Consider the following 57,024-nt stretch of genomic DNA (forward strand, 5'->3'; position numbering starts at 1 on the left):
TCGAAACGAGTATCGAATTTTTCTGATGGCGAGGATTTTCATATGACATTTACCCCGGTGATGGAGCCGCCCGCGCCTGTCGAGGCGCTGAGCGACATCCTGATGCGCATCGTCTCCGAACTGCACGACGTCGCCTACCTGATCGAGCGCATCGAGCCGCAGCTTCTCGACCTCGGCGGCGCGGAAATCCTGAATTCGCCGGATGCCATGAAGGTCATGCAGGGTATTGACCTGGCGGTGCAGAAATCGCGCGGCATTGCCGAATTCATCGACACCATCACCGGCGAAATCCCGCTCGGCTGGACCGTCGACGTCGCAACTGCGCTCAGCCTCGTCAAGCTGGCGGAGATGCAGAAGGCGCTGGGCGGCGCCACCCGCCATGGCCATTCCCAGCCGCTGAGCAAGGCGGCCGGCGACCTCGATTTCTTCTAACGCCGCTATCTTTCAGCTTCGCTTCTCCCGCCTTGGGGCCTTGGTTTAACCGGGGTCGTTCTCGCAAAATCGCAGCATGACAGGCGTGAGCCTACCGCTCCCGCGCGCGCTCCACGAAACGCTCGCACAAGTTTCGCCGATTATTCGTCAGATGAGGCAATAAGCCTGCTTTGTCGTTGACGGATCGTGCGAGAACAGAATGAATCTGTTAAATCAATTAGTTCAGATATTTAAGAACTTTGGCGCCCTGGGGCGGACGCGCCTGATGATTCTGGGAGGCGTCGGCGCCGTTTCCATCGCAATCATCCTTGCGGCCGCTCTTTTCGTCAACAAGCCGGCGCAGGAAACGCTTTACGTCGGTCTCGACGCTCCCGATCTCAACCAGATCAGCATGGCGCTTGCCGAAGCCAACATCAATTTCCAGGTCGGCACGGACGGCGCCAGCATCACCGTTCCGGCGGGCATGACGGGCAAGGCCCGGCTGATGCTTGCCGAGCGCGGCCTGCCGAACAGCGCCAATGCTGGTTACGAACTGTTCGACAATGTCGGCTCGCTCGGCCTGACCTCCTTCATGCAGGAGGTGACGCGGGTTCGTGCGCTGGAAGGCGAAATCGCCCGCACCATCCAGTCGATCTCAGGCATAACAGCCGCGCGCGTCCATATCGTCATGCCGGAGGTCGGGAACTTCCGGAAGGCGGAGCAGAAACCGACAGCCTCCGTCATGATTCGCGCGAGCGCGGCCACCGGGCGCGGCGCTGCGAGCTCGATACGCCACCTCGTCGCCTCGGCCGTGCCGGGGCTCGACGTCGATGACGTGACGATTCTCGATTCCGCCGGCCAGCTGCTCGCTTCCGGCGACGAGGCGAGCAACAGCTCGCTGAACCGCTCGCTCAACATCGTCCAGAACGTTCAGCAGGAAGTCGAATCCAACATCGACAAGGCGCTGGCGCCGTTCCTCGGCATGGATAACTTCCGCTCCAGCGTCACCGCCGACCTCAACACCGACGCCCAGCAGATTCAGGAAACGACTTACGATCCGGAATCCAAGGTCGAACGCTCGGTGCGCTCGACCAAGGAAGCCCAGCAGTCGCAGCAGAAGCAGTCCGACAACGCGACGACCGTCGAACAGAACATTCCGCAGGCTGCACCGGACGCCGGCGGCGCGGGCGGCCCGGAATCGCAGGACAAGTCCGACAAGCGCGAAGAGCAGACCAACTACGAAATCAACAGCAAGACGACGGCGACGACGCGCAACAGCTACCAGGTCGAAAAGCTGTCGATCGCCGTGGTGGTCAATAAGGGTCGTATCGCCAAGATGGTCGGCGAGCCTGCCGATCAGGCCAAGATCGACGCCTATATTGCCGAAATGCAGAAGATCGTCGCCTCGGCGGCTGGCATCGATGCCAAGCGTGGCGACGTCGTCACCGTCACGGCCATGGACTTCCTTGAAAATCAGCTGCTCGAAGACGCCACCGGCGGTGTCCGCGTCATGGACATGCTGAGCCGCAATCTTGCCGGCATCATCAATTCGCTCGCCTTCGTCGCTGTGGCCTTCGTGGTGGTCTGGATGGGCCTGCGCCCGCTGGTCCGCAGCGTCAGCGGCAATGGTGCAGGCGCGGCGCTCGGCGACTCCTCACCGGAATCGGCCGGCCTCGAACTCCCAGACTTCGCGCCGGCGGCAGGCGCGTCCGGAGGCGCTCTCATGGACGGCTTCGGATCCGACTTCGGCTTCGACAGCACCGAGGATCTGCTCAGCCTCGGCGACGACGACGGCAACTTCAACCGCCGCGTCAAGGAGGGCCCGGAACGCAAGCTCGCCCGCATGGTCGAGATCAACGAGGAGCGCGCTGCGAAAATCCTCAGGAAATGGGCGATCGACGAAGCAGCATAAGAAAAGGCCGGGCAACCGGCCTTTTTCACGTCCATGCCGATCTTTCCCGTTGGGGGGGCTTGCCGGTCCCCGTAAGGGCCGGTAAGGCCCTTCGGCTAGTGGATAAAGCTGCTGAGCTATCACTCGCGTAAAACGCGAATCAAGTTGCGATGCAGCCAGAATCACCGTAGCCTCGACCATGTCTTGAGAGGCATGATCGGCATTCGAATCAGGGCATGGACGGCGGTGAAAGTAAATCCCTAGAAGTCGGAGATGGTACTTTACATCGGCTGGCTTACCCTTGGGTGATTCGAAATGGATTCCCGCGGGACATGAATTGAATCCTTTACAGAAAAATTGCCGTTGCACCGAGTGTGATCGTTTCTCAGCCGCAGGACGTTGCCAATGGATATGAACATATTTCAGGCGAGCAAAGGCGAGAGGCAGATGATCAATTTCGCAAGCGCAGTGGCGCCGGCTCTGTTGCCGCGCGATGAGCTGATCCAGCGGCTGCACAGTGTCGCCAGCACTGGCAGGTTGCAGTCCGGTCTGCGCGCCCTGACGGAATATGTCGGCGCTTCGCACTATCTGCTGGCGCGTTGTGATCTCATCCAGGAAAGCGGCCTCGATTTCGTCGTCTCCTCCGATTGGCCCTTCGACCTGGTCAAGGACATCGCCAACGATCTCGTCAGCGGCTATGCGCGCTCCACCGAGCTGGAAAAATGCATGCAGGTCTTCCAGCCGAATTTTGCGCTGCTGCCCGAGAGCGCCGCCGTGCCGGAGGGCGCCAGCCGCCAATATTGTTCATTGACCTTCAATGTCGGCCGCTCGCGGCTGGCCTTGATGTTCCTGTTCGGCGAAGGGTTCATCCTGTCGCCGGAGCGGCTGCGGGATGTCGGCCTGCTTGCCGGTTATGTCGCGAGCTTCCTTCGCTGCGGCGGCGCCAGGGTCGACCGCGATTTCGAGCTGACCGACCGCGAGCTGGAATGCCTGTTCTGGATCGCCGAAGGCAAGACCAGCGACGAGATCGCGATGATCCTTGGAATCTCCCGCAACACGATCAACAACTACATCACCAGCGTGATGCGCAAGACGGCGACCAAGACCCGGTCGGAGGCCATTGCCTTCGCGGTCCGCAACAATCTCGTATAGGGGGATCCATGGGGCATCCATCAAGCAGGGTGATGAACGGCGCCGATCCGCTCCGCATGGTGCGGGTGAACAGGATTTCCAGCCGGTCCGATCTTTTTCCGCGGCTGGTCGCGATGCAGAAGCTCGCCGATGCTCAGGGCTTCGCGATCTTCCGCGTCAGCGGCTCAGGCCTGCCGGCAAAGCAGCGCCTCGTCTGCGAGCTCGAGAATTGGGGATCCGCCAATGCCGGTTTCGGCAAGGCCTTCACCGATGCCTATGGCGATATCCTTCTCGATCATCTCGAAAAGTCGCTGCTGCCGCTTTCATGGGCCGGTGCACATGACCGGGCGGCCCCCGGCCCGGCCGACTTCGCGCCGTTCATGACGCGCCTGAGGGATGGCATTCTGCCTTTTTCCGGTCTCGCCTTTCCGGTGCGGCTCGGCGCCGTCGGCAATGGCTTCATCCTGTTTACCGGCGATGATATCGATCCTTCGAGCGACATGATCGTCGAGCTGCACGGCCGCTGCTGCCATATCATGATGGATCTGCTCTCGCTCGACGAACGCCGAACGGCGGCCGCCGAGGCACTGAGCGAACGTGAGATCGCCTGTCTCCAGCTCGCCGGCGACGGTCGCATCAGCGAAGAGATCGCCGAAAAGCTCGGCCTGTCCGTGCATACGGTCAACGCCTATCTTGGCTCGGCGACGATCAAACTCGATTCCGTCAACCGCATCCAGGCGATCGCCAAGGCGATTCGGCTCGGCTACATCAGCTGAAGTCGCGCTTGCCGGCTTGCAGCGGTTCCGGGACAACGACATGCATCAAAGCAAAAGGCTAAAGCGCGCCGCATGAAGCAAATTTGATGCGAGGCGCTGTAATTGATCAAGGGCGATCAGCTGGCGAGCGCGCGCGGCGGTTTCAGGCTGTAACGGGCTTGCCGAAGGCTCCTTTCCAGGAAGACGGTATTCTCGTCGGGGTCGGGAGAGGGATCCTGGAAGGCGATATGATTGATTTCGATGCCGGCATGATCCTCGGCAAGGGTGAGCTGGGCATAGACGGTGACGCCGCGCGGCTTGATTTCCAGGTCGAGAACGACCTCCGGCTTGCCGCCCCATTCCAGCGTATAGTTCCCGCCCAGGCCGAAATTGACCGTGCCCGGATGAAAGAAAAGCTCCGCGGCCGAAGCGACAAGATCGGCCAGATTGCCGTAATACTCGAAGCGCAGCAGTGAAATAAGGTCAGAGGCATCCAGAAGGCGCAGTTCAGTGGCGACCGGGCTGATCGCGTCTGCGAGGATCTTTTCACGCTGGGCAGAGTGAGGGCATTTTTTCATTCGGCTTATCTTACCCGTTTGTTCTTGGCGTCTGCGGCGTAGACTCTGTGTATGAGCTCCGCAACGGCCTTATAGAAGACTGACGGTATGACACTATCGACCGAGACTTGCGCAAACATGGAGCGCGCAAGCGGCGGATCTTCGAACACCGGGATGCCGTTCTGCTCGGCGATCTCCCTGATCTTCAGCGCAATCAGGTCCTGGCCCTTTGCCAGCACCACCGGGGCGTCGTTCTCCTCACGCGCGTAACGCAGCGCCACGGCGTAGTGCGTCGGGTTGGCGATGACGAGCGTTGCGCGGTGCACGTTGGCGATCATGCGCCGGCGCGCGCGGTCGCGCATCAGCGAACGCTGCCGGCCTTTGACGAAGGGATCGCCCTGCGCCTGCTTGTTTTCTTCCTTCACTTCGTGGCGCGTCATCTTGAGTTCGGTGAACCAGTGATGCCGCGTCCAGAAAAGATCGGCGATCGCCACGATCGCGGTGGCGATCAGCATGACGATGATGATCTTGCGCATCGCCGTCATCATCCTGACGAGGATCGTCTGCGGATCGGAGAACATCGCGTCGATCGAGCCGAAATATTCGCTCCTCAGCACGAAGAACAGAATCACTCCGACGACGACGACCTTGAACAGCGACTTTCCGAACTCGACGAGGCCGGGCAGGCTGAAGAGCCGTGACCAGCCCTTGATCGGCGAGATGCGCGAAGCCTGCGGTCGGATGCGTTCCAGCACAGGCGTCGGCAGGTTCTGGAAGATCGACGATGCGATGCCGAAGACCATGAGCAGGATGAAGGCAGGGGCCAGCAGCGCAGCGATTGCCCAGCCGAGCCGCACGAAGAGCGCCAGGACATCCGGCCCCGTTTCGATCTTCCACTGATCGGGCTGCTCGAAGATATCGCGCAGCGTTTCGCTCATGCGCCCGACGCTTTCGGGAAGGAAGAACACCAGGTAGATGAAGGTGGCAAGGATGGTCGCGAAGATCGACAGCTCGCGCGAAAACGGCACATTGCCCTTTTCCGCGGCATCGCTTTGCTTTTTCGCGGTCGGGGCTTCTGTTTTGCTGTCCTTGTCATCGTCTGCCAAGTCGCGGCCCTCCGTCAAAAAAACAGGCCGCCGCGAATGCATGCCACCCAAGGGCAGCGGTTTTGGGATGACGACATGCACCAAAACAAAGAGCTGTAGCGCGTCGCGAAAACCGGGTTTTCTGCGACACGCTAGAGAGCGCGGCCTATCGATGAAGGGTAGTCGTCTGTTGCAGGGCGATCAACAGCCGCCTTTCGGGCGGCCGGATTTGTCAACAGTCTCGGAAGATTAGGCCGCCGCCGAAGCGTCGCCTTCCTTCTCCTTGAGCTCGATCTGGCCTGAATTGGCCAGGCGAATCGCTTCCTGCGCCACGGCGCGCCGGGCAATGGCGACCTCGCGCGGATTGACGCCGGCCATGCCGCTCTGCAGATCCGATTCGATCATGCGGCGCTGGCGCGGGCTGATGGCGGAGAGAACCGATTCGCGGATCTCCGGCGGCGAACCGCGCAGCGAGACGGTGAGCACATCCGTCGAGATGTCGTTGAGCAGCAGGACGCGGCTGCGCTGCGGCATATACATGAGGTCTTCGAACAGGAAGATCTTCGGGCGGACCTTGTTGACAGATTCGCGGCTGATCGATTCGAGCGAGGTGAGCAGCGTGTCGACCTGCGGCTTGTCGAGCTCGTTCATGAGGTCGGCGACCTTCGTCGAGCCGGCTGCGTTGCGTTCTGCCTCGACCTCGGCAAGCAGCGTCACCACCTGGTTCTCGATGATCTGCGCAGCCTTCGGGCTGACGGTTTTCATGTTGACAGTGCGGTTCATGATGTCGGCGCGACGGTTGTCGGGAAGCTGCAGCAGCACCTTGGCGCCGAAGGCGGAGGGCATCATCGAAAGAATATAGGCGACGGTCTGCGGATGTTCGCGCAGCAGGAACTGCGCGACGAATGCCGGCTCCGCCTCGCTGAGGCGATCCCAGATCGAGGTCTCGTAGGCCTGGAAGGCCGTGCGGCGGCCGAGCAGGCTGTCGACCTCGTCCGGCGTCAGGCCTTCTTCCAGAATAGCCTCGATCGCCTTGGCATTGTCCATCAGTCCGGCGCCCTCAGTGAAGAGGTCCTCGAACTCGGAAACAAGCGACAGCAGTTCGTCCGGCGGAATGGCGCGCAGCGACTGGGCAGATGCGATAATGGTCTGCAGCTCGGCCTGGGTAAAATATTTCAACAGCCGGCCGGCGACACCCTTTCCCATGGCGAGAAGGACCGCCGCCGCCTTTTCAGCCTGGGTCAACGGTTTCCCGGCTAGCGCGCCGCCGAAATCGTCAAAGTCCATCATGGTCTAACCTCTCCGTCCCCACAGGGATCAGGCTTTTTTCGTACTCAAAACTTCTATCAGTTTCACGCCGAATCGGGTGTCGTCATTATCAAGCACCGTGATCTCGCCGCGTGCAATCCTGCGGCCGTTCACCATGATCTCGACAGGTTCGCCGATTTTCTTGTCGAGAGCGATCGTCGCTCCTTCGTTGAGATTCATCAGGCCGGAGACCTGCATCCGGCTGGTGCCGAGCATGATCTGGACATCAATCGGAATGTCCATGATCAGTTCGAAGTTCGAAGTCAGCGCGCTGCCGAGCGGCGCCGGCGCCGCCTCGAACGAAGAGCCGCCGCCGAAATCCATGCCGGCAGCCGGGCTGGCATTGCCAGCGCCGAAATCGCCACCGAAATCGTCGCCGCCGAAAGGGGAATCCGAAATCTCGCCGCCAAAGGCGGCCAGTTCCGTTCCTGCTCCGAAGGCATCATTCTCCAGGTCGCCGCCAAACTGCGACAGGTCGCCATCGGCATCCTGCTTCAGCATGCCGCGCAGATCGTCGATCGCCTGGTCGAGATCCGCTTCGCTGCCCGGCACATCCAGGGAGAGGTCACTGTTCTGCTGTGTTTTCTTCGTAGCCATGAAATCACTATTCCAGTTGAAACTTGCCTCAAACTGCCTTTGCAGCCCAAAGGCCAGAGAACCGACTAATTCATTAAATGACGGATGAGTTCGTCATCCGAGTTCATCGTATCCTTGACGCGGACCATGTAGTTTTCGCCTGAGCGGCCGAACTCGCAGATATACAATTCCTTGCTGTTGGCGCTGACTTCGACGCGCACTTCGCCGCTGTCGCGGAAGGGAATGACGTCGCCGACCATCAGCTTCGATATCGTCCGCAGCGTCAGATCCTGCAGCCTGATCCTGGCCTCGAGCGTGACATGCGAGCGGCGGACCTGGTCGCCGAGCTGTTCGGTCCATTCGGGAGAGGCGCCGGCGGCCTGGCGCTTCGGCTTCGGCGGCGTCACCTTGGTTTTCAGCAGCGCCGTCTGCGGAACGATCAGCGAGAATTCCGAAACGATGCCGGCAAGCGTGAGCGACATGTTGATGGCGGCGGCGAATTCGTCCGGCTTGTCTTCCGCCGGCCTCGGGCGCGTGTCATGGGCGTGCGGGGCCGAAAGGCTCGGTTCGAAACCGCCCGGCGCGTTGACAGCCGAGCGCAGCACCTTGGCGATCTTGTCGAAGACCATGACCGCCAGATCGAGTTCGATGATCGAGAGCAGCCGGTCGGCCGGTTCCTCGATCGTATCGGCGGTGGCGCCGAGCAGGTGCTCCATCAGCGTGATGACGAAACCATTGCCGCAGGCAAGCGTGACGTTCTGTGACCAGTTGCGCAACGTCGCATCGACGAGGGTGACGTTGGCGCTGAGGTCATCGATCAGGTGGTTCTTGTAGCCGATCTCGCAGCCGAGATAATTGACCGTCACATCGAGGCCGGTCTCGCTTTTGATGACATCGGGAAAGAACTCGCTGTAGACCTCTCCGAAGGCGCTGCAGATCTTGGACACGCGGCCTCTGTCGCCGAGCCCGCCTGTCAGCTTGGCGAGAAGGGCAGGATCCATTGCCGGTTTGTCATGCGAAGCATCGCTCATGGTCATTTAAGCCGCCTTGTTTTCGCCGCCTGGGTTCATCATTTCCTGTTCGACGGCATCGATCGACGGACGCTCGTAAGCCGAGATCGTCTTGCGGCCGTATTCGAGAGCCACCTGCGGCACCGAACCGTTCATGTAGGCCAGCAGCGTCTGCTTGACGATCACGTAGAGGCGATGCTGCTTGTTGCGGACGACCTTGATCTGGGAGACCAGCGGCGAGCAAAGGCAGTAGGACAACAGAATGCCGAGGAAGGTGCCGACCAGCGCCGAGCCGATCAGGTGGCCGAGCACTTCGGGCGAATCGTTGATGTGGGCCATCGCCTTGATGACGCCGAGAACGGCCGCGACGATACCGATTGCAGGGAAAGAGTCGCCCATGATCTGGATCGCGTGATAGGGCTTCATCTTGTCGTGCATGATGGTGTTGAGCTCTTCATCCATCAGCGCCTCGATTTCGTGGCTGCGCGCGTTGCCGATGATGATCAGGCGGACATAATCGCAGATGAAGGCCGTCAGTTCCTTGTTCTTCAGAACCGTGGGTGCCTGCTGGAAGATCGTCGATTCGGCCGGATTGTCGATATGGGCTTCGATTTCGTTTCGCGACTTGGTGCGCAGGTCGCGCATCAGCGAATAGAGCACGCCGAGCGTGTCGAGATAATTGCGCTCCTTCGGCACGGCGTGCTTGAAGGCTTCGCCGAGCGCCTTGCCGGAATCCTTCACCACCTTCATCGGATTGGCCATGATGAAGCTGCCGAGACCCGCGCCGCCGATGATGACGAATTCGAAGGGCTGGAACAGCGCCTCCACATGGCCGCCCATCGCCATGAAGCTGCCGATGACACAGCCGCAAGTCACTATAAATCCGATAATGATGTTCATCGTCAGCCCAATCTGAACGTTGCTTTTCTTTGAGACCGATAGGGTTTCTGCCTTGCGTGAGGCTGATGAAAAGGCCGCATGCAGGCATTTCAGCGTGCCAGCTTCGCGCAAGCATCTGCCGTCAATCTGAAGGAGACGAATGGGCGTTCGCGCCCGTTTCTGAGATGCCGCCTCAGCGAAATTCCGGCCGAACCAGATCAGACGACGCCCGGCTTTTCGTTCCGTTCATCGCCAATGCTTGGAGCTTTCCGACAATGCAATCCGGTCTTTATGTTTCTCTGTCGTCGCAGATGGCGCTCGAAAAGCGCCTGAACACCATCGCAGACAACATGGCGAACGTGAACACGACCGGTTTTCGCGCCACCGAGGTGAAGTTCGACGAGATGGTGGCGGCCACCAAGAACAAGCTCAACACCAAGGTTGCCTTCGTCTCCCAGGGCAATGATTATCTGAACGAGCAGAACGGCGAGCTGCAGCATACCGGCAACATGCTCGATTTCGCCATCAAGGGCGATGCCTGGTTTGCGCTCGATACGCCGGCCGGCCGCGTGCTGACGAGAGACGGCCGCTTCACGATCAAGGATACCGGCGAGCTCGTCTCGATCCGGGGATATCCGGTTCTCGACGCCGGCGGCGCGCCGATCCAGCTCGATACGAAAGCCGGCGAGCCGGCGGTCGGAACCGACGGCGTCATCTATCAGACCGGCCGGCAGGTCGGATCGCTCGGGCTGTTCGAGGCCGATATCAGCAAAGGTTACCTGCGCTACGAAAACAGCGGCATCATGACCACCGATCAGCCGCGCGCCGTCGTCGACCGCTTCAATGTCGGCGTCGAGCAGGGATATCTGGAAAACTCCAACGTCAACGCCATGCGCGAGATCACCCAGCTGATCGAGGTCAACCGCGCCTTTGAGAGCATCTCGTCGCTGATGCGCGACAGCGAGGATTCGTTCAAGGAAGCCGTCCAGACGCTTGGGGGCAGCCGCTAATGCATGTCGCCCAAAAGTGTGCAGTGGTTTTGGGAGGACGGCATGCATAAGAACAACGACCGAAAATGCATCGCATTTTCGGGTGGGATTGAAGCATGAGCACGCTACTGTCCGAGGACGGCCTTTCCCCGAAGCTGGCGCATCTGGCGGGTCTCGTCGACCAATATGCATCGCCGGAGTTCGCGGTCGCTCATGGCGGTCGTGTGCAGACCATTGCCGCCGGCCACTATACCGTTCGCGGTCTTTCCCGCCATGTTCGTCTCGGCGAGTTCGTGGCGCATAAATCCGCTTCCGGCGTCCATCTCGGCGAGGTCGTTCGTGTCGAGCCGGAGCTGATCTACGTCTGCCCGATCGAACCCGGCGAGCCGATCGGCATCCATGATACCGTCATCCGCAAGGGCGCCTTCCGCATTTCGCCGTCCGACAGCTGGTGCGGGCGCACCGTCAATTCGCTTTGCGAGCCGATTGACGGGCTGGGTCCGATCGTCGAAGGCCTCGATCGCCGCTCGATCTCAAACACCGCGCCGCCGTCGATGACCCGCCAGCGCGTCGGGACCGGCTTCAAGACCGGCGTGCGCGCCATCGATATCTTCTCGCCGCTCTGCCTCGGGCAGCGCCTCGGCATCTTCGCCGGATCGGGGGTCGGCAAGTCGACGCTTCTGTCGATGCTCGCCCGCGCCGACGCCTTCGACAAGGTCGTCATCGCGCTCGTTGGCGAACGCGGCCGCGAGGTGCGCGAATTCATCGAGGATACGCTCGGCAGCAACATGAAGAAGGCGATCGCCGTCGTTGCGACCAGCGACGAAAGCCCGATGCTGCGCAAGATGGCGCCGCTGACGGCGATCACCATTGCCGAGCATTTCCGCGACAAGGGCGAGAACGTCCTCTTCATCGTCGACAGCGTCACCCGCTTCGCCCACGCGATCCGCGAGGTGGCGACCGCCTCCGGCGAGCCGCCGATCGCCCGCGGTTATCCCGCTTCGGTCTTCACCGAACTGCCGCGCCTGCTGGAGCGCGCCGGTCCAGGCCCCGAGGGCGCCGGCACGATTACCGCGATCATCTCGATCCTCGTCGACGGCGACAATCACAACGACCCGATCGCCGATTCGACGCGCGGCATACTCGACGGCCATATCGTCCTGCAGCGCAGCCTCGCCGAAGAGGGGCGTTATCCGCCGATCGATCCGCTCGCATCGATCTCGCGTCTTGCCCGCAAGGCCTGGACGCCGGACCAGGAAAAGCTGGTGTCGCGGCTGAAAGTGTTGATCCACCGCTTCGAGGAGACGCGAGACCTGCGCCTGATCGGCGGTTACCGCCAGGGCGCCGATCCCGATCTCGACATGGCGGTCAAGCAGGTCCCCATCATTTACGACGTCCTGAAACAGACGCCGGGCGATCGTGAGTCGGTCGACGCCTTTGCCGATCTCGCCGGCGCGCTGAAGGCTGCAGCCGGCATGGGCAATCAGGGCGCGCCCATCCAGAGGAGATAGACGTGGCTGAATTCGACGACGAACGCATCGCTTCCCTGAAGCAGCGCAGGAAGGCCGCCTTCCTGGATCGGTTTCTCACCGTCGCCGGCCTGGCGCTTGCCGGCGCTTCGGCCTTCTTCCCCTGGTACGTCTTCTTCAACGCAGAGAAGTTCGGCATCAACGTCGCCGCCAGCAGCAACTCGCGCGAACTGCCGGATTGGCCCGCCCGCAACGTCCTCAGCGTCTCGCCGCTTGCCATGGTCAACAAGAACGAGGCAGCCAAGAAGGTTCCGCCGATCGATCCGCTGACGACGGCAACGGTCTCCAATCTCGGCAAAGCGCGTGACGGCGGCGACTTGCTGGAAGAGCAGCCGTTCCCCGGCAAGTCTTCCTTCCGCCTGCTGCATGTCTCCAACGGCCGGGCGCTGATCGAGGATCCCTCGGGCATGTATGTGGTGCGCATCGGCTCGATCCTGCCCGACGAAAGCCGCCTTGCGACGCTGGAGCAGCGGGACGGCAAGTGGGTGATCATCACCTCCAAGGGTGAGATCTACAAGAACGACTGAACCGCTTCGCAATACCGAAGGCAACAGGGGCTCCGCCGCAGACCGGCAGGAGCCCTTTCCTTATACGGCCCTCGCCGAAGCGCCGCCAAGCCCGATTTCCGGTAAGTCCCACGCAAGATTACCGCACTAGGTTCGGGCTAGTAAAAACGGAGAGTTCTCATGCAACCGATCCAACTTTTCGACTTGGCTTCGCGACAGGCGGAATGGCTGACGATTCGTCAGCAGGTTGTTGCCGGCAATATCGCGAATGCCAATACCCCGAAATTCCGCGCCAAGGACGTCACGCCGTTTGACGCCGTGCTTGATAGGTCCGACATCGCCATGGCGCGCACCAATCCGGCGCATCTGAGCGGCAACGATTTCAGCGACAGCGGCGATATCGACGTCAAGGACGCCGCGCTCGACCAGGAGATCGGCATCCAGGAATCCGGCAACACCGTCGGACTGGCCGAGGAGCTTTCGAAGTCGGGCGACATCAAACGCCAGTACGATCTGAACACCTCGCTGGTCAGCTCCTTCAACCGCATGATGCTGATGACCGTCAGGAAGTAATTGTCATGGATCCGCTTTCCGCCGCTATGAAAATCGCCGGTTCGGGGCTCGAGGCGCAATCGACGCGTCTGCGCATCGTCTCGGAAAACATCGCCAACGCCCGTTCGACCGGCGATACGCCCGGTGCCGACCCCTATCGCCGCAAGACGATCACCTTCGGCCAGCAGATGGATCGCGCAAGCGGCGTAGAGACGGTCGACGTCAAGAAGGTCGGTGTCGACGAAGGCGATTTCAGCACCGAATTCGACCCCAGCAATCCGGCGGCGGATGCCAAGGGTGTCGTCAAGCTGCCGAACGTCAACATCCTGGTCGAGATGGCCGACATGCGCGAAGCCAACCGCTCCTATGACGCAAACTTGCAGACCATCAAGCAGACCCGCGATCTCATCTCCTCCACGATCGATCTCCTGAAGAGCCAATAATAATGATCAGCAGTGTCCAGAATGTCAGCAATCTTTCGATGACCCGTGCGCTCGGCGCCGTCGATACCGAAAATTCCGCCTCGTCATCTGCAACGACCATGCCGGGCACATCAGGTGCGGCCAACGGCATGAGCTTCGCCTCCGTCATGGGCAATATGGCAAGCGACGCCGTCAACAGCCTGAAGGGCGCCGAAAGCATGTCCTTTGCCGGCATCAAGGGCACGGCGACGACGCGTGAAGTCGTCGACTCCATGCTCCAGGCCGAGCAGACGCTGCAGACGGCGATTGCCATCCGCGACAAGGTCGTTTCGGCCTTTCTCGAAGTCACCAAGATGCAGATGTAACTGATTTGAGGACGAACACATGAGAGCGCTCGCCATTGCAGCAACGGGCATGGATGCCCAGCAGACCAATCTGGAAGTCATCGCCAACAACATCGCCAACATCAACACCACAGGTTTCAAGCGCGCCCGCGCCGAGTTCACCGATCTGCTCTATCAGACCGAACGCGCCAAGGGTGTCGCCAACCGCGCCAACCAGGCCGTCGTTCCCGAAGGCGCCAATATAGGTCTCGGCGTTCAGACGTCGGCGGTGCGCAATCTGCATCTCCAGGGTGAACTCACCCAGACCGGCAACGATCTCGACGTTGCGCTGATCGGCAAGGGCTTCTTCCAGATCCAGTCGACCGACGGCACCACGCTCTATACCCGCGCCGGCGCCTTCAACAAGAATGACCAGGGCCAGCTCGTCACGATCGATGGCTATGAAGTTCTCCCCGGCATCACCATTCCACAGGGTTCGACCGAGCTGACCATCAGCCGCTCCGGCGAGGTCTCGGTCAAGCTGCCGGGCGCCACCGATGCGACCGTGCTCGGCCAGCTGACGCTTGCCGACTTCGTCAACGAGGCGGGCCTGCAGCCGATCGGTGACAACCTCTTCCAGGAAACGGCAGCCTCCGGCGAGGCCGTCGTCGGCAATCCCGACGAGGAAGGCTTCGGCTACATGAAGCAGGGTTATCTGGAATCCTCGAACGTCGACCCGGTGAAGGAAATCACCGAGCTGATATCGGCCCAGCGCGCTTACGAAATGAATTCCAAGGTGATCACCACCGCTGATGAAATGGCCTCCATCGTCAGCAAGAACCTGAAGTAAAGGGAAGGGCCGAAACATGATGTTTTGCCGGGCAGGACACATCTCGGGATGGGTGGCGGCAGCCATGATCGCAGTCGCGGGCATCGTCATGCCCGCAGGCGCCGACGCCGGCATGGGTTATGCCGTTGTGCCGACGACAATCATCTACCCCGGCGATACATTGTCGGCCAGCCAGCTTCAGGAGGTCGAGGTCACCAACCCCAACCTTGCCGGCGATTTTGCCAAATCTATTTCCCAGGTCGAAGGCCTGGTCTCCAAGCGCACGCTGCTGCCGGGCCGCACGATCGCGGTTTCGGGTCTGCGCGAACCCTATACGGTCACGCGCGGCTCTTCGATCCGCCTGGTCTTCTCGCTCGGCCCGATGACGATCTCGGCCGCCGGCACGCCGCTCGAAGACGGCGCCACCGGGCAGCTGATCCGCGCCCGCAATATGGATTCCGGCGTCATCGTCAGCGGCACGGTGCTTGCGGACGGCACGGTCCATGTGAGGGCAAAATGAGATTGTTGTTCCGTTTCCTGACCCTTGCCGCGGTTCTCGCCATGAGCCTGGCCGACGTCGCGCCCGCCTGGGCGCTGACCTCGCGCATCAAGGATATCGCCTCGCTTCAGGCCGGCCGTGACAATCAGCTGATCGGTTATGGCCTCATCGTCGGCCTGCAGGGCACCGGCGACGGTTTCCGCTCCTCGCCCTTCACCGAGCAGTCGATGCGGGCGATGCTGCAGAATCTCGGCATCTCGACGCAGGGCGGCCAGTCCAGCGCCAAGAATACCGCCGCCGTGATGGTCACCGCCAACCTGCCGCCTTTCGCAAGCCCCGGCAGCCGTATCGACGTCACTGTGAGCTCGCTCGGCGACGCGACGTCGCTGCGCGGCGGCACGCTCGTCATGACCTCGCTTTCCGGTGCCGACGGCCAGATCTACGCCGTCGCGCAGGGCTCCGTTATCGTCTCCGGCTTTCAGGCGCAGGGCCAGGCGGCGACCGTGACCGAAGGTGTGACCACCGCCGGCCGCGTGCCGGGCGGCGCCATCATCGAACGTGAATTGCCGTCCCGCTTCAAGGATTCCGTCAATCTCGTCCTGCAGCTGCGCAATCCTGACTTCTCGACGGCGATCCGTATTGCCGACATCGTCAACGGTTATGCCTCGGCCCGTTTCGGCGGCCCGGTCGCCGAAGCCAAGGATTCGCAGGAAGTGGTGATCCAGAAGCCGCGCCAGGCCGATCTCACCCGGCTGATGGCCGATGTCGAAAACCTTATCGTCGAAACCGATACGCCGGCCAAGGTTGTAATCAACGAGCGCACCGGAACGATCGTCATCGGCTCGGATGTCCGCGTTTCGCCGGTCGCCGTCAGCTACGGCACGCTGACCGTTCAGGTCACCGAGACGCCGCAGATCATCCAGCCCGAACCCTTCTCGCGCGGCCGGACCGCGGTCCAGCCGCAGACCGATATCGCGGCTGAGCAGACCGGCGGACGCGTCGCCATCATCGACGGTCCCGACCTCAGGACCCTTGTCGCCGGCCTCAACAATATCGGCGTGAAACCGGATGGCATCATCGCCATTCTCCAGGGCATCAAATCGGCAGGCGCCCTGCAGGCGGAGCTTGTGCTGCAATGAAGACGATCCTGAACCCTGACCTGACGGTCCTGCAACTGTTGCGCCGGCTGGCGCTGCCGGCAGCAGGCCTCATCCTTCTGTCGATCCCCGGCGCCTTCGCGCAGCAGCATCCGGAGGGAGACATCACCTCGCAGGATGAGATCAAGCAGTTCTGCACCAATATCGCCGACCCCGCCCGCGACCAACGTTACCTCCTGCAGAAGCAGGAGCTGGAAAGGCTCCGCGCCGACATCGACGCCCGCATGGAGGAGATGGACAAGCGCAAGGCCGAATATCAGGACTGGCTGAAGCGGCGCGACGACTTCCTGAAGCAGGCGGAAGCCGGTCTCACCGAGATCTACAAGAAGATGAAGCCGGATGCGGCCGCACTCCAGCTGCAGGATATGAAGGTCGAGGTGGCCTCCGCCGTGATCATGCGGCTCGGTCCGCGCCAGTCGAGCCTCATCCTCAACGAGATGGACCCGCAGAAAGCCGCCGTCATCGCCAGCGTCATCGCCAGTGCGTCCGATCCCAATACGTCGAAGGATCCTTCATGAACATGCGTTTCCCGGCCGCGATCGCCGCCCTCGCACTCCTTGCAGGCTGCCAGTCCCCGACGGCGGTCAGCGAGATCGGCCGCGCGCCCGCCATGAGCCCGATCGGCAGCGGCCTTGCCTATGGTCAGACGCCGCAGATGGCGCTCTATCCGAAGCAGCCGCGTGCCGTCGCGCAGGGTTATTCGCTGTGGAGCGATTCGCAGGCCGCCCTCTTCAAGGACGCGCGCGCCTTGAACGTCGGCGACATCCTGACCGTCGACATCCAGATCAACGACAAGGCCTCCTTCGACAACGAGACCAACCGCAGCCGCACCAATTCGAGCGGCATGAACTGGGACATCAACGCCCAGATCTTCGGCTGGACGCCTGAATCCAAGACCGACCTGACCTACGGCTCCGACACCAGCACCGACGGCAAGGGCAAGATCGAGCGCACCGACAAGCTCACCCTTCTGGTCGCCGCCGTCGTCACCGGCATTCTCGAAAACGGCAACCTCGTCATTTCGGGATCGCAGGAGGTGCGCCTGAACCAGGAACTGCGCATTCTGAACGTCGCCGGTATCGTGCGTCCGCAGGACGTCAACGCCGAGAACCAGATCTCCTACGACAAGATCGCCGAAGCCCGCATCTCCTATGGCGGCCGCGGCCGCCTGATGGAAGTGCAGCAGCCTCCGCGCGGCCAGCAGGCCGTCGACCTTTTCTCGCCGCTTTGAGGCCGAATGACGATGGCAGACGCAGACATAAGCGCAGGTCAACCGAAGAAGAAATCCGGACCGCTGATGACGATCATCGGCGTCGCCATCCTAACCTTGCTCGGCGCCGGCGGCGGCTGGGCGGTCGGCACGATCGTCGCGCCCGAGATCAAGGTCGCCAAGGAGGCCGAGGAGGCCAAGGACGCCGAAGCCAAGAAGAAGGCCGAGGAAGGCCTGGCGCGGATCTCGACCGAGGCCAATAATGTCGTCCAGCTCGAGCCGATCACCTCGAACCTCGCCTACCCCTCGGAAAACTGGGTGCGGCTGGAAGTCGCGCTGCTGTTCAATGGGCCGCCTGACGTCAAGGTTTCCGAGGATATTCACCAGGATATCCTGGCCTATATCAGGACCGTTTCCCTCCAGCAGATCGAGGGGCCGCGGGGCTTTCAATATCTCAGGGATGACATCCAGGAACGTGTTGACCTTCGTTCGCAAGGGCGGGTATCGAAGGTCATGTTCAGGACATTTGTCATCGAATGATTCGATTTATAATTTTCCTTACCGCCATGATGGCGGTACCGGAACTGGCGGTGGCACAGCAGCTGCCGACGGATTTGTTGAACGTGCCGGTCGATGGCTCCGTCGCCGCCTGGATCATCCGCACCTTCGGCCTGCTGACCATTCTTTCGGTCGCGCCGGGCATCCTGATCATGGTGACGAGCTTCCCGCGCTTCGTCATCGCCTTCTCGATCCTGCGCTCGGGCATGGGCCTCTCCTCGACCCCCTCCAACATGATCCTCCTGTCGCTGTCGCTGTTCATGACCTTCTACGTCATGTCGCCGACCTTCGATCAGGCCTGGCAGAGCGGCGTGCAGCCGCTGCTTGCCAACCAGATCAACGAGACCGAGGCGGTCCAGCGTATCGCCGAACCCTTCCGCACCTTCATGGCGGCCAATACCCGCGACAAGGACCTGGCGCTGTTCGTCGATCTGGCGCGTGAACGCGGCCAGACTATCCAGACATCGGATCCGATCGACTACCGGGTGCTGATCCCCGCCTTCATGATTTCCGAGATCCGCCGCGGCTTCGAAATCGGCTTTCTCGTCGTGCTGCCGTTCCTCGTCATCGACCTCATCGTCGCAACCATCACCATGGCGATGGGCATGATGATGCTGCCGCCGACCTCGATCTCGCTGCCGTTCAAGATTCTCTTTTTCGTGCTGATCGACGGCTGGAATCTGCTCGTCGGCAGTCTGGTGCGTTCGTTTAGTTGATACGCCACCGCTCACTATTGGCCACAAGAAAACCCCGCCGGAGAGATCCGGCGGGGTTTTTCATGCAGGTCGAACCTTACTCGGAAGCGAACGGCTCGGTGCGCGGCGGCAGCGCCGGAATGTCCATGTGCTCGGGGGCGAGATGCTGTTTGGCGCGGTCGGCCATAATTTCGTAGGCCTGCTCCAGATGATTGCAGAAACGTTCGGCGTCGAAGAGCGGCGCGATATAGCGCCTCTCCTTCAGGCGCGCCTTGTATTCGGTGATCCGCCCGGGATTCTGCGCCAGCTCGACGGCAAGATCCTCGTAGGACTGCAGGTCGCCGGCAACGAGCTCGGGCAGATCGATTGCTCTCAGCAGGCTCTCACTCACGCGTGAGGCGAAATTGGTGCCCTTGACGGTCAGAACCGGCAGGCCGCCCCAGAGCTGCTCCGAGGTGGTCGTGTGGCCGTTGACGGGGAAAGTGTCGATGCCGAGGTCGGCCGCCTGCTGGCGGTCTATATGTTGTTCGTAGGGTGCGCGTGGGCAGAAGATGATCCGCTTGGGCGAGATGCCTGCCGTCTGGAAGTGCTTCAACAGGTTCGCCTGGTTGCGCGGCGTATTCGCCATCAGCCAAAGCACGCTGTTCGGCGCCCGTTTGAGAATCCGGCACCAGCTGTTGACGACCTCAGGCGTGATCTTGCGGTTGCCGTTGAAGGAGGCGAAGATGAAGGCGTCTTCCGGCAGGCCGAGCTGCTCGCGGGTGACCGGACGCGGCTTCGGACGATGCATTGGATCGTTCGGCTGATAGCTCTCCGGCAATCGGCAGAATTTTTCATGGTAGAACGGCTTGGCGACTTCGGGCAGGACGGAATGGTCGCCGATGACGTAGTCGAGGTCGATGTTAACTGTGCTGCCGGGAAAACCGAGCCAGCCGACATGCACGGGTGCCAGCGGCAGGTTGAAGGCTGCCGCGCGGCTGCCTGACGTATGGCCCTTCAGATCGACCATAATGTCGATATTATGCTCGCGCACGACTGCCAGCACCGCCTGGTCGGAGAAGCCGTGAATGTCGACGATCCTGCCCCAGCGGCTGCGATCGGTGTCATTGTGCTTCAGATATTCCGGGCCGGTATGGCAGAAGAGCGTCACCTCGAACCGATCCTTGTCGTGCAGCTCGAGGATGCGCTGCAACAGCTTCATCGTCGCGTGGCGATCCCAGAAGTCCGAGGACATGTAGCCGATACGGATCTTGTTGGACCATGTGTGCGGCTGGTTGCGGCGGAAAGCTATCCGTTCCTGGTTGAGCGGCGTGGTGCCGATCGTTGCATACCGGTTGAAATCCTCGTTGCCGCACCAGTGCAGATGATAGAATGGGTTGTCCTTGCGCAGGATCTCGAAATCGCCCTTTGCCAGGGCTCCGTCGATCACCGCCTGATGCTTGCCTGACTCTTCGAAATCATTGAATTCGCGGGCGAAAACAAGGTGGAGAAAGCGGAAGGCGTGATTGCCCGGAAAACGCTTGAAGAGGTTGCGCGCAAGCGTCTGGTTGGTTGCGTCGTTGAGATCGTCGCTGAGCAGCAGGGCCGCCAGGCGCATGTGATCGGGATTCATGCTTTCCGACAGCACCGTCTTGAACGGGCGGATGATATCCCGCTGCTGGCGTTTCAGATAGATCGCGGTGATGATGAAGGCGAGTTCGGCATCTTCCTGCGCCCTGGTGAGATTGCGCATGGCGATCAGCAGCGCTTCGTCCTCGTTGCCGGTCTCGTAATAGAGCTTGGCAGCCTGCTTCTGATATTCGTAGGCGTTCGGTCCTTCGCAATTGCCGGCCAAGCCATAGGCTTTCGCGGCATCGGCTTTGAAGCCGAGCTGCACGAGGTTCTTGGCCAGCAGCGCGTAGGTCTTGGCGTCCTGATGGATATCCATGAGCTGGTTGAGCGTCGCCAGAGACTGTGTGTAGCGGCCCGCCTGATAATCTCTGGATGCCGCAGAGAACGAAACTTTGCTGTTCAAAACCTAACTCCGTGAAGGAAATGTTCTGGCATGGCTGTCGATCGCCCGGCGTAGGCACGAGCCGTCCTCCCCGAAAACGGGTGGATGATCCGATGGTGCTATCCCGGCACCTGCCACGTTGGCATTCGAAGCTTGCTTGAAACCGGTGCGCCTGATGAAGGCGCGTCCTTTCGGGAGGGGAAAACGGTTTCTTTCCCGGTATGTTAGCATGCGAAGAAACAGATTCAGCCGGCATTAACTATGGGATATAAGGAGCGGGCACGGCACCTCGATTTTTAAGAAGTTGGCAAGCATTGGCTGCGAGATTGCCCTGGACATGACGGGTTTGGGCCAAACAAGCAGGCGCCGAGTAGCATGAAGCTGGTCCGTCATCGCCGGTACTACAGTCCGGTATGTCCTCCTTTTTGTATCTAGTTTCCAGGGGACAGATTTATGACAAGCATCAACACCAATTCTTCCGCGCAGGCCGCTCTCCAGACGCTGCGCAGCGTCAACCAGAACCTCAACAGCACGCAGAACCACGTTTCTTCGGGCTACCGCGTTGAAAAGGCTTCTGACAACGCTGCTTACTGGTCGATCGCAACGACCATGCGTTCGGACAACAAGGCTCTCTCGGCCGTTTCCGACGCTCTCGGCATGGGTGCCGCCAAGGTCGACACCGCCTATACCGCAATGGACAGCGCCATCGACGTCGTCGGCGACATCAAGGCCAAGCTGGTTGCCGCCACTGAAAACGGCGTCGACAAGGCCAAGGTCCAGGAAGAAATCAGCCAGCTGCAAGAGCAGCTGAAGAGCATCGCGCAGTCGGCTTCCTTCAACGGCGAAAACTGGGTTGCCGGCGCTGACGGTACCAAGAGCGTCGTTTCCTCCTTCGTCCGCGACGGCTCCAACGCCGTTTCGGTCACGACGACCGACTATGTTCTCGACGACGGCTCCGCCGGCAACGTCCTGTTCGGCATGAGCAACGGCACGGTTGAAACCTCCACGGGCATCCTCGGGACCTCGTCGGGCGCGACCGGCTCGATCTACGCGATGGACATCACCAACTTCACCGCCGGCCAGATCCAGACCGCTCTGACCAATGTTGAAGCGGCTCTGAAGGCCATGACCAGCGCTGGCGCTGCTCTCGGCTCGCTCTCCAAGCGCATCGACAGCCAGGACGACTTCGTCTCCGCCCTCAGCGACTCGATCGACTCCGGTGTCGGCCGTCTCGTCGACGCCAATATGGAAGAAGAATCCTCCAGGCTCAGCGCCCTGCAGACCCAGCAGCAGCTGGCGATCCAGTCGCTATCGATCGCGAATTCCTCTTCGCAGAACATCCTGTCGCTCTTCCGCTAAAAGCGGTCGGCACCAGGTTTCCAAGTTTCGCGGCCGGGTCGTCCCCGGCCGCGAAATGTTTTAATATAAGGTTAATAAAAATCCTTCTAAGTCTCAGATATTTTTACGCTATTTCCATTTCCGATTTAGTTTTCCTTAACCATCTTGCTGTTTTCTAGGCCCATCGAAACGGCGAGTTAACCTTAACGACAATGGTTAACAGGCATGATGCTGATCGCTGTGGGCCGGCCGAAATCCGGAATGTCCCTTCTTAAAATCTGCCAACAAGGGGCAAGCAAACAATGACGAGCATCAACACCAATAACGCTGCAATGGCAGCCCTCCAGACTCTCCGCGGCATCAACCAGGGTCTCCAGACAACCCAGGCTCACGTTTCGTCCGGCTATCGCGTCGGCCAGGCTTCCGACAACGCTGCTTACTGGTCGATCGCAACGACCATGCGTTCGGACAACAAGGCTCTCTCGGCCGTTTCCGACGCTCTCGGCATGGGTGCCGCCAAGGTCGACACCGCCTATACCGCAATGGACAGCGCCATCGACGTCGTCGGCGACATCAAGGCCAAGCTGGTTGCCGCCACTGAAAACGGCGTCGACAAGGCCAAGGTCCAGGAGGAAATCAGCCAGCTGCAGCAGCAGCTCCTGAGCGTCGCTCAGTCGGCTTCCTTCTCCGGTGAAAACTGGGTTGCCGGCGCTGACGGTACCAAGAACGTCGTCGCCTCCTTCGTCCGCGACGGCTCCAACGCCGTTTCGGTCGTGATGACCGACTATGTTCTCGACGACGGCTCCATGGGCAACGTTCTGTTCGGCATGAGCGGCGGTGCGGTCGAAACCTCCACGGGTATCCTCGGCACGTCGAATGGTGCGACCGGTTCCGTCTACGCAATGGACATCACCAACTTCACCCTCGGCCAGATCCAGTCGGCACTGACCAACGTCGAATCGGCTCTGAAGGCCATGACCAGCGCTGGCGCTGCTCTCGGCTCGATCTCCAAGCGCATCGAACTGCAGGAAAACTTCGTCTCCGCTCTCAGCGACTCGATCGACTCCGGTGTCGGCCGTCTCGTTGACGCCAACATGGAAGAAGAATCCTCCAAGCTCAGCGCTCTGCAGACCCAGCAGCAGCTAGCTGTCCAGTCGCTGTCGATCGCGAACTCCTCGTCGCAGACCATCCTGTCGCTGTTCCGCGGCTAATAACCCTCGGAAATATCGGCCCGCCGGTATCCGGCGGGCGCCTCGAAATCAGCCGCGCTTCGATGGAGCGCGGCTTTTTTATTCTCGTTAACGGTTGATTAACCATAATGCTGTTTTCTCAGGCCAACGAGACGGCGAGTTAACCGAACTTAAGAACCGGTTAACAGGCATGAGGCTGATCCCCGTTCCCGGTGGCTTTCCGGAATGTCCCTTTTTCCCACCTGCCGACAAGGGGCAATCATTTCATGACCAGCATTTTGACCAACGTCGCGGCGATGGCCGCTCTTCAGACGCTCCGCGGCATCAACGACAGCCTCGAAAGCACGCAGAACCGCGTATCCTCGGGTTACCGCGTCGAAAAGGCCGCCGACAACGCCGCCTACTGGTCGATTGCAACGACCATGCGTTCGGACAACAAGGCACTTTCCGCCGTTTCTGACGCTCTCGGCCTCGGCGCCGCCAAGGTCGACACCGCTTATTCCGCCATGGACAGCGCCATCGACGTAATCAGCGAAATCAAGGCGAAGATCGTCGCGGCAACCGAAAAGGGCGTCGACAAGACCAAGGTCCAGGAAGAAATCGGGCAGTTGCAGCAGCAGCTCCTGAGCATCGCGCAGTCGGCTTCCTTCTCCGGCGAAAACTGGGTCGCCGGCGCTGACGGCACCAAGAGCGTGGTTTCCACCTTCGTGCGCGACGGCAACGGCAATGTCTCGGTCAAGACGACGGACTACGTCCTGGACACGAGCTCCGCGGGCAACGTTCTCTTCGGCATGACCTCGACCGGCACGATCGACACGGCCGCCGGCATTATCGGCACATCATACGGCACGATCGGCTCGATCTACTCGATGGACATCAGCACCTTCGGCTCGGTTGAGATCTCCATGGCCTTGACGTCGATCGAGGCCGGCCTCGAAGCCATGACCAAGGCTGCCTCGCAGCTCGGTTCGATCTCCACGCGCATCGAACTGCAGGAAAACTTCGTTGGAGCACTGAGCGACTCGATCGACTCGGGCGTCGGCCGCCTCGTCGATGCCGACATGGAGGAGGAATCGAGCAAGCTGACGGCGTTGCAGACACAGCAGCAATTGGCGATCCAGTCGCTGTCGATCGCCAACTCCAGCGCGCAGAACATCCTTACCTTGTTCCGCAGCTAAATCGGCCGCTGAAGCTGGACCGAATCTTGCGCCGCCGTCCGGCGCTACGCCGAAAACCATCTGGACCGCGCCCGAAACGGCGCGGTTCTTTCTTGTATATCAATATGTTATTCGGACTCATGCTTCGCTGATTTGCGCTTTGCGCTGCGCTCTTGCCGAACAGGTTGATATCGAGTTAACCTCACCTTGAGTTGATTTGCTTTTGCGACACCGGTGGAAATTTCGCCGGAGGCATGACGCCACTTCAGTCGCCGCCGGCAACCCGGCCTGCCCTTTCATCTTATTCCGAGACCCTGTCGATGACCGTAAAGATTACCAGCGCGGCCGCGGTGAATGCACTTGCAGTGCTGCGCAGCATCAACAAAGAAGCCAGTCAGACCCAGCAGCAAGTGTCTTCCGGATATCGGATCGAGACGGCCGCCGATGATGCCTCTTACTGGTCGGTCGCGACCGTCATGCGCTCGGACAGCACCAATCTCGGCACGATCGGCGACGCGCTCGGTCTCGGCGCCGCCAAGGTGGATGCGACCTACACGGCGATGACTTCGGCGATTGATCTCGTCACCCAGATCCGCGCCAAGCTCGTTGCGGCAAGAGAGCCTGGGACCGACAAGGACAAAATCAACGCCGAGATCAGCGAATACAAGGAACAGCTGAGGACCGTCGTCGAATCGACGTCCTTTGCAGGGGAAAACTGGTTGCTGAACAGTGACAAGGCAGCGCCGCCGACATGGTCGGTCATCTCAGGCTTCGTGCGCGCCCCGACCGGCGAATACCAGGCTCAGAGCATCGACTTCCCCTCATCGCAGACCATCCTCATCGACAAGAACAACGCGAGCGGCGGCCTGTTCACCAAGGCAATCGATGCCCAGGCGATCAACAACAGCGGCACGGGACCGCGGAACTATTACCTGCTGGACGCCGATTCGACGACGCCGGCGACGGGCACGGAAGTCGCGATCGGCAAGAACACCACCGACGCCCAGCTCGCCGACATGCTTGATGTGACCGACTCTCTGCTTTCCTCGCTGACGACGACATCCGCCTCGATCGGCGTGATGAAGGCGCGTATCGACGATCAGATCGATTACACCGCCGATCTGTCCGATTCGATCGACAAGAGTGTCGGCGCGCTCGTCGATACCGATATGGATGAGGCTTCGATCCGGCAGAAGGCGATCGAAACCCAGAAGCAGATGGCCGTCGAAGCGATCTCGATCCTGAACACGGCTGCCAGCAAGATCCTCATTCTGCTGGAATAGAGTTGCGCGCGATCGCGGGTGGCGGCGGCGCCATTCATCCTCGCGCAAGTTTGACTTCCTAGTTTCCGGCATGAAGGCATCGTCCGAAATCATGCCGGCGCAAGGTCAAGCCTTGTTCGCCGCGAAGGACATGTCGCGCGCAAGGTCATTTTGAACGGGGGCAGCATGCCGCATGTCTCCCGGATGCTGGATGGTTTCTATGAGCATTTCGCTTTCTCGGTATTTGAAGGATTTCGGCGAACCGAAACCGTCAGCGCCGATCATCGACATCGACGATTTCCCCGGCGATGTTTTTGCCGAGACGCCGAGCGAGCCGCCGGTCGACGTCGAGGCGGAGCGTCGCGATGCCTATGCGCAAGGCCATGCCGCGGCGACCGCTGATTTGACCGAGAAATATGAAAGCGAAGCGCGCGCTCTGGCCGAGGCTCATGCGCGCGAGCTCGAAGAACTGAAGCTCCGCTATGAAGTCGAGGCGGCCGCGGTCATCGCCTCGCGCGTCCGTGATATCGCCGAAGAGGTTGCGCAACTGGTCAGTGCCGGCGCGGCTGCGGCCATTGCGCCCGTCATGACGGAAGCGCTTGCGGCCAAGGCCGCCGAAAACCTCGCCGCATTGCTGCGCGACGCCATTCTCGAGGGCGCGGCCGGGCCGATCGTCGTCAGGGGGCCGACCCGGCTCTTCGACATATTGAAGGCCGAGCTCGGCGAACAGGCCACGGCGGTTCGCCACTTGGAGAGCGACGATATCGATCTTGCCGTCGAAATCGATGACTCCGTCATCGTCACCCGTATGTCCGCCTGGGCGGCCAGCTTGAAGAAAGTTCTCGAATGAGCGAAGGCGAAAACCATCACCACGGCAGGAACGAGATCATCATCGTTAAGCGGCATGGCGGCGGTGATCACGATGGTGCCCATGGCGGTGCGTGGAAAATTGCCTATGCCGATTTCATGACGGCAATGATGGCGTTCTTCCTGGTCATGTGGCTGGTCAACGCCGCCAACGAGGAAACCAAGGCCGCCGTTGCGACCTACTTCAATCCGATCAAGCTCGCCGACGAAAAGCCGACGGAGAAGGGCCTGAAGAAGCCTGTCGACCATGCCGAGGGCGAGGAGAAGAACGAAAAGTCCAAACAGAAGGAAGACAATCCGACCGAGGGCAAGTCCGCCGCGGACGGTGACGACCAGACGTCGACTTCAGGCGACCAGACCAATTATTCCGAAGCAGACTTCTTCGAAAATCCTTATTCGGTTCTTGCTGAGATCGCACAGGAAGTTGGTCAGCAGGCCAATGTCAGCGCCAAGGGCGATGGCGGCGCGGCCGATTCCGGCCCGGCGACCGGCGCCGATGGCGGCGAAGCCTATCGCGATCCCTTCGATCCGGATTTCTGGACGAAGCAGGTCGAAGTGACAACGGCCGGAAAAACGCTGCCGCCCGGCAAGAGCGAGCAGCAGGCGGCCGAGAGCGAGACAACCGAGGTCGCCAAGGCTGAGGATATGAAGCCGGTGCCTCTGGCGACCGACCAGCAGCCCGCCAAAGACGCCAAGGAGAGCAAGGACACCAAGGGCGCCGCCGAGACCAAGGAGGCCAAGGCGGACGGCAAGGTGCCTGACGAGAAGAAGGCGGAAGCTCAGAAGGACGCCGATCATCAGAAGGATGCCGACAAGAGCGCGGCCGAGACCGAACAGCAGAAGAAGGAAGCGGATGCGCTTCAGCAGCAGATCGCCCAACAGATCGGCGGCGTTGCCGGCAAACTTGCCGAAGGCCTGACGGTGACGGCGGCCGAAGGCGGCCTGCTGGTCAGCATCTCCGACCAGAACGACGACTCGATGTTCAATATCGGTTCCGCGGTTCCGCGCCAGGAGATGGTGCTCGCCATGGAAAGGATCGGTACCATTCTGAAGGGGAGGGGCGGCGCCGTCGCCATCCGTGGCCACACCGACGGGCGTCAGTACAAGGGCGCGCAGAACGAGAACTGGCGGCTGTCGATGGACCGCGCCCAGAGTGCCTACTACATGCTCGTGCGCGGCGGGCTGGACGAGAAGCGCATCTCGCAGGTCTCCGGCTTCGCCGATCGTCGGTTGAAGTTGCCTGCCGACCCGTTCAACGCGGCCAATCGCCGGATCGAGATCCTGGTGCAGGCGGATTAAGGATATTCGGATGGCGCGTCGGCAGCATCGCTACTTCGGATTTATGGCCCTTGGGCTGGCGATGCTTTCGCCGGCCGCAGGCCATGCGCAGGATCCGGACGATCTCTCGCCGTACAAGATGCTGCGGTCGCTGCAGTTCGTGCAGGATTCCGTCGTCGCCGGCGATCATTCGGCCGGCGAGATGCAGCGCTTCATGCTGGGTACGATCGACGAGCGGCTGCGCACGGCCGATACGTCGATCTATGACGACGACCGCAATGTCGATGCTGCGCTGATCTATACGATGAGCGGCGGCAATCCCCAGACACTCGATTATCTGATTGCCCATGACGTCAACGGCTATTTCGACAACCGCGTCACCGAGGTGCTGCGCAAATATCTGAGCGGCAAAGGGCTCCTTGTCGCCAAGACGCTGGAGGAAACCGCCAGGGAATATCGCGACAAGAAGATCGGTCCTTACCTGGCGCTGATCGGCGGCAATGTGCTGGTCGCCACGAAGCCGGCAGATGCGCTGGAACTCTACGACCAGGCGCGTCTTGCCGCGCCGGGCACGATCGTCGAGGAGGCGGCCCTGCGCCGTTCCGTCGCCATCTGCGTCGACAAGGGAATGCTCGACCAGGGGCTAGCCTACTCGCAGCGCTATGCCCGCCGCTTCCTGCACTCGCCCTATGCCAGCCAGTTTGCCGATCTTTTCGTCAAGCTCGTCGTCGCCCATGATCGCGACGTGAAACCGCAGGATGTCGTCGACATCCTGTCCTTCATGGATGCGCCGCGCCAGCGTGAGGTCTATCTGCGCATCGCCCGTGCTGCAGCGATATCGGGCAAGCCGGAGCTGGCGCGCATGGCGGTCGAACGCGTGCAGTCGCTTGGCGCAGGCACCGACAATGCCTTCGGCCCGCTCGCCGATTTTTATGGAGGCATGGCCGGCCTTCCCACGCAGGATATCGATCAGGCGGCGAAGAATGTCAGCGGCATCGACGGCAAAGCGCTGTCGCCGCGGGATCAGGCGCTGCAGGCGGCGGCGCGATCCGTCGCCGAGCAGATCCTGCGCGCGCCGGACCCGGCAAGCCTGACGCAAGCATCCGACCCTAATACTTCTCGTCAAGAAATCACTTCTGACAAGGCTGCGGCAATCGCCATGCAACCGGGAGCGCCAGGCGCGCATCCCGAGCCTGTTCCGGGAGGTGTGGCATCGGCTGGCCAGAGCCAGGATACCGACCCCTCATTCAACGCATTTGTGACGACCAGCCGATCCAAGCTCGACGAGATCGATGGTCTTCTGGCGCAGGAAGGCAACGAACAATGATGGATTTGAGCGTCTCGGGCGGAGCCTCTGGTGCGGAGGCGGCTGCGGCAGCGAAATCCGCCAAAACGGCTGGAAAGGGTGACGCCGCCGGTCAGAAGGGCGACTTCTCCGATGTGCTCGCCAAGGCGAGCGGCAGCGCCGCCAACGAGGCACCCGACGATGCGCAGCCGGACCAGGGCGCGGTTGCCGATGGCGACGCGGCAAAGGTGGCGCGGACGATCCGCAGCCGCGCCAAACCGTTGATCGATCTGAGTGACGCCGCCCTGAAGGCGCAGGCCGAGGTGCAGCCAGAAGCGATCGCCAATGGCGAAAAGACAGTCGTAAAGCCTGCAAAGGATCAGCGCAAATTGCCGGCCGATCTCGGCAAGCTCGATGCCAAGGATCCGTCCGCCGACGAGGCTGGGCAGGTGGCCAAGGGCGTCAAGCACGTCAAGAGCGACCTCTCGAAAGCGGATGCGGATGCCGACAGCGAGGATGATGACGGCGGCATTTCCGATGTACTCGGCCTGCTGAAGCAGGAGCCCGCCGCCGAGACGGTCGTCTTGCCGGCCGCAGCCGCGGCGCATCTGGCCGCCGCCAAGGCCGGCGAGGCCGGGCCTGTCGACAAGAAGACCGCGGCTGACGCCAAAACGAGCGGCCACGCATCCGACGCCCTGGCCGCCGTCAGCGGCAATGTCGAAGACGTCAAGGCGGATGAGATCGGGGTTCCGGGTGCGGAGAACGCCGAAGCCGCTGACGGCAGAACCTTCCGGCTCAGCCGCGCCGACGGGCGTGGCCTATCGATGGATGTTCACATCGGTGCGGATCAGGCTGGACCGAAGGACGGCGCGAAGAAGGCCGATGTCGAAAACGTCTCGGTCCTCGAATCGCGCCGCTATATCGGCCTGGCGCAGAATACCAATTCCGCCGCCGTCACCGCAGCCCTTTCCGGCGATTCCGAATGGGCGCGAGCCATGGAGCCGAGTTCGGCCCTCTCCAACGCGGCTGAATGGACGAGCACCGGCAAGGTGGTCAACACGCTGAAGATCCAGATGAACCCGATTGATCTTGGCCTGGTGACGGCGACCATGCGGCTGTCCGGCGACGCCCTGAACGTCGACCTCAAGGTCGATACCGGCGCAGCCTATCGGCAGCTGAAGGAAGATCACGGCAAGATCCTGGAAGCGCTGCGCAGCCAGGGCTATGCGGTCGACAACATCACCATCAGCATGTCCCCCGTCGAGCGTACCGACGCCGGCAACCAGGCCAGCGGCCAGGGGCAGGCCTCCCAGCAGCAGTCGCTCGCCCAGCAAGGGCAGGGCGGGGCGGCGCGCGAGCGCTACAATCAGACGGGCCAGCAGACGGATGGAGGCTTCAATGGCGCAGGCGAGACCGGTATTGAAGACGTTTCTGCTGGCGGGGCTCGCAGCAGCGGCGCTGGCGGCGTTTACCTCTGAGGCGTCCGCCTCTACCGGCGCCTGCGAACGCGAAATCCAGTCGGCTGCCGCCAAATACGGCATCCCGGAAGGCATCCTCTATTCGGTCGGTCTGACAGAGACCGGCCGCAAGGGCTCGCTCTATCCCTATGCCATGAACGTCGAAGGCAAGGCGATCTTCCCGCCATCCGAGCAGGACGCGATGAGGCAGTTCGATGTCGCCCGCAGGAGCGGCGCCAAGCTCATCGACATCGGATGCATGCAGATCAACCACTATTATCACAGCGAGAATTTCGCTTCCGCGGAGGATATGTTCGATCCGCACCGCAACGTCGAATATGCGGCGAGGTTTCTTCGCAACCTGCATGACCGTCACGAGACCTGGACGATGGCGGTAGCAAGATACCATGCGGGACCGAACAACGACCCCGCGCAGAAGCAATATGTCTGCCGCGTCATCGCCAATCTGGTGGCCACTGGCTATGGCAAATGGACTCCTAATGCGAGTAACTTTTGCCGGAATTAAATCAACCATAGATAGAAGACACGCATTGTGACGGAAATGTGTCATAATATGGCAGGATTCCGGCACGAATTGCATGCGCAAGCCATAATTAACGGGTCGTTAACTTTTCCACGAAATTTTTGTGTGCATAATTCCGATCTGCCACTAGATATAGACCAAATCGCCATGCGGATCTTAATCAATTATTAGTTTCTGCCATTAACTTTAACGAGTTGTCGCCGATTCGTGCGATTCGTACCCATAGATCATCGGAGTGCCACACTGATTCGGAGGCGGACGAATGATCGTAGTGGTTGATGAGCGTGAGCTCGTGAAAGACGGATATACATCTCTGTTTGGCCGGGAGGGCATTCCCTCTACCGGTTTTGATCCATCGGAATTTGGCGACTGGGTTCAGACCGCCGCCGATTCGGATATTGCGGCCGTCGAGGCCTTCCTGATCGGTCAAGGCCAGCGCAGCCTGGAGCTGCCGAGGGCGATCCGGGATCGATCGATGGCGCCGGTGATCGCCGTCAGCGACCAGCCCTCGCTGGAAAACACGCTGGCGCTTTTCGATTGCGGCGTCGACGACGTCGTGCGCAAGCCGGTGCATCCGCGCGAAATCCTCGCCAGGGCGGCTGCGATCCGGCGCCGGCTGAAGGCGATCGCCAATTACACCGATATCGGCGGCATCCGCGTCTTCTCGGATGGTCGTGACCCCGAGATCAACGGCGAAGTCTTCGCGCTGCCCCGGCGCGAGCGCCGCATCCTCGAATATTTGATCGCCAATCGCGGTCGCCGGGTCACCAAGACCCAAATCTTCAACGCCATCTACGGCATCTTCGACGAAGAGGTCGAGGAGAATGTCGTCGAAAGCCACATCTCGAAGCTGCGCAAGAAGCTGCGCAAGAAGCTCGGCGTCGATCCAGTCGATTCCAAGCGCTTCCTTGGTTACTGCATTGATTGGGCTTGATTTTTTAGCCGGACGGAAACTGCCGACTGAAGTTGAATATTTGGCCTCGCTGTCCGCATAACAGACAGCTTCACGCAAGGCCCGCCAAATACTCTTGAGCTTAACAGGTAAAACGAGGTTTTCAGATGAGCATTTTCGGCAGCATGAAGACGGCAGTATCGGGGATGAACGCGCAGGCGAACCGCCTCAGCACCGTCGCCGACAACATCGCCAACGTGAACACCACCGGTTACAAGGCCGTTTCGACGAGCTTCTCGTCGCTGGTCCTGCCCTCCTCGGGCGGCAACTACAATTCCGGTGGCGTGCAGACCTCGGTCCGCCAGGCTGTCTCCGATCAGGGCGACATCTCCTACACCACCTCCACCACCGACCTTGCGATTTCCGGCGACGGCTTCTTCATCGTCCAAGGCCCCGACGGCACACCGGTGCTGACTCGCGCCGGCGATTTCCAGAAGGATGACGAAGGCAATCTCGTCAACGCCGCCGGTTTCCAGCTGATGGGCTATTCCTACGATTCCGGCGCTCCCGCCGTCGTCGTCAACGGTTTCGATGGCCTCGTTCCCGTCAATGTCAACCAGGAAGGCCTGACCGCCATCGCTTCGACATCTGGTGTCTTCAAAGGCAACCTCGATTCGAATGCCAAGGTGGCTCCGGTCGCTCCTGCGACGCTGCCTAGCGCCAACCTGGCCACGACGACAGCCGATACCAAGAAGTTTTCGATGGTCGCCTACGACCGCCTGGGCAACAAGGTGATGTATGACTTTTACTTCACCAAGACCGCAGTCGTCACTCCGCCGCCGGCACCTCCCGGTGTTGCCAGCACCTGGGAAGTCTCGATCTATCGCAATGCCGATGCGGCGGTTGGCGGAACGACGTCGTTTCCTTACTCTACCGCCGTCGGTGATGTTGGTAACGGCTCACTAACCTTCGACGCAAACGGCAAAATGATTTCGTCCGGCGCAATTCCGATCACCGATCCTGTAACCGGTCTGACGATTAATATGGATCTCTCCGGTTTCACTCAGCTCGGCGCCGACTTTGCCGGCACCGGCACTCCCAATGGCCAGGCTGCAAGCCCCGTCAAGGACGTGACCATCGACGGCGACGGCATCGTCTACGCCAAGTACGAGGACGGCAGCACCAAGCCGCTCTATCGTATCCCGCTGGCCAATGTCGCAAGCCCGGACAAGCTGACGCTGATGAGCGGCAACGTCTACAGCGCCAACGGCCAGTCGGGCGTCACCGTCACCGGCTTCCCGCAGACCAACGGCCTCGGCACGATCAAGTCAGGCGCTCTCGAAGGTTCCAACGTCGACCTCGCCGGCGAACTGACCGAGATGATCGAATCGCAGCGCAGCTATACCGCCAATTCGAAAGTGTTCCAGACGGGTTCCGACATCATGGACGTACTCGTCAACCTCAAGAGATAAGTAAGGTAACGGATAAGCCATGTCGCTCACGTCCGCACTTAATACCGCGCAGAGCATATTCAACAATACCGGCACGCAGAGCAGTGTCGTATCGAACAATATCTCCAATGCCGGAAACAAGGATTACGTGCGCCGGCAGGCAATGCTTACCACGTCCCTGAACGGCGCTCAGGTTGTGCAGATCAACCGGGCACAGGAAGACGCCCTGCTGCGCCAGTACCTCAAGACGTCCTCTCAGGACAGCGCCCAGCAGACTTTGCTGGGCGGTCTCGAGGACCTCAAATCGATCATGGGTGGCAACGACTACGAAACGTCGCCATCCACCTATCTCGGCGTTTTCCAGGAAAAACTTCAGGCCTTCCGCACCACGCCTGGCAGCACGGTCGCTGCCCAGGGCGCCATTACTGCCGCCCAGGACGTCGCCAACTCGCTGAACAATGCCTCGCAATCCGTCCAGGATGTTCGCGCCAACGCCGATAAGGAAATCGCCACCGCGGTCGATAAGCTGAACACGCTGCTCAGCCAGTTCGAAAAGGCCAACAATGCGGTCAAGACTGCCACTGCCTCCGGCACGGACGCATCCGGCGCCCTCGATGAGCGCGAGAAGGTCCTGAAGCAGATTTCTGAGATCGTCGGCGTCAGCGCGACGACGCGCGACAACAACGACATGGTGTTGAGCACGCCTGACGGGACGATCCTCTTCGAGACGGTCCCGCGCAAGGTGACTTTCAAGTCCCAGGATGTCTATACCGCCTCCATTGTCGGCAATTCGGTCTATATCGACGGCGTTGCGCTGCCGCTCGGCAAGGGTTCGACCACGACGGGGCAGGGGAGCCTCCAGTCGCTTCTCCAGATCCGCGACGAGATCGCCCCGAACTTCCAGAAGCAGCTCGACGAAATCGCCCGCGGCCTTGTCTCGCTCTTCAAGGAGCAGAATACCGCTGCGCCCCCGGCCTATGTGCCCGGCCTTTTCACCTGGAGCGGCGGCACGGTCGATACCGGCGCCACCGCAGTTGCCGGCATGGCCTCGACCATCAGTGTCAGCAGCCGGGTGATCACCTCGCAGGGCGGCGACCCGATGCGCCTGCGCGATGGCGGCGTCAACGCCTCCGGCGCCGTCCTGAACACGTCAGGCGTCAGCGGTTACACGGCTGAACTCGACCGTCTTTATACCGCGATGAGCGCCGACATCGATTTCGATCCGGCGGCCGGAGCGCCGGTCGGTTTCGACGCGACGACGGGCATTGATTCGAATGTCAGCATCATGGAATACGCTACGAATTCCCTTGGCTGGCTCGAGCAGTATCGCAGCAACGCCACGACGGCTGCGGAAAACACCTCGGCGGCCCTGTCGCGCTCCAACGAAGCCTATTCCAACGAAACCGGCGTCAACCTCGACGAGGAACTGACGCTGCTTCTCGATATCGAACAGTCCTACAAAGCGGCGACCAAAATCCTTAACGCTGTAGACGAAATGTTGAAGTCATTGCTGGATATCGCGAGTTAAGCCATGAAGAGCTCATTTATTTCAAGTACCGCCATTCAGAATGCGATGCGCTTGACGATCCGTCAGGCGCAGAACCAGATGACGAAGGCGACGATGGAAGCAACGACGGGAGTCTATGCGGATATCGGTGTCTCGCTCGGCGGCAATGCTGCCAGAAGCGTCGACTTCACCCGCGAGACCGACAGGATCGACTCGATCAAAGCAAGCAATTCGCTTGTCAGCGCCCGCATGGAATCCTCGCAGCTCGGCCTGTCCAAGATGAAGGACGTCGGCGACGGCCTCGTTTCGAAGCTGACGGCACTCCAGGGCAGCAAGGACCCCGGCAGCATCACCGTCGCCATCCAGTCGGCAACCAGCGCGCTCTCCACCATGATGGACACGGCCAATACCATGGTGAACGGCGAATATCTGTTCTCCGGCATCAATACCGACGTGCAGCCGCTGACCGACAAGACGACCGCCACGAGTGCGGCCATCGTCACGGCGCTGAACAGCTATGCCGCTGCTCTTGTCCCACCTAAGGCCGTCAGCGATCTCACCGGCGCCGAAATGCAGACCTTCATCACGACGACGGTCGAGCCGATGTTCAGCCAGGCCAATTGGACCAATGCGGCGACCGGATGGTCGCAGGCATCGAGCCAGAACATGACGAGCCGCATCAGCAACTCGGAAGTGATCGAATCCTCGACCAACGCCAATTCCGAAGGCATGCGTTATTTTGCGCTCGCCTCGGTCATGACCTCCGCGCTGCTCGGCCAGAACCTCAGCACGGATGCAATGACGACTGTCTCCAAGCAGGCAATCAGCTACACGGCCAAGGCGACCAGTGGGCTGGTGACGCAGGCAAGCCAGCTCGGTCTTTCCCAGGAGCGTGTCAAGAAGTCCAACGACGCTCTCGACGCCCAGTCGAACATCATCAAGAACAAGCTGGTCGATCTCCAGGGCGTCGATCCGTACGAAGCCTCGACCCTCGTCAAGACTTTGGAAACACAGCTTGAAACCGCTTACACGATCGTTTCGAAGATCCAGCAGTTGAGTCTCGTAAACTACCTTTGATGAGCAAAGGCGCGCATTATAAAGAAGGATGCATGAATGTATCAGTTCTCGTATGCCGAAGTCATGCAGGACTCGGTGGCCGACGCGAAAGAGCGGGAATGGCAGGTTCTTGACCGGTCCATAGAACTGCTGGCGTTGGCGCGCGACAAGGAAAAATACGGTCGGGAAGCCATTGAAGCCCTGTTTTATACGCGTCGGGTGTGGATCAGCTTCATCGAGGATCTGAAGCATCCTGATAACCAGCTGGATGTTCAGCTCAGGGCCAATCTCATCTCGATCGCAATCTGGATTTTGAAGGAATGCGACAGGATCAGAAAACGTCTGTCTAATAACTACCAGGGCATCATCGACGTTACCACCATCATCAGGGATGGACTTAAATGAAAAGTACACTACGCATTTCTCTGAAAGCCGGAGAAAGAATCTTCATCAACGGCGCCGTCCTACGTGTCGACCGCAAGGTCGCGCTGGAATTCCTGAACGATGTGACGTTCCTTCTCGAAAATCACGTCCTCCAGCCGGAAGGTGCGACGACGCCCCTGCGCCAGCTCTACTTCATCGCGCAGATGATCCTCATCAACCCCGAGGGCAAGGACCAGTCGACGGCGATGTTCCGCAAGTCGATCACCATGCTGCTCACCTGCTTCAAGAATGAAGAGATCCTCGCCGAACTGAAGCGCGTCGATGCGCTCGTCTCGACCGGCCGCGCCTTCGATGCGTTGAAGGCAATCCGCGGTCTCTATGCGATCGAAGACAATATTATGAACAACCACGAAATGCCGCCGACGATGGTCGAGCAGATTCGCAGGGAGATCGCACCATGGCGGTAGATGCAACATCGAGTGTGAGCACTTCGACGACCAGCTCGACGAGTTCGGCCCAGAAAAAAGCGACGCTGAATTACGACAATTTCCTGCAGCTGCTCATCGCGCAGATGAAGAACCAGGATCCGACCGATCCGATGGATGCCAGCGAGCAGATGTCGCAGCTGGCAAGCTTCTCGCAGGTCGAGCAGACGATCCAGACGAACACCAAGCTCGATACGCTTCTGTCAAGCTCGAGCCTCACCCAGGCGAGCAGCTACGTCGGCAAATACATGGAAAGCGCCGACGGCACCGTCAAAGGCACCGTCGAATCCGTCAAGGTTTATTCCGACGGCATCATTGCGACGACCACGGATGGCGGTAAGATACTCGTACAGGCGGGAATCACCGTTGCTGACAAGGCGCCGACCACGACGACCACGACCAGCGACAGCAGCGATACCTGATACCGCGGCGCCGACGCGTCGGGTGATACAAATCAACAGTGGCCCGGCCATGGCGGGCTGCTTCGAGGCGATATGAGGTTGCCTTCAGATGAATGAAGCTGATGCATTGGATCTGTTCCAGGCCGCGATCTGGACCGTCCTGATTGCCGCCGGTCCCGCCGTTATCGCCGCGATGGTGGTGGGTTTGGTCATTGCCCTGATCCAGGCATTGACGCAGGTGCAGGAAGCGACGCTGACCTTCGTGCCGAAGATCGTCGCAGTGCTGATCACCGTCGGGGTCACAGCACCCTTCGTTGGCTCGCAGATCTCGATTTTCACCAATCTGGTCTTCTCGCGCATCCAGTCAGGCTTCTGAGCCACCTTCGCGCAAGCTTCGCCATTTAACTGTCGGTCCGAATTGGGCGGACCGAGTCCGCTTCCTCTCATGAAGAGACGGATCTGTTATGGCGCAACCACCTGCACTCCCCCTTCCGAAAGTCGCCCCGAGCCTGCGCGATGTCGGTTTTGCCCTGGGCATTATCGGCATCATCTGCATTCTCTTCCTGCCGATCCCGCCATTCCTGATCGACATGGGGCTGGCCTTCTCGATCGCCTTCTCGGTGCTGATCCTGATGGTCGCGCTGTGGATCCAGAAGCCGCTTGATTTCTCGTCCTTCCCGACCATTCTGCTGATCGCGACGATGACGCGGCTGGCGCTGAACATCGCCACGACGCGCGTCATCCTGTCCCACGGCAATGAAGGCCACGACGCGGCCGGCGGCGTCATTGCTGGTTTCGCAAGCCTGGTGATGTCCGGCGACTTCGTCATCGGTCTGATCGTCTTCCTGATCCTCATCACCATCAACTTCATCGTCATCACCAAGGGCGCGACGCGTATCGCCGAAGTCGGCGCACGCTTCACGCTCGATGCCATCCCCGGCAAGCAGATGTCGATCGACGCCGATCTTTCGGCCGGCATCATCGATGAAAGGGAAGCCCAGCGCCGGCGCAGAGAGCTCGAAGAGGAAAGCTCCTTCTTCGGTGCGATGGACGGTGCCTCGAAATTCGTGCGCGGCGATGCCGTCGCCGGCCTCATCATCACCGCCATCAACGTCTTCGGCGGCATCATCATCGGTTATTTCCGCCATGGCATGCCGATCGGCGAAGCCGCTGACGTCTTCGTCAAGCTCTCCGTCGGCGACGGCCTCGTCTCGCAGATGCCGGCCCTCATCGTCTCGCTCGCGGCCGGCCTGCTCGTCTCGCGCGGCGGCACCACCGGCTCTACCGACCAGGCGGTCGTCAACCAGCTGAGCGGCTATCCCCGTGCGCTCTCGGTCTCGGCGGTGCTGATGTTCGTCCTGGCGCTGATGCCGGGCCTGCCGTTTGTCCCCTTCGTGATCCTCGGTAGTCTTCTCGCCTTCGGCGCCTGGTTCATCCCGCGTCAGGTCGAGGTTGAAAACAAGCTTCGCCGCGAGCAGGAGGAAAAGAAGGTCGTCCAGAACAAGGAACTGGAAAAGGATTCGGTGAAGTCGGTGCTGCGCACCTCGGAAATCGAGCTCGCACTCGGCAAGATGGTCTCCACACGCTTGCTAGGCGCCCACCAGGAGCTCGCTTTCCGCGTCGGCAAGATGCGCAAGAAGTTCGCCACGCAATACGGTTTCGTCGTGCCCGAGATCAAGGTCACCGACGATATCGCAATCGCCGAGAAGTCCTACCAGATTCGCATCCACGGCACGACGGTCGCTTCAAATCTCTTGCGCGTCGGCGAAGTCCTGGTCGTCACCGGCGCCGGCCGCCGCCCGAGCATTCCCGGCGACGAAATTCGCGAACCCGCTTTCGGCATGCCGGCCGTCTCGATTCTCGAAAACTTCGCCGACGACCTGAAGCGCGAAGGCTTCCAGCCGATCGACAACGTCTCCGTCGTGCTGACCCATATGAGCGAGGTCATTCGCAACAACCTGCCGCAGCTTCTGTCCTATAAGGACGTCAAGGTGCTGATCGATCGCCTCGACCCGGAATACAAGAAGCTCGCCGACGAGATCTGCTCGTCGCATATGTCCTATTCCGGCCTGCAGGCGGTGCTCAAGCTCCTGCTTGCCGAACGCGTCTCGATCCGCAACCTGCACCTCATTCTCGAAGCCGTGGCCGAGCTTGCCCCGCATGTCAGGAAGACCGAGCAGATCGTCGAGCACGTCCGCATCCGCATGGCCCAGCAGCTCTGCGGCGATCTAGCCGACAACGGCGTGCTGCGTGTGCTGAGACTGGGCAGCAAGTGGGATCTCGCTTTCCACCAGGCGCTGAAGCGCGACGCCAAGGGCGAGGTGATCGAGTTCGACATCGATCCGAGAAGCCTGGAAGAGTTCAGCGAGCAGGCGAGCAAAGTTATCCGTGAGTTCATGGATCGCGGCCTGCCATTCGCCCTTGTCACCTCGCCGGAAACGCGCTCCTATGTGCGCATGATCATCGAACGGCTGTTCGCCACGCTGCCGGTCCTGTCGCATGTCGAACTGGCCAAGGGCATCGAGATAAAGATTTTGGGCTCGATTTCATGATAACAGACCCGCAAGGGACCGTTCTCGCGCTGTTTCTGGTTTTCTGCCGGATCGGCGGCTGTGTGCTGGCTCTTCCGGGATTTTCCTCGGCGCGCGTGCCCGAGCAGCTGCGCGTCTTCATTGCCGGCGCGCTGTCGATCGCCGTCTTGCCACTGCTCTGGGACACGGTTTATCCGGCTGTCCACACGGGAGCCGGAACCTATATCGGCCTGATTTTCAGCGAATCACTGATTGGCGTGATGTATGGAATGCTGGCGAGAATCTATACGCTCGGCATGCAGTTCGCCGCGACGATCATTGCCATGATGGTCGGTTATACCCAGCCGGGCTCCGCCGACGTCATCGAAGACTCGCCGGAGACCAGCCTTTCCGCCTTCATCACCTTTGCCGGCATCATGATTCTCTTCATCATGGATTTCCATCACATCGTCTTCCGAGCGCTGATCGATTCCTACACGACCATGCCCTTCGGCGGATTGACGCAGATGCGCGCGACGCTGATCTCCTTCACCGACACGCTGGAGCAGACCACCTACATCATGCTGCGGCTGTCCAGCCCCTTTCTGATCTACGGCATGATCTTCAACGTCTCGATCGGCTTCATCAACAAGCTGGCGCCGCAGATCCCGGTCTATTTCATTTCCACGCCCTATCTGCTGATGGGCGGGCTCTTCCTGTTTTATGTCTCGGTCGCGGCGCTGGTCAGCCAGTTCGGTCAGGCCTTCAGTTCGATCTATATCGGACGATGAGGCTGATATGATCGAGAAGAGCCGCTCTCAAAAACTCAAGCGTCTGCTGTCGGTGCAGCGGCATATCGAGAGGATGGCGGAGAACGACCTGGCCGAAACCAGCCGTCAGCGCATCGAGGTCAATGCGGCGATGGACGATGTCATCGTTGCTCTCGGTTCGATGGACCCGGTTCACCACGCCTTCTCGCAGAATTATGCCGACCGATTCGGCAGGCTGACGATCAAGGATCAGCAGCTGACCGGCATGCAGCAGATCCACGAGATGCGGCTGACGCGCGAACGCGCCAAGGCCGATCGCCTGGAAGAGGGCATGAAAGAGGCCCTCGATGTCGAGCGCCGCGAGGCCGACGACAATGCCGTCTACGATGTCATCGACCAGCAATTCGCAACGCCAGCCTCCAGCAAGCTTCAAAAACCATAATCGTTACGATCTTAATTTAGAGGATTGTAACGTGGCTATTTCGCCCCCCAGTGATCTGGTCCTGGACGTTGTCAAAGCCGCCGACCCAATGGAGGTTCAGGCGGCCCAGGAAAAATTGAAGGCAAATCGCGCGGCCTTTGCCGCAACGAGCCTCGCCGAGAACGGCAAGGGCTTCTCCAATACGGTCGACGTTCTCGATCATATCGGCCAGAAGAGCGGCCTCGCCAACATCCAGAACCGCACCAAGGCCGAGGAGGTTCCGGAAAGCTACCGGAAGTTCGAGGCCATGGTGCTGCAGAACTTCGTCAAGTCGATGCTGCCGAGCGAAAGTGAAGACGTCTACGGCAAGGGCGCGACCGGCGATATCTGGAAGGGCATGATGGCCGAGCAGCTCGGCAACACCATGGCCAAGGGCGACGGCATCGGCATTGCCAAGCAGATGTACAGCGAACAGTTGCGCCGGCAGGAAGGCAAGATCGTCAATGCTTCGACCGATGATCGTGACCGCAACACCGCGCTTAGCATGATCGACGACTTCCAGCGCAAGACCTTTGGCACGCCGACGGCGGACGCCAAGGCCGATAGAACAGGATGATTTTAGGCCCGTTAGCCTGAAATCTGAATCCTGTTCTAAATCAAATAGTTAGAGGATGATGTCGTCCGAAAACCGCGCACACTTTTCGGCATCATGCTCTAAGCGACGCATAATCGAGGGTACAATGGAAATAATTTCGAACGAATACAGGATCAAATCCGTCCTCGGACGCCTCGAAATGATCATCGACAATGAGAATACCCGGATCGGCAACGACCCGCAGTTCGATCTCAAGGTCTCCAATGCGCATAAGAGCCGCTGCCTCTACGAGCTGTCGATGCTTTTCCGCGATACCGATCCGGCCGAGCTTGCCGCTGCCCATCTCGATCAACTGCACGGCCTGAAGAAGAAGCTGGTGCTCAACGCGAGACGAGTCGAAGCGCATCTCGAAGCGGTTCGCGCTGTCGCCGACCTCCTGAAGAATGCCGTTCAGGACGCCGACGCCGACGGCACCTATTCCCAGGAACAATTCGCCGCGCGTGGGAACTGATGATCAAGCTCGTCCTCACCGGTATCTGGGTTTGCGCCATCACCTTGGCCTCGGTTTACTTTTCGGTGTACATGGCGACGGCGCCAGTACCCGCTGCAACGGATTCCAAGCAGAGCGCGCTCGAACTGGTGAAGGGTGAAACGATTACGGTGCCCGTCATCGGCGACGGTGCGATCACCGGTTATTTCCTCGGCCGCGTTTCCTTCATGATGAACAAGGACATGCTGAAGGGCGTGACCTTGCCGCTGACCGAGATGACGACGGACCAACTTTTCAGCCTGCTCGTCGGCAACAAGATGGTCGATCTCGCTCATATCAAGTCCTTCGACCCGAATGCCTTCCGCGAGGAGATCAAGAAGGGCATGAACGAGCGCCTCGGCGGCGAATATGTCGCCGAAGTGATGCTGGAGCAGCTCGATTATCTCTCCAAGGAAGAGGTCAAGCAAAACGCGGCCGGCGAGCCGAAGAAGCTCGGCACTCCGGTCAAGATCATCGAAGCCGCCCCGGCTGAGGATGGCCCGGCCCCGGCTGCCCATTAATATCCCAGATCAGATGCATGAACGGCGCCTTCGGGCGCCGTTTGTCGTTGGGCCCGATGTGGTTAATAAACTACTTATGAGAGCATCAAAATCCAAGGAATTTTCCTAAGGGTTGTTTGAAAGCCTCCTGTTATATCAGCTGTCACAGCTTGGTATGCGCCGTTTTCCGTGATCGGGGCGACGCCGTCCATGCATGACGCGACCGGTCCTTTCGAGACCTCCGGGGTGCGGAAAAATGGGCTTGGTTTCCGGGATTTCGGGCGCATGACGCACCCTCGGCAGGAGGTAGGAATGAATTTGATTGCAAACTTCGCGGTGCTCGCGTCGCGGCGGACGATCTTCGATCTGCCGGTCTGCGATCTCGGCTGGGACGATGCCCTCGTTTTTATCAACGAGCTGGCTTCCATTCCCGTCGGCCAGACCGTGGTTTGCTTCGTCAACGCCCATAATATGCTGACGGCGTTGCGCGACGACGAATACTACCGGATCATGTCGCACAATCTGGTGCTGCCGGATGGCATCGGCCTCAACATCGCATCGCAGATTGCCCATGGCTCGCCGTTTCCCGCCAATCTGAACGGCACCGATTTCGTGCCGGCCTTCCTGACCTTCATGGAGGCTCCGCGCCGTATCGGCCTGATCGGCGGCGCGCCTTCGGTCGTCGAAGCAGCGGCAGAAAATTTCCGCAGGCACACACCCTGGCATGAATTTATCGTCATTTCCGATGGTTTTTTCGACAAGGTCGACTCCACTGATGTCACCCAGGAGATCGAGCGCCAGAAGCTCGACATTCTGATCGTCGGCATGGGGACGCCGCTGCAGGAGAAATGGGTCCACGACAACATTCGCGCCGACCATGCGCGGCTGGTGTTGACGGTAGGCGCGCTCTTCGACTTCGTATCCGGAGCCGTTCCGCGAGCGCCGAAGACGGTGCGGATGATGCGTCTCGAATGGGCCTATCGGCTGATACAGGAGCCTGCGCGCCTCTGGCGGCGCTACATCATCGGCATTCCGGTTTTCCTTTTCCACGTCCTGCGCTACCGCTTCCGCCGCCGCGAAAGAATTCTCAGCCAGCCGGAAGAGCAGCGCAGCGTCTCGCAGCCGATTGTGGATCGCAGGAAGGCGAGTTGAACAGGCCCGGCTCGGTTCCCGGACCTGTGAAGACGTCATCGGTTCAAATCTGAGACGTCGGGCCGCAATTTTTGCCAGTCGCGGTTAACCATTTCTTTGCCATGAATATTTAGAGTAGCTTAATCATCTGCATCGCATGCGGATGATTGAACTCGGCCATCATGTGCATGAGATGTGGCGCAAATGTACGATATCAGGGCGAGAAACAGCTTCCAGGATCGCGCAACCGCGGGGCCGCGCACCTTTGACGTCCCCTATCGCCGGCGGTCGAAGGGGGCCGATATCGCGCTGCCCGAGGCCGAATTGCTGCGCGCGATCGGCCGCGCGCTGGAAGAGCAGCGCGCAATGGCGGCGCGTCCAGAGCCGCTGGTCGATCGCATCGAAACCATTCTCGGCAACCGCCTTCGGGCTGCCAACGACATCGGCCGTCCTCTTGCGCCGGAGCCGGCCGGCCATGAGGAGCCCATCGCTGCGGCCGAAGGGGCCGCACTCCCGCCCGCGCCGCTTGCCGCGATCAGTGAGGAACTCACCGGATTCCAGCCTGCAGCGCCGCGCCGCCGCGCCGGCCGCTTCGGCCTTGTCATGACGGTCGTCGCCGCCACGATCCTCGGCGCGGGCCTGCCGGCGTTGATGCCGGTCTCGCCCGCCCTCTACCGCGCCGAGACGACACTTTCGGTAAAGACGGATGCGGCAAGCCGCGCTGCCTTCACCCAGGCTGCCGCCAAAGGCCTGCTGTCGGCGCGGGTGATGGCATCGACGGTCGCTGCTCTGAAACTCGATCACGACCCGGAATTTGCCGGCTCCAATCCCAATGCGCTCGGCGTTGCGCTCGATCTGCTCTCGGGCACCGGTGCTGCCGCCGATCCGGCCTCGCGTGCCGAGACGGCGCTGAAACATGCGGTCGAGATCGTGCCCGATGCCGCCGCCGGTACGATCCTCGTCAGGGTGACAACCGGCGACAGCGCCAAATCCATGCGTATCGCAGCCCAGCTTGGCGAAGCGGTGTCCGCAGTGAGCGGTCCCGGCCGGAGCGCCGAAACCGACACCGCGCTGCGCAAGGCCTATGACGAGGCGAAGGCAGAGCTTGCCGCCTTCACGGCCAAAAGCGGCGAGGGCAACGTCAAGGTGGCGATCGACCTTCGCCGCCAGATCGACGAGCTCGATGCCGATCTGAAGCAGGCCGACCAGAATATCATTGCCGCCAAGGCGCAGGCCGACCGGCTGAAGGCGGCAAAACTCGCCGGCGTGCTGGATGGTTCGCTCCCTTCCGATATGCTCTCGCCGGCGCTGCAGGATTGGCGCGACAAATATGCCGTCGCCAGGACGACGCTGGCGCAGCTTTCGGCCGAGCTTGGCCCGCGCCATCCGCGTCTGCTGCAGCAGCAGGCCGAAACGGATGGACTGAAGGAGAACATGGGCAAGGAGCTTGCTCGTCTGGCCCAGCTCGCCAATGCCGCCGCCAAGGCTGCGGTCGATGCGCGCAAGGACCTGAACGATCGCCGCAACACGCTGATTGCCCAGAGCCGGGACACCGGCGTCGATCTGTCCCGGCTGACCGAGCTGCGCGAAAAGGCGAATGCCGCGCGCTCGCGCCTGGAAGAAGCGGCGCCGACACCGGGAAGCGATGATGGCCATTTGACCGTCCTGAAACCGCCGCTTGCGGCGGCGGTGCCGGGAACGAATGGTCTGATCGGCCGCGTGCTGGCCGGGGCCGCGACAGGCCTTGCGCTCGGTCTTGGGCTGGCCCTTCTGCTGTTCTGGCGCAAATCCGCCGCGGCTTCCGCAAGCGAGGAAATGCCGGCGCCGCCTTCGCTCGCCTCTCCGCCGGCGCCCGCGCCGGCCCTGGCGGCGGCCGACGAGATGGAGGAGCTGCGCTCCGAGATCTCCGGCCTGCGCGACCGGCTTCGACTTCACGTGATGGAAGCACGGCAGCCGCTGCGCTGAACCCGACATTTCCTTGCAAGTTTGATATTGCCTTGCCGCTTTCCGACAGGATAGGGCGTTAGCGGGCATTTGACGCTCGTCAACTATCAATAGATTGGCGCGAAACAGGGCGGAGAGACGCGTGGCGACAGTAATCGACGGCAAGAACGTAGCTGCATCAGTCATTCAGACGGTCAAGAGTGCGACGGCGGCGCTGGAAAAGAGCAGCGGCGTCACCACCGGCCTGGCCGTCATCATCGTCGGCGACGACCCGGCAAGCCACGCCTATGTCGGCTCCAAGGGCCGCATGGCCAAGGAATGCGGCTTCAAGTCCGTCCAGCACACGTTGCCAGCCGAGACCAGGCAGGAGGAGCTGGCAGCTCTCGTCGCCACCCTCAACGCCGATCCGTCGATCCACGGCATCCTGGTGCAGCTGCCCTTGCCGAAGCCGCTCGACAGCGAGCCGATCATCCAGTCGATCCTGCCGGAAAAGGATGTCGATGGCTTGAGCGTCGTCAACGCCGGCAAGCTTGCCACCGGCGACCTGAAGACCGGACTGGTCTCCTGCACGCCGGCCGGCGCCATGGTCTTCGTCCGCCGCACCCATGGCGAGGATCTTTCCGGCCTCAATGCCGTCGTCATCGGCCGCTCCAACCTGTTCGGCAAGCCGATGGCGCAATTGCTGCTCAACGCCAATGCGACTGTGACGATGGCCCATTCGAGAACGAAGAACCTCGCCGAGGTCTGCCGCAACGCCGATATTCTGGTGGCCGCCGTCGGTCGTCCGGAAATGGTCAAAGCCGATTGGGTCAAGCCGGGTGCGACGGTGATCGACGTCGGCATCAACCGGGTGCCGGCGCCCGACAAGGGCGAGGGCAAGACCCGGCTCGTCGGTGACGTCGCTTTCCGTGAAGTCTCCGAGGTCGCCAGCACCATCACTCCGGTTCCCGGCGGTGTCGGGCCGATGACTATCGCCATGCTGATGGCCAATACGGTCATCGCCGCCCATCGCGCCGCAGGGCAGACGCCGCCGCAGTTTTGATCAGGGCTGCTGCGGGGCAGGGCCGGTCGAGGCCCTGACGATCAGCTCGGTCCTCCAGAGCTCCTGCTCGGGGAAGGGGGCGGCGTGTTTCACCGTGCCGATCAGCCGCTGGGCGATTCGAACGCCGGCGGCGCGCAGCGAGGAGCGCGTCGTCGTCAGCGGCACGGAGAAGCTTTCCGGCTTCAACAGCGGCAGCACGTCGTCATGGGCGATCAGCGAAATATCCTCGCCGAGGCGCAGGCCCGCCTGGTTGACGGCGCGGATTGCGCCCAGCGCCATGACCGTGCTGGAACAGAGGATCGCCGTTGGCCGCTGCGGCAGCTGCAGGAAACGTTCCATCGCCAGCATGCCCTGTTCGTCCGTCATCAGCGCGTGGGTCATGCAATCCTCTTCGAGCGTGAGGCTACGTTCGGCGAGGGCTGAGATGACGCCGTTCCTTCTGCGGATGGCGAAATCGAGGTGTGTCGGGCCGTTCATCAAGGCAAAGCGCGTATGACCGAGCTGCAGCAGCAGCCGTGTGGCGTCGTAGAAGGCGCCTTCATTATCGATGTCGAGATAGGGATAATCCGGCTCCGCGCCGAAGGATCGGCCATGCACGACATAGGGCATGGAGAGCGATTTCAGCATGGCGAGCCGCGGGTCGTGGCCGCGCATATAAGCGATGAACAGAGCATCGACATTGCCGCTGATTGCAAGCCGCCGGAGCGCGGCCACCTCGTCATCGGGATCGGCCGGCATGATGACGAAATGGAAATCGTGGCGAACGGCCTCCTCGCCGAGCCCGGCCAGGAATTCGCCGAAATGCACGTCTGACTGGTGGCCGGGCGCCGTCGGCATGACGAGGCCGATCGAGCCTGCCTTGCCGGTCGCAAGCCGCTGGGCAGCCTTGTTCGGCCGGTATCCGGTTTCCTTGACGGCCTGGAGCACGCGCTCTCTGGTCGCTTCATTGACCTCGGGATAACCGTTGAGTGCCCGGCTCACCGTCGTCTGCGACAGCCCGAGCAATTCCGATAGCTGTTTGAGATTCACCTGTTATGCTTCCCTCCCGGCCTGCCGTCGGCCGCTCCAAAAAGGCCTGCCGCCTCCCAATGGCATCCAAAGCGCTTTCAATTATGTAGCATCTCGCGCGCTTGACTCAAGAAAAATCGCTCCATATCCCCCGATAGGTGCTTACGGGCTGCGATATCCCGCCGCTTTAGGGCAGGTTTTCGCGAATTGACTTGACTCCATTCCACTGGAAGTGAAATGAGTTGGGTGTCAAAGCGCTTTGAAATTTCCGTTTGCGAGAAATTCGGCGCGGGTTGGGATTGTGATGGGAGGTTGATCACATGAAAAAGTCATTTCTGATGGGCGTTGCCGTTGCGGCGCTATTTGCCGGTGCTGCGTCCGCGGCCGATCTGAAATTTGCCCCGGGACAGGATTCCAAGTTCAACTGGAAAAGCTATGACGAATTCAAGGCCGCGCATGCCGATCTGAAGGGTCAGCCGCTGACGATCTTCGGGCCGTGGCGCGGCGAAGACGAGGCGTTCTTCATGAGCGTTCTTGCCTATTTCACCGAGGCGACCGGCATCGAGGCGAAATATTCCTCGTCCGAAAACTACGAACAACAGATCGTCATCGACACGCAGGCTGGCTCGCCGCCGAACATCGCCATTCTGCCGCAGCCGGGCCTCCTCGCCGACCTCGCCGGCAAGGGCTTCCTGACGCCGCTCGGCGACGACAACTCCAAGTGGATCAAGGACAATTACGGCGCCGGCGACAGCTGGGTCGGGTACGGCACCTATAAGGGTAAGGACGGCAAGGAAGCCTTCTACGCCTTCCCTTATAAGGCCGATGTGAAGTCGCTCGTCTGGTATGTTCCGGAGAACTTTGAGGAAGCCGGCTACAAGATCCCGACGACCATGGAAGAGCTGCATGCCCTGACCGACCAGATCGTCAAGGACGGCGGCGTTCCCTGGTGCATCGGTCTCGGTTCCGGCGGCGCCACCGGCTGGCCGGCGACGGACTGGGTCGAGGACATCATGCTGCGCATGCAGCCGCCGGAAGCTTATGACAAGTGGACGACCAACGAGCTGAAGTTCACCGATCCGGCCGTCGTTGCCGCGATCGACGAATTCGGCAAGTTCGCCAAGAACGAGAAATACGTCAATGGCGGCGTCGCGGCCGTGGCCTCGACCGACTTCCGCGACAGCCCGAAGGGCCTCTTCTCCGTTCCGCCGAAGTGCTACATGCACCATCAGGCCTCGTTCATTCCGTCCTTCTTCCCTGAGGGCACGAAGCTCGGCCAGGATGCCGACTTCTTCTACATGCCGACTTATGCTTCGCATCCCGAACTCGGCAAGCCGGTTCTCGGCGCCGGCACGCTTGTTTCGATCGCCAAGGACTCGAAGACGGCCCGCGCTTTCATCGACTTCCTGAAGACCCCGATCGCGCATGAGGTCTGGATGGCGCAGTCGAGCTTCCTGACGCCTTATAAGGGCGTCAGCACCGAGGCCTATGCCAATCCGCAGATGAAGAAGGAAGGCGAGATTCTGACGTCTGCCACCACCTTCCGCTTCGACGGTTCCGACCTGATGCCCGGCAAGATCGGCGCCGGCGCCTTCTGGACCGGGATGGTCGATTTCGTCGGCGGCAAGTCCGCCGAGGAAGCTGCCGGCGAAATCCAGAGCGCCTGGGACGGCATCAAGTAATCTTCCAACATCATGCCGCCGGCTTGCCGGCGGCATGACCTGCCTGACTGGCCGGGCTCATGAGCAGCCCGGCCAGTCAAGATATATTGTGATTGGGCAATATTGACCGGCACTGACCGGTCAGAATGACAGCCGGTCTGAATTAAGATCAGGGGAAGCAGGGGAGGGACGAAATGCTGTCGCAGATAGTGTCCGCTTTGGGCGTCGTGGTGTTCGCCGTTTTTGCGTGCTCGGCCTATTTCTATTTTTCCAACAAACTCCTGGATCTCGCCCTGCCGGTCAAGGATGGCGACATCCGCGCCGCCTCGCGCAATCTCAACCGCCGCGCCCTCATCCGGCCGTGGCTGTTCATCGGCCCGGCGCTCTTCCTGCTCTTCGTCTACCTCGTCTATCCCGTCGTTGCGACCTTCATTCTCTCCTTCTATGACCGCACCGGCCTGCAGTTCGTCGGCCTCGCCAACTATAAATGGGCGATCGGCGACCGCGAATTCCGCCAGTCGATCTTCAACAACATCCTCTGGCTCGCCGTCGTGCCGGCCGCCTGCACCTTCTTCGGCCTGGTCATCGCTGTCATGACCGACCGCATCTGGTGGGGCAATATCGCTAAAAGCATCGTCTTCATGCCGATGGCGATCTCCTTCGTCGGCGCCTCGGTCATCTGGAAGTTCATCTATGAATATCGCGGCGGCAACGACGTCCAGATCGGTCTGTTGAACGCCATCGTCCAGTTGTTCGGCGGCACGCCGGAGGTGTGGATCTCGGTTCCCTTCTGGAACAACTTCTTCCTGATGGTCATCCTGATCTGGATCCAGACCGGTTTTGCCATGGTCATCCTGTCGGCGGCACTGCGCGGCATTCCCGAGGAGACGATCGAGGCCGCCGTCATCGACGGCGCCAACGGCTGGCAGATCTTCTGGCGCATCATGGTGCCGCAGGTCTGGGGCACCATCGCCGTCGTCTGGACGACGATCACCATCCTCGTCCTCAAGGTCTTCGATATCGTCCTGACCATGACCAACGGCCAGTGGCAGACGATGGTCCTGGCGAACCTGATGTTCGACTGGATGTTCCGCGGCGGCGGCGATTCCGGCCGAAGTGCTGTCATCGCCATCATCATCATGCTCGCCGTCACGCCGATCATGGTCTGGAACGTGCGCCGCGCCAACCGCGAACTGAAGGGCCATTGAGATGACCGCTGTCGGAAGTTACTTCAAGATCGGCCCCGCCCGTCTCTTCGTCCACCTTGCAGTTCTCTTGATCGTCATCATCTGGCTAATCCCGACGCTCGGCATCTTCGTCAGCGCCCTGCGCGACAAGGACCAGATCGTTGTGTCCGGCTGGTGGACGGCCTTCGTCGGCTCGACGCAGACGGTCGCCGTGCGCCTTGGCACCCCTGACCAGCAAAAGCAGGAAGGCGCTACCTACGTCATTTCAGGCAATGTGCTGGAAGGGCAAACCGGCCGCTCGGTAAGGGCCTTCGGCAACCGTGTGCAGCAGCCGGCGGCCTTCGAGGCCGGCCAGACGGCCGATCTCGGCGACGGCGAAAGCCTGCTGATCAACAGCGACGGCAGCTACCGCTACATGAAGAACGCCGCCTTCTCGCCCGATGAGCGGCCGCGGCGTATCTATGTCTCCGTCTCGGCGCCGCCGGAATTCACCTTGCAGAACTACAATACGGTTCTGACCGGCGAGGGCATCGGCCAGTCCTTCATCAATTCGCTGACTGTGACGATCCCGGCGACGATCATCCCGATCCTGATTGCCGCTTTCGCCGCCTATGCCTTGAGCTGGATGGACTTTCCTGGCCGCGCGCTGCTGATCGCCCTCGTCGTCGGTCTCATTGTGGTGCCGCTGCAGATGTCGCTGATCCCGCTGCTGCGCCTTTATAACGAAGTGGGCAACATGCTCGGCCAGCCGTCGAAGACCTATCCCGGCATCTGGCTTGCCCACACCGCCTTCGGCATGCCGCTCGCCATCTTTCTGCTGCGGGCCTATATTGCCGGCCTGCCGAAGGAGATCATCGAATCCGCCCGTGTCGACGGTGCGAGCGACTTCGAGATCTTTACCCGCATCGTTTTGCCTCTGTCCTTCCCGGCACTCGCCTCCTTCGCCATCTTCCAGTTCCTGTGGGTGTGGAACGACCTGCTCGTCGCCATGGTCTTTCTCGGCACCGACAAGGACCACATCGTGCTGACCGGCAGCCTGAACGCGTTGCTCGGCTCGCGCGGCGGCAATTGGGAGATTTTGACGGCGTCGGCCTTCGTCACCATCGTGGTGCCGCTGCTCGTCTTCTTCGGGCTGCAGCGCTATCTGGTGCGTGGTCTGCTGGCGGGCTCGGTCAAGGGCGGCTGACCATTTTCGAACGTGACTTCAAACAGGATATTCCATGAACGTGGCTCCCCAATCGATCTCGACCCCAGATAAGGACTGGTGGCGCGGCGCGGTGATATATCAGATCTACCCGCGCTCCTACCAGGATTCGAACGGCGACGGCATCGGCGACCTGAAAGGCATCACCGCCCGCCTGCCGCATGTGGCAAGCCTCGGCGTCGATGCCATCTGGATCTCGCCCTTCTTCACCTCGCCGATGCGCGATTTCGGTTACGATGTTTCCGATTATGAGAACGTCGATTCGATCTTCGGCACGCTGGTGGACTTCGACACTATGATCGCCGAGGCCCATCGCCTCGGCATCCGCGTGATGATCGATCTGGTCATCTCGCATAGCTCCGACCAGCATCCCTGGTTCGTGCAGAGCCGCTCCAGCAAAACCAACGCCAAGGCCGACTGGTATGTCTGGGCCGACGCCAAGCCGGACGGCACGCCGCCGAACAACTGGCTGTCGATCTTCGGTGGCTCGGCATGGGCGTGGGATCCGACACGCATGCAATATTACCTGCACAATTTCCTGACCTCACAGCCGGACATGAACCTGCATAATCCCGAGGTGCAGGACCGTCTGCTCGATGTCGTGCGCTTCTGGCTCAATCGCGGCGTCGACGGCTTCCGCCTCGACACCATCAACTTCTATTTCCACGACCCGTTGTTGCGCGACAATCCGGCATTGGCGCCTGAGCGCCGCAACGCCTCGACGGCGCCGGCGGTCAATCCCTATAACTTCCAGGAGCATGTCTACGACAAGAACCGGCCGGAGAACCTCGCCTTCCTGAAGCGCTTCCGCGCCGTTCTCGAGGAATATCCGGCAATCGCCGCCGTCGGCGAGGTCGGTGATAGCCAGCGCGGCCTCGAAATCGTCGGAGAATATACCTCCGGCAACGACAAGATGCACATGTGCTACGCCTTCGAGTTCCTGGCGCCCGATCCGCTGACGCCGGAGCGCGTCGAAGAGGTGATGGAGGATTTCGAAGCCGCCGCCCCCGATGGCTGGGCCTGCTGGGCCTTTTCCAATCACGACGTCATGCGCCATGTCAGCCGCTGGGGCGGGCTGGTCGCCGATCACGACGCCTTCGCCAAGCTCTATGCTTCGCTGCTGATGACGCTGCGCGGTTCCGTCTGCCTCTATCAGGGCGAGGAACTGGCGCTGACCGAAGCCGATCTCGCGTATCAGGACCTGCAGGATCCCTATGGCATCCAGTTCTGGCCGGAGTTCAAAGGCCGTGACGGCTGCCGCACGCCGATGGTCTGGGATAGCCACGTTGCCCAGGGCGGTTTTTCGACAGTCAAACCCTGGCTGCCGGTGCCGGTCGAACATATTCTGCGCGCCGTCAACGTCCAACAGGGCGACGACACGTCCGTGCTCGAGCACTATCGACGCTTCATCGCCTTCCGCAAGCTGCACCCGGCCTTTGCCAAGGGCGAGATCGAATTCGAGGAGACTGAGGGCGATACCCTGGTCTTCACCCGCGAATACGGCAATGAAAAGCTGCTCTGCATCTTCAACATGAGCCCGTCCGAAACAGGCGTTACCCTGCCTGCCGGGGAATGGCAGGCGTTGACGGGGCACGGCTTTATCAGCAACAACTATGGCGACAAGATCGATATTCCGGCTTGGGGGGCGTATTTCGCCCGTCTCGCTTAAGGATCAGGAGGGGAGTGAGACATGACTGGACTGACGCTGAAGGATATCCGCAAATCCTACGGTTCCGTGGACGTTCTCCACGGCATCGACCTCGATATCAAGCAGGGCGAATTCATCGTCTTCGTCGGTCCGTCCGGCTGCGGCAAGTCCACGCTTCTGCGCATGATCGCCGGTCTCGAGGCGATTACCGGCGGCGAGATGTATATTGACGGCCAGCTCGTCAATGACGTGCCGCCGTCTAAGCGCGGCATCGCCATGGTCTTCCAGTCCTACGCGCTCTATCCGCATATGACCGTCTATGACAACATGGCCTTCGGCATGAAGATCGCCGGCGAAAGCAGGCAGGAAATTGACCGCCGCGTCCGGGCGGCAGCCGAAAGCCTCCAGCTGAGCAATTATCTCGAGCGCTTGCCGAAGGCGCTTTCGGGCGGCCAGCGTCAGCGCGTGGCGATCGGCCGGGCCATCTGCCGCGATCCGAAGGTCTTCCTGTTCGACGAGCCGCTGTCGAACCTCGACGCCGCGCTGCGCGTCGCCACCCGCATCGAGATCGCCCGCCTCAACGAGCAGATGGCCGATACGACGATGATCTACGTCACCCATGACCAGGTCGAGGCGATGACGCTCGCCGACCGCATCGTCGTTCTTTCCGCCGGCAATATTGAACAGGTCGGCGCGCCGCTGGAACTCTACGAGCGCCCGGCAAACCTCTTCGTCGCCAAATTCATCGGCTCGCCGGCCATGAACATTATTCCGGCGACGATATCAGCCACCGGCAGCCAGACGACCGTGACGCTCACCGGCGGCATGTCGGTAACGCTTGATGTCGCCACCGACGTATCCGAGAAGGGCAAGCAGGCGAGCTTCGGCGTTCGTCCGGAGGATCTGAGGATCGCCGACGGCGCCGATTACGTCTTCGAGGGCGAAGTGTCGATCGTCGAAGCGCTTGGCGAAGTGACGCTGCTCTATATCGAGGGCTTGGTTCCCGGCGAGCCGATCGTCGTCAAGCTCCCGGGCATTTACGATGTCCATAAGGGCCAGAGGATGCGCTTTGCCGCCGACCGGCAGAAGTTGCATCTCTTTGACGCAAGCGGCCATACCTACCGGAAATGAGCGAGCCATTTTTGGGGTAATATTCCCCGGAATTATACTTGGCGGAGCGGATTCTCACTTTCTGTTAAAGATCGGCTGCTACCTTTTCCCAGTCAATTTATGAGGGGGATAAGCAAGTGGCCGCTTCCAATCCGTCACAGCCAAGGTCTCATTTCCTGAGCAAGGAAGAATCCTTCATGTACGACCGCGAGGCGCGGTTCAAAATGGAGGACACGATGAATGCCGCGCGCATCGAATATACGGAAAAGGGCGTCATGCACGCGGCTTCGCGCCGTTGCGACATCGTCCGGATTTCGATGAGCAGCGCGACGCTCGCGATTCTCACCCAGTTCAACCTGCCGAAGCAGTTCTATCTGGACATTCCGGATGCCCGCATCACCAAGGTCGGCTGCCTGCTGATGAAGGTCAACGCCAACAATACGATCGAAGTCCGCTTCCTGCGCCTGCTGACGCAGAAGGAGCTGAACAAGATCTTCGTCTACAGCACGCACCCGGCGCACAAGGACTATGTTCTCGATATCCGCGCCTGACGGATAGATCGGGACTGCCAATAGCAAAAACCCGCGGGACGCTTCGCGCGCTCCGCGGGTTTTTGCTTATTTGCGTTGGTTGCGTTCAGTGGAAGAGAACACTCGCACCCTGGTCCGAAGCGCCGACGGCGCGGCGGAAGGGCGCGAAGAGCTCGCGGCCCATGCCGAATTCATTGTCGGAGAGATCGACGCTCACCGGCTCGCGCTCGGCCATGTCGGCGGCATCGACGAGCACTTCGAGCGTGCCCTTGATCGCGTCCAGGCGAATGATATCGCCGTTCTTGATGCGGGCGATCGGGCCGCCGTCGACGGCTTCCGGCGTCACGTGGATGGCCGCCGGCACCTTGCCGGAGGCGCCCGACATGCGTCCGTCGGTCAGGAGCGCCACGCGAAAACCGCGGTCCTGTAGCACGCCGAGCGGCGGCGTCAGCTTGTGCAGTTCCGGCATGCCGTTGGCCTTCGGGCCCTGGAAGCGCACGACGGCGACGAAATCGCGATTGAGCCTGCCTTCCTTGAAGGCATCCTGCAGTTCCTGCTGGCTGTGGAAGACGATCGCCGGCGCCTCGATGATATGGCGCTCCGGCTTGACGGCGGAGATCTTGATGACTGCCTTGCCGAGATTGCCGCGCAGCATCTTCAGGCCGCCATTGGCCTGGAACGGCGTTTCGATGCTGGAGAGCACCTTCGGATCATGGCTCTTTTCCGGTGACGGCTCGCGCAGCACGGTGCTGTTTTCGCCGAGACGGGCATCGACCGTATAGGCCTGGAGGCCTTGGCCGAAGACGGTGCGCACGTCGTCATGCACCAGGCCGTGCTTCAGGAGTTCCTTGATCAGGAAACCCATGCCGCCGGCGGCCTGGAAATGGTTCACGTCGGCAAGCCCGTTCGGATAGACGCGAGCAAGCAGCGGCACGATTTCCGAAAGCTCGGCGATGTCCTGCCAGGTGAGCTGGATGCCGGCCGCCCGCGCCATGGCGACGAGGTGCAGTGTGTGGTTGGTCGAGCCGCCGGTCGCATGCAGGCCGACGACGCCGTTGACGACCGACCGTTCGTCGATCATCTCGCCGGCCGGGGTAAATTCGTTGCCGAGCGCGGTGATCGCCAGCGCCCGCTTGGCGGCTTCGCGCGTCAGCGCTTCACGCAGCGGCGTGCCGGGATTGATGAAGGAGGAGCCAGGCATATGGAAGCCCATGATCTCCATCAGCATCTGGTTGGAATTGGCGGTGCCGTAGAAGGTGCAGGTGCCGGGGCCGTGATAGGATTTCGATTCCGCCTCGAGGAGCTCGGCGCGGCCGACCTTGCCCTCGGCAAAGAGCTGGCGCACGCGCGACTTCTCGTCGTTCGGCAGGCCAGTTGTCATTGGCCCGGCAGGAACGAAGATCGACGGCAGATGTCCGAAGGAGAGCGCGGCGATGACGAGGCCCGGCACGATCTTGTCGCAGACGCCGAGGAAGAGGGCGGCATCGAACATATTGTGCGACAGGCCGACGCCCGCCGACATGGCGATCAGGTCGCGCGAGAAGAGCGACAGCTCCATGCCCGGCTGTCCCTGGGTGACGCCGTCGCACATGGCAGGCACGCCGCCGGCCACCTGGGCGACGCCGCCCGCCTCGGCCGCCGCCTCACGGATGATGGCGGGATAGGTCTCGAACGGCTGGTGGGCCGAGAGCATGTCGTTATAGGCGGTGATGATGCCGAGATTGGGGATACGGTCACCGGCGAGCGCGTCCTTCTCGGCGGGGGAACAGACCGCAAAGCCGTGGGCGAGGTTGGCGCAGCCGAGCACCGAACGTT

General features: G+C 61.0%; 59 protein-coding genes (2 of these 59 only partly in view). 50 read left to right on the forward strand and 9 right to left on the reverse strand.

Features of this window, described 5'->3' with window-relative positions; all coding sequences use genetic code 11:
* The 5 genes from cheD to visR form a co-directional block, all read left to right on the forward strand.
* On the forward strand, positions 1 to 26 hold the 3' end of the coding sequence (cheD, locus tag N2597_RS01395; protein ID WP_012482667.1) for a chemoreceptor glutamine deamidase CheD. The gene continues 529 nt to the left of window position 1, outside the view; only the last 26 of its 555 coding nucleotides appear in the window; its start codon lies off the left edge, out of view; its stop codon occupies positions 24 to 26.
* A 16-nt stretch (positions 27 to 42) separates the two neighbouring features.
* Complete coding sequence (cheT, locus tag N2597_RS01400) at positions 43 to 432, forward strand: chemotaxis protein CheT (RefSeq protein WP_183597514.1); 390 nt, start codon at positions 43 to 45, stop codon at positions 430 to 432.
* 199 nt (positions 433 to 631) lie between these two features.
* Positions 632 to 2,323 (forward strand): flagellar basal-body MS-ring/collar protein FliF, encoded by a 1,692-nt coding sequence (fliF, locus tag N2597_RS01405; protein WP_096763650.1) that lies wholly within the window; start codon positions 632 to 634, stop codon positions 2,321 to 2,323.
* Between the two features lie 384 nt (positions 2,324 to 2,707).
* On the forward strand, positions 2,708 to 3,454 hold the full coding sequence (gene visN / locus N2597_RS01410; protein WP_096763651.1) for a transcriptional regulator VisN: 747 nt from the start codon (positions 2,708 to 2,710) through the stop codon (positions 3,452 to 3,454).
* Positions 3,455 to 3,462: 8 nt separating this feature from the next.
* Complete coding sequence (gene visR / locus N2597_RS01415) at positions 3,463 to 4,209, forward strand: transcriptional regulator VisR (protein WP_086155918.1); 747 nt, start codon at positions 3,463 to 3,465, stop codon at positions 4,207 to 4,209.
* A gap of 116 nt (positions 4,210 to 4,325) precedes the next feature.
* Here the strand turns inward: visR and N2597_RS01420 are convergent, their stop codons facing one another.
* The 6 genes from N2597_RS01420 to motA all read right to left on the reverse strand — a co-directional run bounded on the left by N2597_RS01420 (position 4,326) and on the right by motA (position 9,624).
* Entirely contained in the window at positions 4,326 to 4,766 is a 441-nt protein-coding gene (locus N2597_RS01420; protein ID WP_004672272.1) for a BspJ family T4SS effector nucleomodulin, read from the reverse strand.
* 5 nt (positions 4,767 to 4,771) lie between these two features.
* Positions 4,772 to 5,851, reverse strand: coding sequence for a flagellar biosynthesis protein FlhB (gene flhB / locus N2597_RS01425; protein WP_096763682.1), 1,080 nt, complete (start codon positions 5,849 to 5,851; stop codon positions 4,772 to 4,774).
* Between the two features lie 228 nt (positions 5,852 to 6,079).
* Positions 6,080 to 7,120, reverse strand: a complete 1,041-nt coding sequence (gene fliG, locus N2597_RS01430) for a flagellar motor switch protein FliG (protein ID WP_038686870.1) — start codon at positions 7,118 to 7,120, stop codon at positions 6,080 to 6,082.
* 27 nt (positions 7,121 to 7,147) lie between these two features.
* Positions 7,148 to 7,735, reverse strand: coding sequence for a flagellar motor switch protein FliN (fliN, locus tag N2597_RS01435; protein ID WP_183597512.1), 588 nt, complete (start codon positions 7,733 to 7,735; stop codon positions 7,148 to 7,150).
* Positions 7,736 to 7,800: 65 nt separating this feature from the next.
* Positions 7,801 to 8,751 carry a FliM/FliN family flagellar motor switch protein gene (locus N2597_RS01440; RefSeq protein ID WP_106796807.1) on the reverse strand — a complete coding sequence of 317 codons (951 nt, stop codon included), beginning with the start codon at positions 8,749 to 8,751 and terminating at the stop codon, positions 7,801 to 7,803.
* A complete protein-coding gene (motA, locus tag N2597_RS01445) occupies positions 8,752 to 9,624 on the reverse strand; it encodes a flagellar motor stator protein MotA (RefSeq protein WP_009993223.1) in 873 nt (290 codons plus the stop codon).
* Positions 9,625 to 9,878: 254 nt separating this feature from the next.
* Between motA and flgF the strand changes: the two genes are divergently transcribed.
* The 13 genes from flgF (at position 9,879) to fliP (ending at position 18,893) form a co-directional block, all read left to right on the forward strand.
* Positions 9,879 to 10,613, forward strand: coding sequence for a flagellar basal-body rod protein FlgF (flgF, locus tag N2597_RS01450; RefSeq protein ID WP_009993224.1), 735 nt, complete (start codon positions 9,879 to 9,881; stop codon positions 10,611 to 10,613).
* A gap of 95 nt (positions 10,614 to 10,708) precedes the next feature.
* Entirely contained in the window at positions 10,709 to 12,103 is a 1,395-nt protein-coding gene (gene fliI / locus N2597_RS01455; protein ID WP_183597510.1) for a flagellar protein export ATPase FliI, read from the forward strand.
* A gap of 2 nt (positions 12,104 to 12,105) precedes the next feature.
* Positions 12,106 to 12,648: a hypothetical protein gene (locus N2597_RS01460; protein ID WP_038686879.1), complete on the forward strand. Its 543-nt coding sequence runs from the start codon at positions 12,106 to 12,108 to the stop codon at positions 12,646 to 12,648.
* 159 nt (positions 12,649 to 12,807) lie between these two features.
* A complete protein-coding gene (gene flgB / locus N2597_RS01465; RefSeq protein ID WP_038686881.1) occupies positions 12,808 to 13,200 on the forward strand; it encodes a flagellar basal body rod protein FlgB in 393 nt (130 codons plus the stop codon).
* Between the two features lie 5 nt (positions 13,201 to 13,205).
* Positions 13,206 to 13,622: a flagellar basal body rod protein FlgC gene (gene flgC, locus N2597_RS01470; protein WP_038686883.1), complete on the forward strand. Its 417-nt coding sequence runs from the start codon at positions 13,206 to 13,208 to the stop codon at positions 13,620 to 13,622.
* Between the two features lie 2 nt (positions 13,623 to 13,624).
* A complete protein-coding gene (gene fliE / locus N2597_RS01475) occupies positions 13,625 to 13,966 on the forward strand; it encodes a flagellar hook-basal body complex protein FliE (RefSeq protein WP_039617900.1) in 342 nt (113 codons plus the stop codon).
* A gap of 19 nt (positions 13,967 to 13,985) precedes the next feature.
* Positions 13,986 to 14,774 carry a flagellar basal-body rod protein FlgG gene (flgG, locus tag N2597_RS01480; RefSeq protein ID WP_038686888.1) on the forward strand — a complete coding sequence of 263 codons (789 nt, stop codon included), beginning with the start codon at positions 13,986 to 13,988 and terminating at the stop codon, positions 14,772 to 14,774.
* Between the two features lie 16 nt (positions 14,775 to 14,790).
* Positions 14,791 to 15,273, forward strand: coding sequence for a flagellar basal body P-ring formation chaperone FlgA (gene flgA / locus N2597_RS01485; RefSeq protein ID WP_038686890.1), 483 nt, complete (start codon positions 14,791 to 14,793; stop codon positions 15,271 to 15,273).
* A complete protein-coding gene (locus N2597_RS01490) occupies positions 15,270 to 16,391 on the forward strand; it encodes a flagellar basal body P-ring protein FlgI (protein WP_039617905.1) in 1,122 nt (373 codons plus the stop codon). The genes flgA and N2597_RS01490 overlap by 4 nt, the downstream gene beginning before the upstream one ends.
* Positions 16,388 to 16,927 (forward strand): MotE family protein, encoded by a 540-nt coding sequence (locus tag N2597_RS01495; protein WP_038686894.1) that lies wholly within the window; start codon positions 16,388 to 16,390, stop codon positions 16,925 to 16,927. The genes N2597_RS01490 and N2597_RS01495 overlap by 4 nt, the downstream gene beginning before the upstream one ends.
* Positions 16,924 to 17,640: a flagellar basal body L-ring protein FlgH gene (gene flgH, locus N2597_RS01500; protein WP_038686897.1), complete on the forward strand. Its 717-nt coding sequence runs from the start codon at positions 16,924 to 16,926 to the stop codon at positions 17,638 to 17,640. Before N2597_RS01495 ends, flgH begins: the two co-directional genes overlap by 4 nt.
* Positions 17,641 to 17,652: 12 nt before the next feature.
* Positions 17,653 to 18,159 carry a flagellar basal body-associated FliL family protein gene (locus N2597_RS01505; protein ID WP_038692234.1) on the forward strand — a complete coding sequence of 169 codons (507 nt, stop codon included), beginning with the start codon at positions 17,653 to 17,655 and terminating at the stop codon, positions 18,157 to 18,159.
* The gene (gene fliP, locus N2597_RS01510; RefSeq protein ID WP_009989981.1) at positions 18,156 to 18,893 is read left to right on the forward strand and encodes a flagellar type III secretion system pore protein FliP; all 738 of its coding nucleotides are present in this window, start codon (positions 18,156 to 18,158) and stop codon (positions 18,891 to 18,893) included. Before N2597_RS01505 ends, fliP begins: the two co-directional genes overlap by 4 nt.
* 76 nt (positions 18,894 to 18,969) lie before the next feature.
* Here fliP and N2597_RS01515 read toward each other — a convergent pair whose 3' ends face one another.
* Positions 18,970 to 20,886: an O-linked N-acetylglucosamine transferase, SPINDLY family protein gene (locus tag N2597_RS01515; protein WP_183597508.1), complete on the reverse strand. Its 1,917-nt coding sequence runs from the start codon at positions 20,884 to 20,886 to the stop codon at positions 18,970 to 18,972.
* Between the two features lie 432 nt (positions 20,887 to 21,318).
* On the opposite strand from N2597_RS01515, the gene N2597_RS01520 reads away from it, so the two are divergent.
* The 26 genes from N2597_RS01520 (at position 21,319) to folD (ending at position 46,861) form a co-directional block, all read left to right on the forward strand.
* Entirely contained in the window at positions 21,319 to 22,224 is a 906-nt protein-coding gene (locus tag N2597_RS01520; RefSeq protein ID WP_039617911.1) for a flagellin N-terminal helical domain-containing protein, read from the forward strand.
* A 281-nt stretch (positions 22,225 to 22,505) separates the two neighbouring features.
* Entirely contained in the window at positions 22,506 to 23,414 is a 909-nt protein-coding gene (locus tag N2597_RS01525; protein ID WP_341356217.1) for a flagellin N-terminal helical domain-containing protein, read from the forward strand.
* A gap of 245 nt (positions 23,415 to 23,659) precedes the next feature.
* Positions 23,660 to 24,571, forward strand: coding sequence for a flagellin N-terminal helical domain-containing protein (locus tag N2597_RS01530; protein ID WP_077992525.1), 912 nt, complete (start codon positions 23,660 to 23,662; stop codon positions 24,569 to 24,571).
* Between the two features lie 299 nt (positions 24,572 to 24,870).
* Positions 24,871 to 25,833 (forward strand): flagellin N-terminal helical domain-containing protein, encoded by a 963-nt coding sequence (locus N2597_RS01535; protein WP_038692236.1) that lies wholly within the window; start codon positions 24,871 to 24,873, stop codon positions 25,831 to 25,833.
* A 199-nt stretch (positions 25,834 to 26,032) separates the two neighbouring features.
* On the forward strand, positions 26,033 to 26,662 hold the full coding sequence (locus N2597_RS01540; protein WP_096768798.1) for a hypothetical protein: 630 nt from the start codon (positions 26,033 to 26,035) through the stop codon (positions 26,660 to 26,662).
* Positions 26,659 to 27,978, forward strand: coding sequence for a MotB family protein (locus N2597_RS01545; protein WP_096768797.1), 1,320 nt, complete (start codon positions 26,659 to 26,661; stop codon positions 27,976 to 27,978). The genes N2597_RS01540 and N2597_RS01545 overlap by 4 nt, the downstream gene beginning before the upstream one ends.
* Before the next feature lie 10 nt (positions 27,979 to 27,988).
* Positions 27,989 to 29,284 (forward strand): chemotaxis protein MotC, encoded by a 1,296-nt coding sequence (gene motC, locus N2597_RS01550; RefSeq protein ID WP_183597506.1) that lies wholly within the window; start codon positions 27,989 to 27,991, stop codon positions 29,282 to 29,284.
* Positions 29,281 to 30,720 (forward strand): flagellar hook-length control protein FliK, encoded by a 1,440-nt coding sequence (gene fliK / locus N2597_RS01555; RefSeq protein WP_183597504.1) that lies wholly within the window; start codon positions 29,281 to 29,283, stop codon positions 30,718 to 30,720. The genes motC and fliK overlap by 4 nt, the downstream gene beginning before the upstream one ends.
* Entirely contained in the window at positions 30,662 to 31,225 is a 564-nt protein-coding gene (locus tag N2597_RS01560; RefSeq protein ID WP_038686916.1) for a lytic transglycosylase domain-containing protein, read from the forward strand. Before fliK ends, N2597_RS01560 begins: the two co-directional genes overlap by 59 nt.
* Positions 31,226 to 31,505: 280 nt before the next feature.
* The gene (gene rem / locus N2597_RS01565) at positions 31,506 to 32,177 is read left to right on the forward strand and encodes a transcriptional activator Rem (RefSeq protein ID WP_009993745.1); all 672 of its coding nucleotides are present in this window, start codon (positions 31,506 to 31,508) and stop codon (positions 32,175 to 32,177) included.
* 125 nt (positions 32,178 to 32,302) lie between these two features.
* Entirely contained in the window at positions 32,303 to 33,607 is a 1,305-nt protein-coding gene (locus N2597_RS01570) for a flagellar hook protein FlgE (RefSeq protein WP_096763659.1), read from the forward strand.
* A gap of 19 nt (positions 33,608 to 33,626) precedes the next feature.
* Positions 33,627 to 35,114: a flagellar hook-associated protein FlgK gene (gene flgK, locus N2597_RS01575; RefSeq protein ID WP_106796800.1), complete on the forward strand. Its 1,488-nt coding sequence runs from the start codon at positions 33,627 to 33,629 to the stop codon at positions 35,112 to 35,114.
* Positions 35,115 to 35,117: 3 nt separating this feature from the next.
* Complete coding sequence (locus tag N2597_RS01580; protein ID WP_039617924.1) at positions 35,118 to 36,170, forward strand: flagellar hook-associated family protein; 1,053 nt, start codon at positions 35,118 to 35,120, stop codon at positions 36,168 to 36,170.
* 36 nt (positions 36,171 to 36,206) lie between these two features.
* Entirely contained in the window at positions 36,207 to 36,554 is a 348-nt protein-coding gene (gene flaF / locus N2597_RS01585) for a flagellar biosynthesis regulator FlaF (protein ID WP_009994672.1), read from the forward strand.
* Complete coding sequence (gene flbT / locus N2597_RS01590; protein ID WP_009994670.1) at positions 36,551 to 37,000, forward strand: flagellar biosynthesis repressor FlbT; 450 nt, start codon at positions 36,551 to 36,553, stop codon at positions 36,998 to 37,000. Before flaF ends, flbT begins: the two co-directional genes overlap by 4 nt.
* Entirely contained in the window at positions 36,991 to 37,440 is a 450-nt protein-coding gene (flgD, locus tag N2597_RS01595; protein ID WP_039617925.1) for a flagellar hook assembly protein FlgD, read from the forward strand. The genes flbT and flgD overlap by 10 nt, the downstream gene beginning before the upstream one ends.
* 88 nt (positions 37,441 to 37,528) lie before the next feature.
* Positions 37,529 to 37,795, forward strand: coding sequence for a flagellar biosynthesis protein FliQ (fliQ, locus tag N2597_RS01600; RefSeq protein WP_009992823.1), 267 nt, complete (start codon positions 37,529 to 37,531; stop codon positions 37,793 to 37,795).
* A gap of 88 nt (positions 37,796 to 37,883) precedes the next feature.
* Positions 37,884 to 39,971, forward strand: coding sequence for a flagellar biosynthesis protein FlhA (flhA, locus tag N2597_RS01605; RefSeq protein WP_038686924.1), 2,088 nt, complete (start codon positions 37,884 to 37,886; stop codon positions 39,969 to 39,971).
* Positions 39,968 to 40,720: a flagellar biosynthetic protein FliR gene (locus N2597_RS01610; protein WP_096763661.1), complete on the forward strand. Its 753-nt coding sequence runs from the start codon at positions 39,968 to 39,970 to the stop codon at positions 40,718 to 40,720. The genes flhA and N2597_RS01610 overlap by 4 nt, the downstream gene beginning before the upstream one ends.
* 7 nt (positions 40,721 to 40,727) lie before the next feature.
* Positions 40,728 to 41,141, forward strand: a complete 414-nt coding sequence (locus tag N2597_RS01615; RefSeq protein ID WP_009996114.1) for a hypothetical protein — start codon at positions 40,728 to 40,730, stop codon at positions 41,139 to 41,141.
* A gap of 31 nt (positions 41,142 to 41,172) precedes the next feature.
* On the forward strand, positions 41,173 to 41,736 hold the full coding sequence (locus N2597_RS01620) for a rod-binding protein (RefSeq protein WP_086155929.1): 564 nt from the start codon (positions 41,173 to 41,175) through the stop codon (positions 41,734 to 41,736).
* A gap of 124 nt (positions 41,737 to 41,860) precedes the next feature.
* Positions 41,861 to 42,226, forward strand: a complete 366-nt coding sequence (locus N2597_RS01625) for a hypothetical protein (protein ID WP_003545575.1) — start codon at positions 41,861 to 41,863, stop codon at positions 42,224 to 42,226.
* A complete protein-coding gene (locus N2597_RS01630; protein WP_096763662.1) occupies positions 42,226 to 42,765 on the forward strand; it encodes a hypothetical protein in 540 nt (179 codons plus the stop codon). Before N2597_RS01625 ends, N2597_RS01630 begins: the two co-directional genes overlap by 1 nt.
* A 291-nt stretch (positions 42,766 to 43,056) precedes the next feature.
* Positions 43,057 to 43,896, forward strand: a complete 840-nt coding sequence (locus tag N2597_RS01635) for a WecB/TagA/CpsF family glycosyltransferase (RefSeq protein ID WP_009994323.1) — start codon at positions 43,057 to 43,059, stop codon at positions 43,894 to 43,896.
* 183 nt (positions 43,897 to 44,079) lie between these two features.
* Positions 44,080 to 45,840, forward strand: a complete 1,761-nt coding sequence (locus tag N2597_RS01640; protein WP_183597502.1) for a GumC domain-containing protein — start codon at positions 44,080 to 44,082, stop codon at positions 45,838 to 45,840.
* Positions 45,841 to 45,961: 121 nt separating this feature from the next.
* Positions 45,962 to 46,861, forward strand: a complete 900-nt coding sequence (gene folD, locus N2597_RS01645) for a bifunctional methylenetetrahydrofolate dehydrogenase/methenyltetrahydrofolate cyclohydrolase FolD (protein ID WP_038686936.1) — start codon at positions 45,962 to 45,964, stop codon at positions 46,859 to 46,861.
* Here the strand turns inward: folD and N2597_RS01650 are convergent, their stop codons facing one another.
* A complete protein-coding gene (locus N2597_RS01650; protein ID WP_096763665.1) occupies positions 46,862 to 47,890 on the reverse strand; it encodes a LacI family DNA-binding transcriptional regulator in 1,029 nt (342 codons plus the stop codon).
* Positions 47,891 to 48,189: 299 nt separating this feature from the next.
* On the opposite strand from N2597_RS01650, the gene N2597_RS01655 reads away from it, so the two are divergent.
* The 6 genes from N2597_RS01655 to N2597_RS01680 all read left to right on the forward strand — a co-directional run bounded on the left by N2597_RS01655 (position 48,190) and on the right by N2597_RS01680 (position 55,230).
* A complete protein-coding gene (locus N2597_RS01655; protein WP_077992506.1) occupies positions 48,190 to 49,551 on the forward strand; it encodes an ABC transporter substrate-binding protein in 1,362 nt (453 codons plus the stop codon).
* A 173-nt stretch (positions 49,552 to 49,724) separates the two neighbouring features.
* Entirely contained in the window at positions 49,725 to 50,738 is a 1,014-nt protein-coding gene (locus N2597_RS01660) for a carbohydrate ABC transporter permease (protein WP_038686942.1), read from the forward strand.
* 1 nt (position 50,739) lies between these two features.
* Positions 50,740 to 51,903: a carbohydrate ABC transporter permease gene (locus tag N2597_RS01665; RefSeq protein ID WP_183597500.1), complete on the forward strand. Its 1,164-nt coding sequence runs from the start codon at positions 50,740 to 50,742 to the stop codon at positions 51,901 to 51,903.
* Positions 51,904 to 51,937: 34 nt separating this feature from the next.
* Positions 51,938 to 53,590, forward strand: coding sequence for a beta-galactosidase BglA (gene bglA / locus N2597_RS01670; protein ID WP_077992502.1), 1,653 nt, complete (start codon positions 51,938 to 51,940; stop codon positions 53,588 to 53,590).
* 21 nt (positions 53,591 to 53,611) lie between these two features.
* Positions 53,612 to 54,700 carry an ABC transporter ATP-binding protein gene (locus N2597_RS01675; RefSeq protein ID WP_183597495.1) on the forward strand — a complete coding sequence of 363 codons (1,089 nt, stop codon included), beginning with the start codon at positions 53,612 to 53,614 and terminating at the stop codon, positions 54,698 to 54,700.
* Between the two features lie 176 nt (positions 54,701 to 54,876).
* The gene (locus N2597_RS01680; RefSeq protein WP_009996042.1) at positions 54,877 to 55,230 is read left to right on the forward strand and encodes a hypothetical protein; all 354 of its coding nucleotides are present in this window, start codon (positions 54,877 to 54,879) and stop codon (positions 55,228 to 55,230) included.
* An 85-nt stretch (positions 55,231 to 55,315) separates the two neighbouring features.
* On the opposite strand, the gene edd is transcribed toward N2597_RS01680, so the two are convergent.
* Positions 55,316 to 57,024, reverse strand: the 3' portion of a protein-coding gene (gene edd / locus N2597_RS01685; RefSeq protein WP_183597493.1) for a phosphogluconate dehydratase. 112 nt of this gene lie beyond the right edge of the window; 1,709 of the gene's 1,821 nt are visible here — the last part of the coding sequence; its start codon lies off the right edge, out of view; it ends in the stop codon at positions 55,316 to 55,318.

The organism is Rhizobium sophoriradicis (assembly GCF_025200795.1).
GTDB classification, from domain to species: domain Bacteria; phylum Pseudomonadota; class Alphaproteobacteria; order Rhizobiales; family Rhizobiaceae; genus Rhizobium; species Rhizobium sophoriradicis.

Bases quoted from the DNA above. Each gene is read 5' to 3' on its own strand.
- flgK (WP_106796800.1), top strand. From the start codon at position 33,627: ATGTCGCTCACGTCCGCACTTAATACCGCGCAGAGCATATTCAACAAT.
- flgF (WP_009993224.1), top strand. From the start codon at position 9,879: ATGCAATCCGGTCTTTATGTTTCTCTGTCGTCGCAGATGGCGCTCGAA.
- flgC (WP_038686883.1), top strand. From the start codon at position 13,206: ATGGATCCGCTTTCCGCCGCTATGAAAATCGCCGGTTCGGGGCTCGAG.
- N2597_RS01520 (WP_039617911.1), top strand. From the start codon at position 21,319: ATGACAAGCATCAACACCAATTCTTCCGCGCAGGCCGCTCTCCAGACG.
- fliP (WP_009989981.1), top strand. From the start codon at position 18,156: ATGATTCGATTTATAATTTTCCTTACCGCCATGATGGCGGTACCGGAA.
- N2597_RS01535 (WP_038692236.1), top strand. From the start codon at position 24,871: ATGACCGTAAAGATTACCAGCGCGGCCGCGGTGAATGCACTTGCAGTG.
- flhA (WP_038686924.1), top strand. From the start codon at position 37,884: ATGGCGCAACCACCTGCACTCCCCCTTCCGAAAGTCGCCCCGAGCCTG.
- flgG (WP_038686888.1), top strand. From the start codon at position 13,986: ATGAGAGCGCTCGCCATTGCAGCAACGGGCATGGATGCCCAGCAGACC.
- rem (WP_009993745.1), top strand. From the start codon at position 31,506: ATGATCGTAGTGGTTGATGAGCGTGAGCTCGTGAAAGACGGATATACA.
- flgD (WP_039617925.1), top strand. From the start codon at position 36,991: ATGGCGGTAGATGCAACATCGAGTGTGAGCACTTCGACGACCAGCTCG.
- flbT (WP_009994670.1), top strand. From the start codon at position 36,551: ATGAAAAGTACACTACGCATTTCTCTGAAAGCCGGAGAAAGAATCTTC.
- flgA (WP_038686890.1), top strand. From the start codon at position 14,791: ATGATGTTTTGCCGGGCAGGACACATCTCGGGATGGGTGGCGGCAGCC.
- flgH (WP_038686897.1), top strand. From the start codon at position 16,924: ATGAACATGCGTTTCCCGGCCGCGATCGCCGCCCTCGCACTCCTTGCA.
- flgB (WP_038686881.1), top strand. From the start codon at position 12,808: ATGCAACCGATCCAACTTTTCGACTTGGCTTCGCGACAGGCGGAATGG.
- N2597_RS01580 (WP_039617924.1), top strand. From the start codon at position 35,118: ATGAAGAGCTCATTTATTTCAAGTACCGCCATTCAGAATGCGATGCGC.
- fliK (WP_183597504.1), top strand. From the start codon at position 29,281: ATGATGGATTTGAGCGTCTCGGGCGGAGCCTCTGGTGCGGAGGCGGCT.
- N2597_RS01495 (WP_038686894.1), top strand. From the start codon at position 16,388: ATGAAGACGATCCTGAACCCTGACCTGACGGTCCTGCAACTGTTGCGC.
- fliF (WP_096763650.1), top strand. From the start codon at position 632: ATGAATCTGTTAAATCAATTAGTTCAGATATTTAAGAACTTTGGCGCC.
- N2597_RS01490 (WP_039617905.1), top strand. From the start codon at position 15,270: ATGAGATTGTTGTTCCGTTTCCTGACCCTTGCCGCGGTTCTCGCCATG.
- N2597_RS01610 (WP_096763661.1), top strand. From the start codon at position 39,968: ATGATAACAGACCCGCAAGGGACCGTTCTCGCGCTGTTTCTGGTTTTC.
- bglA (WP_077992502.1), top strand. From the start codon at position 51,938: ATGAACGTGGCTCCCCAATCGATCTCGACCCCAGATAAGGACTGGTGG.
- flaF (WP_009994672.1), top strand. From the start codon at position 36,207: ATGTATCAGTTCTCGTATGCCGAAGTCATGCAGGACTCGGTGGCCGAC.
- N2597_RS01420 (WP_004672272.1), bottom strand. From the start codon at position 4,766: ATGAAAAAATGCCCTCACTCTGCCCAGCGTGAAAAGATCCTCGCAGAC.
- N2597_RS01640 (WP_183597502.1), top strand. From the start codon at position 44,080: ATGTACGATATCAGGGCGAGAAACAGCTTCCAGGATCGCGCAACCGCG.
- motA (WP_009993223.1), bottom strand. From the start codon at position 9,624: ATGAACATCATTATCGGATTTATAGTGACTTGCGGCTGTGTCATCGGC.
- N2597_RS01660 (WP_038686942.1), top strand. From the start codon at position 49,725: ATGCTGTCGCAGATAGTGTCCGCTTTGGGCGTCGTGGTGTTCGCCGTT.
- N2597_RS01530 (WP_077992525.1), top strand. From the start codon at position 23,660: ATGACCAGCATTTTGACCAACGTCGCGGCGATGGCCGCTCTTCAGACG.
- fliE (WP_039617900.1), top strand. From the start codon at position 13,625: ATGATCAGCAGTGTCCAGAATGTCAGCAATCTTTCGATGACCCGTGCG.
- N2597_RS01675 (WP_183597495.1), top strand. From the start codon at position 53,612: ATGACTGGACTGACGCTGAAGGATATCCGCAAATCCTACGGTTCCGTG.
- fliN (WP_183597512.1), bottom strand. From the start codon at position 7,735: ATGGCTACGAAGAAAACACAGCAGAACAGTGACCTCTCCCTGGATGTG.
- fliI (WP_183597510.1), top strand. From the start codon at position 10,709: ATGAGCACGCTACTGTCCGAGGACGGCCTTTCCCCGAAGCTGGCGCAT.
- visR (WP_086155918.1), top strand. From the start codon at position 3,463: ATGGGGCATCCATCAAGCAGGGTGATGAACGGCGCCGATCCGCTCCGC.
- N2597_RS01665 (WP_183597500.1), top strand. From the start codon at position 50,740: ATGACCGCTGTCGGAAGTTACTTCAAGATCGGCCCCGCCCGTCTCTTC.
- cheT (WP_183597514.1), top strand. From the start codon at position 43: ATGACATTTACCCCGGTGATGGAGCCGCCCGCGCCTGTCGAGGCGCTG.
- N2597_RS01570 (WP_096763659.1), top strand. From the start codon at position 32,303: ATGAGCATTTTCGGCAGCATGAAGACGGCAGTATCGGGGATGAACGCG.
- N2597_RS01440 (WP_106796807.1), bottom strand. From the start codon at position 8,751: ATGACCATGAGCGATGCTTCGCATGACAAACCGGCAATGGATCCTGCC.
- fliQ (WP_009992823.1), top strand. From the start codon at position 37,529: ATGAATGAAGCTGATGCATTGGATCTGTTCCAGGCCGCGATCTGGACC.
- N2597_RS01525 (WP_341356217.1), top strand. From the start codon at position 22,506: ATGACGAGCATCAACACCAATAACGCTGCAATGGCAGCCCTCCAGACT.
- N2597_RS01655 (WP_077992506.1), top strand. From the start codon at position 48,190: ATGAAAAAGTCATTTCTGATGGGCGTTGCCGTTGCGGCGCTATTTGCC.
- N2597_RS01680 (WP_009996042.1), top strand. From the start codon at position 54,877: ATGTACGACCGCGAGGCGCGGTTCAAAATGGAGGACACGATGAATGCC.
- N2597_RS01635 (WP_009994323.1), top strand. From the start codon at position 43,057: ATGAATTTGATTGCAAACTTCGCGGTGCTCGCGTCGCGGCGGACGATC.
- visN (WP_096763651.1), top strand. From the start codon at position 2,708: ATGGATATGAACATATTTCAGGCGAGCAAAGGCGAGAGGCAGATGATC.
- motC (WP_183597506.1), top strand. From the start codon at position 27,989: ATGGCGCGTCGGCAGCATCGCTACTTCGGATTTATGGCCCTTGGGCTG.
- N2597_RS01615 (WP_009996114.1), top strand. From the start codon at position 40,728: ATGATCGAGAAGAGCCGCTCTCAAAAACTCAAGCGTCTGCTGTCGGTG.
- N2597_RS01545 (WP_096768797.1), top strand. From the start codon at position 26,659: ATGAGCGAAGGCGAAAACCATCACCACGGCAGGAACGAGATCATCATC.
- fliG (WP_038686870.1), bottom strand. From the start codon at position 7,120: ATGATGGACTTTGACGATTTCGGCGGCGCGCTAGCCGGGAAACCGTTG.
- N2597_RS01540 (WP_096768798.1), top strand. From the start codon at position 26,033: ATGAGCATTTCGCTTTCTCGGTATTTGAAGGATTTCGGCGAACCGAAA.
- N2597_RS01630 (WP_096763662.1), top strand. From the start codon at position 42,226: ATGATCAAGCTCGTCCTCACCGGTATCTGGGTTTGCGCCATCACCTTG.
- N2597_RS01505 (WP_038692234.1), top strand. From the start codon at position 17,653: ATGGCAGACGCAGACATAAGCGCAGGTCAACCGAAGAAGAAATCCGGA.
- N2597_RS01625 (WP_003545575.1), top strand. From the start codon at position 41,861: ATGGAAATAATTTCGAACGAATACAGGATCAAATCCGTCCTCGGACGC.